At 73.0% G+C, this 57,671-nt stretch carries 43 protein-coding genes (1 of these 43 running past the window's edge); 12 read left to right on the top strand and 31 right to left on the bottom strand.

Annotation, left to right across the window (positions count from 1 at the left end; translation table 11 throughout):
- Nucleotides 1-174 precede the first annotated feature (174 nt).
- Together ACFYX4_RS36235 and ACFYX4_RS36240 are read left to right on the top strand one after the other, a co-directional pair.
- Nucleotides 175-564, top strand: coding sequence for a hypothetical protein (locus ACFYX4_RS36235; RefSeq protein ID WP_389342949.1), 390 nt, complete (start codon nucleotides 175-177; stop codon nucleotides 562-564).
- Nucleotides 565-571: 7 nt separating this feature from the next.
- A complete protein-coding gene (locus ACFYX4_RS36240; protein ID WP_389342952.1) occupies nucleotides 572-2,392 on the top strand; it encodes a caspase domain-containing protein in 1,821 nt (606 codons plus the stop codon).
- 4 nt (nucleotides 2,393-2,396) lie between these two features.
- Here ACFYX4_RS36240 and ACFYX4_RS36245 read toward each other — a convergent pair whose 3' ends face one another.
- Both ACFYX4_RS36245 and ACFYX4_RS36250 read right to left on the bottom strand, forming a co-directional pair.
- Nucleotides 2,397-3,260, bottom strand: a complete 864-nt coding sequence (locus ACFYX4_RS36245; RefSeq protein ID WP_389342955.1) for an Fpg/Nei family DNA glycosylase — start codon at nucleotides 3,258-3,260, stop codon at nucleotides 2,397-2,399.
- 79 nt (nucleotides 3,261-3,339) lie between these two features.
- The gene (locus ACFYX4_RS36250) at nucleotides 3,340-5,427 is read right to left on the bottom strand and encodes a SpoIIE family protein phosphatase (protein WP_389342958.1); all 2,088 of its coding nucleotides are present in this window, start codon (nucleotides 5,425-5,427) and stop codon (nucleotides 3,340-3,342) included.
- Nucleotides 5,428-5,648: 221 nt separating this feature from the next.
- On the opposite strand from ACFYX4_RS36250, the gene ACFYX4_RS36255 reads away from it, so the two are divergent.
- Entirely contained in the window at nucleotides 5,649-7,079 is a 1,431-nt protein-coding gene (locus tag ACFYX4_RS36255; RefSeq protein ID WP_389343188.1) for a lipase maturation factor family protein, read from the top strand.
- A gap of 7 nt (nucleotides 7,080-7,086) precedes the next feature.
- Here ACFYX4_RS36255 and ACFYX4_RS36260 read toward each other — a convergent pair whose 3' ends face one another.
- The 4 genes from ACFYX4_RS36260 to ACFYX4_RS36275 are packed head-to-tail and all read right to left on the bottom strand — an operon-like array spanning nucleotide 7,087 to nucleotide 11,109.
- Complete coding sequence (locus ACFYX4_RS36260) at nucleotides 7,087-7,926, bottom strand: amidohydrolase family protein (RefSeq protein ID WP_389342961.1); 840 nt, start codon at nucleotides 7,924-7,926, stop codon at nucleotides 7,087-7,089.
- On the bottom strand, nucleotides 7,923-8,975 hold the full coding sequence (locus tag ACFYX4_RS36265) for an aldo/keto reductase (RefSeq protein ID WP_389342964.1): 1,053 nt from the start codon (nucleotides 8,973-8,975) through the stop codon (nucleotides 7,923-7,925). Before ACFYX4_RS36265 ends, ACFYX4_RS36260 begins: the two co-directional genes overlap by 4 nt.
- Nucleotides 8,972-9,730 carry an SDR family NAD(P)-dependent oxidoreductase gene (locus ACFYX4_RS36270; protein WP_389342967.1) on the bottom strand — a complete coding sequence of 253 codons (759 nt, stop codon included), beginning with the start codon at nucleotides 9,728-9,730 and terminating at the stop codon, nucleotides 8,972-8,974. The genes ACFYX4_RS36265 and ACFYX4_RS36270 overlap by 4 nt, the downstream gene beginning before the upstream one ends.
- Complete coding sequence (locus tag ACFYX4_RS36275; protein WP_389342970.1) at nucleotides 9,727-11,109, bottom strand: L-fuconate dehydratase; 1,383 nt, start codon at nucleotides 11,107-11,109, stop codon at nucleotides 9,727-9,729. Before ACFYX4_RS36275 ends, ACFYX4_RS36270 begins: the two co-directional genes overlap by 4 nt.
- Before the next feature lie 159 nt (nucleotides 11,110-11,268).
- Here ACFYX4_RS36275 and ACFYX4_RS36280 point away from each other — a divergent pair, with 159 nt between their 5' ends.
- Both ACFYX4_RS36280 and ACFYX4_RS36285 read left to right on the top strand, forming a co-directional pair.
- Nucleotides 11,269-11,991 (top strand): FadR/GntR family transcriptional regulator, encoded by a 723-nt coding sequence (locus ACFYX4_RS36280; RefSeq protein ID WP_389342973.1) that lies wholly within the window; start codon nucleotides 11,269-11,271, stop codon nucleotides 11,989-11,991.
- Nucleotides 11,992-12,158: 167 nt separating this feature from the next.
- Nucleotides 12,159-13,532, top strand: a complete 1,374-nt coding sequence (locus ACFYX4_RS36285; protein ID WP_389342976.1) for an amidase — start codon at nucleotides 12,159-12,161, stop codon at nucleotides 13,530-13,532.
- Nucleotides 13,533-13,660: 128 nt separating this feature from the next.
- Here ACFYX4_RS36285 and ACFYX4_RS36290 read toward each other — a convergent pair whose 3' ends face one another.
- From ACFYX4_RS36290 to ACFYX4_RS36315, 6 genes are all read right to left on the bottom strand, one after another.
- Nucleotides 13,661-13,834 carry a hypothetical protein gene (locus tag ACFYX4_RS36290; RefSeq protein ID WP_389342979.1) on the bottom strand — a complete coding sequence of 58 codons (174 nt, stop codon included), beginning with the start codon at nucleotides 13,832-13,834 and terminating at the stop codon, nucleotides 13,661-13,663.
- Nucleotides 13,835-14,263: 429 nt separating this feature from the next.
- Nucleotides 14,264-15,775 carry an SDR family NAD(P)-dependent oxidoreductase gene (locus tag ACFYX4_RS36295; RefSeq protein WP_389342982.1) on the bottom strand — a complete coding sequence of 504 codons (1,512 nt, stop codon included), beginning with the start codon at nucleotides 15,773-15,775 and terminating at the stop codon, nucleotides 14,264-14,266.
- A gap of 104 nt (nucleotides 15,776-15,879) precedes the next feature.
- Complete coding sequence (locus ACFYX4_RS36300; RefSeq protein ID WP_389342985.1) at nucleotides 15,880-17,235, bottom strand: wax ester/triacylglycerol synthase family O-acyltransferase; 1,356 nt, start codon at nucleotides 17,233-17,235, stop codon at nucleotides 15,880-15,882.
- Between the two features lie 102 nt (nucleotides 17,236-17,337).
- Nucleotides 17,338-18,558 carry a glucose-1-phosphate adenylyltransferase gene (gene glgC, locus ACFYX4_RS36305; protein ID WP_389342988.1) on the bottom strand — a complete coding sequence of 407 codons (1,221 nt, stop codon included), beginning with the start codon at nucleotides 18,556-18,558 and terminating at the stop codon, nucleotides 17,338-17,340.
- A gap of 51 nt (nucleotides 18,559-18,609) precedes the next feature.
- On the bottom strand, nucleotides 18,610-19,809 hold the full coding sequence (gene glgA / locus ACFYX4_RS36310; protein ID WP_389342991.1) for a glycogen synthase: 1,200 nt from the start codon (nucleotides 19,807-19,809) through the stop codon (nucleotides 18,610-18,612).
- Nucleotides 19,810-19,849: 40 nt separating this feature from the next.
- Entirely contained in the window at nucleotides 19,850-20,626 is a 777-nt protein-coding gene (locus tag ACFYX4_RS36315; protein WP_389343191.1) for a (2Fe-2S)-binding protein, read from the bottom strand.
- Nucleotides 20,627-20,854: 228 nt separating this feature from the next.
- Between ACFYX4_RS36315 and ACFYX4_RS36320 the strand changes: the two genes are divergently transcribed.
- Nucleotides 20,855-22,360: a DMT family transporter gene (locus ACFYX4_RS36320; RefSeq protein ID WP_389342994.1), complete on the top strand. Its 1,506-nt coding sequence runs from the start codon at nucleotides 20,855-20,857 to the stop codon at nucleotides 22,358-22,360.
- Here ACFYX4_RS36320 and ACFYX4_RS36325 read toward each other — a convergent pair.
- A complete protein-coding gene (locus tag ACFYX4_RS36325; protein WP_389342997.1) occupies nucleotides 22,350-23,600 on the bottom strand; it encodes a transglycosylase family protein in 1,251 nt (416 codons plus the stop codon). The two genes, ACFYX4_RS36320 and ACFYX4_RS36325, sit on opposite strands and share 11 nt — an antisense overlap.
- A 325-nt stretch (nucleotides 23,601-23,925) precedes the next feature.
- Here ACFYX4_RS36325 and gndA point away from each other — a divergent pair, with 325 nt between their 5' ends.
- Nucleotides 23,926-25,365: an NADP-dependent phosphogluconate dehydrogenase gene (gndA, locus tag ACFYX4_RS36330; RefSeq protein ID WP_389343000.1), complete on the top strand. Its 1,440-nt coding sequence runs from the start codon at nucleotides 23,926-23,928 to the stop codon at nucleotides 25,363-25,365.
- 436 nt (nucleotides 25,366-25,801) lie between these two features.
- Here gndA and ACFYX4_RS36335 read toward each other — a convergent pair whose 3' ends face one another.
- The 4 genes from ACFYX4_RS36335 to ACFYX4_RS36350 all read right to left on the bottom strand — a co-directional run bounded on the left by ACFYX4_RS36335 (nucleotide 25,802) and on the right by ACFYX4_RS36350 (nucleotide 37,228).
- Complete coding sequence (locus ACFYX4_RS36335) at nucleotides 25,802-26,149, bottom strand: GNAT family N-acetyltransferase (protein ID WP_389343003.1); 348 nt, start codon at nucleotides 26,147-26,149, stop codon at nucleotides 25,802-25,804.
- Nucleotides 26,150-26,180: 31 nt separating this feature from the next.
- Nucleotides 26,181-26,600, bottom strand: a complete 420-nt coding sequence (gene panD, locus ACFYX4_RS36340) for an aspartate 1-decarboxylase (protein WP_389343006.1) — start codon at nucleotides 26,598-26,600, stop codon at nucleotides 26,181-26,183.
- Between the two features lie 192 nt (nucleotides 26,601-26,792).
- Nucleotides 26,793-27,476 carry a DUF6193 family natural product biosynthesis protein gene (locus ACFYX4_RS36345; protein ID WP_389343009.1) on the bottom strand — a complete coding sequence of 228 codons (684 nt, stop codon included), beginning with the start codon at nucleotides 27,474-27,476 and terminating at the stop codon, nucleotides 26,793-26,795.
- A 50-nt stretch (nucleotides 27,477-27,526) separates the two neighbouring features.
- Nucleotides 27,527-37,228 (bottom strand): polymorphic toxin-type HINT domain-containing protein, encoded by a 9,702-nt coding sequence (locus ACFYX4_RS36350; protein ID WP_389343012.1) that lies wholly within the window; start codon nucleotides 37,226-37,228, stop codon nucleotides 27,527-27,529.
- A 378-nt stretch (nucleotides 37,229-37,606) separates the two neighbouring features.
- Between ACFYX4_RS36350 and ACFYX4_RS36355 the strand changes: the two genes are divergently transcribed.
- Both ACFYX4_RS36355 and ACFYX4_RS36360 read left to right on the top strand, forming a co-directional pair.
- Nucleotides 37,607-39,574: a tachylectin-related carbohydrate-binding protein gene (locus tag ACFYX4_RS36355; RefSeq protein ID WP_389343016.1), complete on the top strand. Its 1,968-nt coding sequence runs from the start codon at nucleotides 37,607-37,609 to the stop codon at nucleotides 39,572-39,574.
- Nucleotides 39,571-43,032 carry a LamG-like jellyroll fold domain-containing protein gene (locus ACFYX4_RS36360; RefSeq protein WP_389343019.1) on the top strand — a complete coding sequence of 1,154 codons (3,462 nt, stop codon included), beginning with the start codon at nucleotides 39,571-39,573 and terminating at the stop codon, nucleotides 43,030-43,032. Before ACFYX4_RS36355 ends, ACFYX4_RS36360 begins: the two co-directional genes overlap by 4 nt.
- Before the next feature lie 237 nt (nucleotides 43,033-43,269).
- Here the strand turns inward: ACFYX4_RS36360 and ACFYX4_RS36365 are convergent, their stop codons facing one another.
- Nucleotides 43,270-44,010 carry an anti-sigma factor domain-containing protein gene (locus ACFYX4_RS36365; protein ID WP_389343022.1) on the bottom strand — a complete coding sequence of 247 codons (741 nt, stop codon included), beginning with the start codon at nucleotides 44,008-44,010 and terminating at the stop codon, nucleotides 43,270-43,272.
- Complete coding sequence (gene sigK, locus ACFYX4_RS36370) at nucleotides 44,007-44,618, bottom strand: ECF RNA polymerase sigma factor SigK (protein ID WP_389343025.1); 612 nt, start codon at nucleotides 44,616-44,618, stop codon at nucleotides 44,007-44,009. The genes ACFYX4_RS36365 and sigK overlap by 4 nt, the downstream gene beginning before the upstream one ends.
- 271 nt (nucleotides 44,619-44,889) lie before the next feature.
- Here sigK and ACFYX4_RS36375 point away from each other — a divergent pair, with 271 nt between their 5' ends.
- A complete protein-coding gene (locus ACFYX4_RS36375; protein ID WP_389343028.1) occupies nucleotides 44,890-45,405 on the top strand; it encodes a peptidoglycan-binding protein in 516 nt (171 codons plus the stop codon).
- Between the two features lie 86 nt (nucleotides 45,406-45,491).
- Nucleotides 45,492-46,622: a MerR family transcriptional regulator gene (locus ACFYX4_RS36380; RefSeq protein ID WP_389343031.1), complete on the top strand. Its 1,131-nt coding sequence runs from the start codon at nucleotides 45,492-45,494 to the stop codon at nucleotides 46,620-46,622.
- On the opposite strand, the gene ACFYX4_RS36385 is transcribed toward ACFYX4_RS36380, so the two are convergent.
- The 6 genes from ACFYX4_RS36385 to ACFYX4_RS36410 all read right to left on the bottom strand — a co-directional run bounded on the left by ACFYX4_RS36385 (nucleotide 46,606) and on the right by ACFYX4_RS36410 (nucleotide 52,623).
- Nucleotides 46,606-47,439 (bottom strand): class I SAM-dependent DNA methyltransferase, encoded by an 834-nt coding sequence (locus ACFYX4_RS36385; protein ID WP_389343194.1) that lies wholly within the window; start codon nucleotides 47,437-47,439, stop codon nucleotides 46,606-46,608. The genes ACFYX4_RS36380 and ACFYX4_RS36385 overlap by 17 nt on opposite strands.
- An 884-nt stretch (nucleotides 47,440-48,323) precedes the next feature.
- Complete coding sequence (locus ACFYX4_RS36390; RefSeq protein ID WP_389343034.1) at nucleotides 48,324-49,295, bottom strand: zinc-binding alcohol dehydrogenase family protein; 972 nt, start codon at nucleotides 49,293-49,295, stop codon at nucleotides 48,324-48,326.
- Nucleotides 49,296-49,421: 126 nt separating this feature from the next.
- Nucleotides 49,422-50,327, bottom strand: coding sequence for an arginase family protein (locus ACFYX4_RS36395; RefSeq protein WP_389343037.1), 906 nt, complete (start codon nucleotides 50,325-50,327; stop codon nucleotides 49,422-49,424).
- Nucleotides 50,299-51,213 (bottom strand): helix-turn-helix transcriptional regulator, encoded by a 915-nt coding sequence (locus ACFYX4_RS36400; RefSeq protein WP_389343040.1) that lies wholly within the window; start codon nucleotides 51,211-51,213, stop codon nucleotides 50,299-50,301. Before ACFYX4_RS36400 ends, ACFYX4_RS36395 begins: the two co-directional genes overlap by 29 nt.
- A 94-nt stretch (nucleotides 51,214-51,307) precedes the next feature.
- On the bottom strand, nucleotides 51,308-52,024 hold the full coding sequence (locus ACFYX4_RS36405; protein ID WP_389343043.1) for an NADPH-dependent F420 reductase: 717 nt from the start codon (nucleotides 52,022-52,024) through the stop codon (nucleotides 51,308-51,310).
- 128 nt (nucleotides 52,025-52,152) lie between these two features.
- A complete protein-coding gene (locus ACFYX4_RS36410) occupies nucleotides 52,153-52,623 on the bottom strand; it encodes an ester cyclase (protein ID WP_389343045.1) in 471 nt (156 codons plus the stop codon).
- 396 nt (nucleotides 52,624-53,019) lie between these two features.
- On the opposite strand from ACFYX4_RS36410, the gene ACFYX4_RS36415 reads away from it, so the two are divergent.
- Nucleotides 53,020-53,313 carry a hypothetical protein gene (locus tag ACFYX4_RS36415; protein ID WP_389343047.1) on the top strand — a complete coding sequence of 98 codons (294 nt, stop codon included), beginning with the start codon at nucleotides 53,020-53,022 and terminating at the stop codon, nucleotides 53,311-53,313.
- Nucleotides 53,314-53,334: 21 nt separating this feature from the next.
- On the opposite strand, the gene ACFYX4_RS36420 is transcribed toward ACFYX4_RS36415, so the two are convergent.
- The 6 genes from ACFYX4_RS36420 to ACFYX4_RS36445 all read right to left on the bottom strand — a co-directional run.
- Nucleotides 53,335-54,132: a CbrC family protein gene (locus ACFYX4_RS36420; protein ID WP_389343049.1), complete on the bottom strand. Its 798-nt coding sequence runs from the start codon at nucleotides 54,130-54,132 to the stop codon at nucleotides 53,335-53,337.
- A gap of 44 nt (nucleotides 54,133-54,176) precedes the next feature.
- Nucleotides 54,177-54,707, bottom strand: a complete 531-nt coding sequence (locus ACFYX4_RS36425; RefSeq protein WP_389343051.1) for a hypothetical protein — start codon at nucleotides 54,705-54,707, stop codon at nucleotides 54,177-54,179.
- 97 nt (nucleotides 54,708-54,804) lie between these two features.
- Nucleotides 54,805-55,461 carry an ABC transporter ATP-binding protein gene (locus ACFYX4_RS36430; RefSeq protein WP_389343053.1) on the bottom strand — a complete coding sequence of 219 codons (657 nt, stop codon included), beginning with the start codon at nucleotides 55,459-55,461 and terminating at the stop codon, nucleotides 54,805-54,807.
- A gap of 23 nt (nucleotides 55,462-55,484) precedes the next feature.
- A complete protein-coding gene (locus ACFYX4_RS36435; RefSeq protein ID WP_389343197.1) occupies nucleotides 55,485-56,396 on the bottom strand; it encodes an oligopeptide/dipeptide ABC transporter ATP-binding protein in 912 nt (303 codons plus the stop codon).
- Nucleotides 56,397-56,437: 41 nt separating this feature from the next.
- A complete protein-coding gene (locus ACFYX4_RS36440) occupies nucleotides 56,438-57,250 on the bottom strand; it encodes an ABC transporter permease (RefSeq protein WP_389343200.1) in 813 nt (270 codons plus the stop codon).
- A 377-nt stretch (nucleotides 57,251-57,627) separates the two neighbouring features.
- Nucleotides 57,628-57,671, bottom strand: partial view of an ABC transporter permease gene (locus ACFYX4_RS36445; RefSeq protein WP_389343056.1) — the final stretch only. It continues 925 nt past the right edge of the window; only the last 44 of its 969 coding nucleotides appear in the window; its start codon lies off the right edge, out of view; the stop codon is at nucleotides 57,628-57,630.

A 57,671-nucleotide genomic window follows, 5' to 3' on the forward strand; every position in this document is an offset into this window, starting at 1 on the left:
GTCCTGTTCGCCATGCTCCGCGACGGCACCTTCTACGAACCCCGCATCCCCAAGGACGTCGAACTCGCCGCATGACCCCAGCCAGCCAAACCACCCCAAACCCAACCTGGGCGCCTTGACGAAAGACATAGAGGCACCCCCCCCCCGCGAGCACGTCCGAAAAGGGGCTGTCCGGTGGAGAACACCCTGCGGATCCTCCTGTCCGAGGAGGGCGCGGACGCCGAGGACATCGCGACGCTCACCGGCTTCCTGCGCGAGGAACTCCTGCGGCTCGACGTGGACGACGTCACCGCCGTCCCCGGCGGGGAGCCCCCGCCCGGCGCACGGGCCGTGGGCATCGAGACGATCGGCGCGCTTCTGGTGAGCCTCGGCAGCTCCGCCGGCGCGCTGACCCAGGTGCTGAACGCGGTCCGCGCCTGGCGGACCCGCTGCGGCGGAGAGTCGCGGCCCTCGCTCCGGCTGACCATGGACGACGACGTCCTGGAGATCTCCGAGGCGACCACGGATCAGGTGTCGGAGGCGTTCGACCTGTTCGTCCGCCGCCACTCCACGGTCGGGACGTGAACCCGCCATGGACCGGCCGCGGCACGCGCTGATCATCGCCAACGACCGCTACGACGACCGGGGGCTGCGACAGCTGAGGGCGCCCGCGCAGGACGCCGTCGCCCTCGCGGACGTCCTCGGCGACCCGCAGGTCGGCGACTTCGACGTGGACGTGCTGCGCAACGAGCCCGCGCACGCCATCAGGCGGAGCGTGGAGCGCTTCTTCTCCGACGGCGGGCGCGAGGACACGCTGATGCTGCACTTCTCCTGCCACGGCCTGAAGAGCGAGTCCGGCCATCTGTACTTCGCCGCCCGCGACACCGAACCCCGGCTGCTGGAGGCCACCGCGGTCTCCGCCGGCTTCGTCCGCCACTGCATGGTCCGCACCCGGGCCCGCCGCACCGTGCTCTTCCTGGACTGCTGCTACGGCGGTGCGTTCTCCCGGGGCTCGTCCGGGGTGCGCGCCACGGGCGACCTGCACGTCCTCGACTCCTTCGCGGGCGAGAAGCTGGGCGGCGGCCGGGGCTGGGCGGTGATCACGGCCTCCGACGCCATGGAGTACGCCTTCGAGGGCGCGGAACTGGCCGAGGGCGCCGCGCCGCGGCCGTCGCTGTTCACCCACGCGGTCGTCGAGGGCCTCACCAGCGGCGAGGCCGACCTCGACGCGGACGGCGAGATCTCCCTCGACGAGCTCTACGACTACGTCTTCGACCATGTGAGCCGGCGCAACCCCAACCAGACCCCGGGCCGCACCGTCGACATGCAGGGCGACGTGTACCTGGCGCACAGCCGCCGTCGGCGCGTCGTGCCGCGCAAGGTCCCGCCCGCGCTGCGGGCCGCGATGGAGGACCCGAACTTCTACACCCGTCTGGGCGCCGTGGCGGAGCTGCACGCGTGCGTGGAGAGCCCCGACCTCTCCATGGCGCTGGGGGCGCGCCTCGCCCTGGAGGAGATCGAGCAGAACGACATCCGGGTGGTCGCGGACGAGGCGCGGCGGGCCATGGCCAGGGCGGAGCCCCGGCCAGACCCGGCCCGGCTGGACTTCGGCCGGGTGCCGCAGGGCTCCGCCGCGCCGCGCCGGAGCGTCCGCCTGCTCGGCCCACCGCTGGCCCGCAGCTGCACCGCGCACCCCGCCGGTGACTGGATGCGGACCGAGGAGACCCGCGAGGGGCTGGACGTGAACATCGACACGTCCACGCCGGGTCGTCTCTCCGGCGACCTCCTGCTGAAGGGGGTCGCCGGCGAGGCGGTACTGCGCGTCGAGGCGGAGATCCAGCCGACACCCGCTCCCCTGGCCACGCCGACGCCGACGCCCACGCCGACGGCTGTGCGTACGCATCCGCCTGCACCGACGCCTACGCCGACGCCACGGCCCGCGGCTCCCCCACCGCGCCCGCCGGATCCGCCGCCGACGCGGCCTCCGCCGACTCGTGCCGAGCAGGCCACGGTCGGTCAGCCTGAGGTCCGGCCGACGGCCTCCCTGCGCGCGCCGGTACTGGCCGCGGCGGCGCTGGTCGTGGCCCTGGCCTCGGCGGGGGCCGTCGCGTGGGCCGGGGTGAACGCGAAGACGGCCGCCGACCGCCGGACCGCGGGCGGCGATCTGGGCGATCACCTCGGCGATGTCGGCGTGGCCTCGACCCTCGTCGTCGCCGTGATCACCGCGGTCCTCGCCCTGGTCCTCGCCGCACTCGCCCGGCACGACCTGGCCGCGCGCCCCCACCGCTACCGGACGGCGTCGTCGGGCGCGACCAGGTCGCTGGCGTGGACGGCGAGGCTGGTGGCGATCACGGCGCTGGTCCTCGCCCTGCTGATGATGATCGCGTATCCGATCGTCAACGCCCGCCTCTGATCGGTCACTTCAGCAGCCGCGACATCCTCCGGTCCGCCAGCGGCTTCCCGCCCGTCTGGCAGGTCGGGCAGTACTGGAGCGAGGAGTCGCTGAAGGAGACCTCGCGGACGGTGTCGCCGCAGACCGGGCACGCCTCGCCGGTGCGGCCGTGGACACGCAGTCCGCTCTTCTTCTCCGCCTTGAGCCGCCCCGCCGCCACGCCCCGCGAGCGTTCGACCGCCTCGGTGAGCGTCGTGCGCAGCGCCTCGTAGAGGACGTGGACCTCCTGCGGGGTGAGGGAGGCGGCGAGTTTGAAGGGGGACATCCGCGCGGCGTGCAGGATCTCGTCGCTGTAGGCGTTGCCGACGCCCGCGATCAGGCTCTGGTCACGCAGGGCGCCCTTGAGCTGCCGCCGTTCGCCCGCGAGGAGCGCGGCGAGGCGCGGCTCGTCGAAGTCGGCGGCGAGCGGGTCGGGGCCGAGGCGGGCCACGCCGGGGACGTCGCGCGGGTCCCGTACGAGATGGACGGAGAGGCGTTTCTGGGTGCCGGCCTCGGTGAGGTCGAAGCCCTCGCCGGTCTCCAGGGCGACCCTGAGGGCCAGGGGGCCCCTGCCGGGGCGGGGCGGGCCGTCGGGGAGGCGGTCCTTCCAGTGCAGCCAGCCGGCGCGGGCCAGGTGGGTGACGAGGTGCAGGCCGTCGTCGGTCTCCAGGTCGAGGAACTTGCCGTGCCGGCGCACCGCGGTGACCCGCTGGCCCTCGACGGCCGTGAGGGGCGGGTCGTAGGTCTTCAGGACGCTGATGGCGACGGGCAGGACGCGTACGACCTCGTGGCCGACCAGGTGCTCGGTCAGGAAGTCCTTGAGCGCTTCGACCTCGGGCAGTTCCGGCATACGTCCAGAGTGCCACCCGGGGCCGGAGTGTTCAGACGGGCGCGGGGCCGGGAACCGGGTGCAGGGCCGGAAACACGCGCTAAGCCCCCTCGGACACCTCGAACTCGCACCACACGCATTTGCCGCCGCCCCGCGCCTCCACTCCCCAGGCGTCCGCGAGCAGGTCCACCAGGAGCAGGCCCCGTCCGGAGACGCCCGACACGCCCGCCTCGCGGCGGCGCGGCAGGGCGCTGGAGGAGTCCTCGACCTCGACGCGCAGCCGGCGGCCCTCGCCGACGAGGACCCGCAGGGTCACGATCGCGGCTCCCTCGGTGTGCATGAGGGCGTTGGTGACGAGTTCGTCGGCGACGAGTTCGATCTCGTCGGAGCGGTCCCGGCCGCCCCAGGCGCGCACGGCGGCGCGGATCATGTGCCGGGCCCCGGTGAGGGCGTCGGGGTCCCCGGGTGCGACGTGCTGCTGGAGCCGGCCGCCGGCCCGCGGGGTGTCCGCGCCGCGCCTGCGCAGCAGCAGGAGGGCCACGTCGTCGTCCCCGCCGCGCTCCTCGGCGACCTCGATGAGCCGGTCGGCGAGTTTGCGGACGTCGTCGGGGCCCTCGGCGATCAGGTCGGTGAGGGCCCGCATGCCGTCGTCGAGGTCGGCACCGGGCTGTTCGACGAGTCCGTCGGTGCACAGCAGCAGGGTGTGCCCGGGGTCGAGTTCGAGCGTGGCGACCGGGTACTCCAGGCTGCGGAACTCGGCGGACAGGCCGAGCGGCATCCCGCCGGGGACGGAGATCCGCCGGCAGGCGCCGTCGGTGCCGCGGACCAGCGGGTCGATGTGGCCGGCCCGCACCATCTGGACCACGCCGGTGGACAGGTCGGCCTCGGCGTAGAGGCAGGTGGCGAAGCGGTCGGTGTCGAGTTCGTGCAGGAACACGGAGGCGCGGGCCATCACGGTGGCCGGGGTGTGGCCCTCGGCGGCGTACGCCTTGAGGACGATGCGCAGTTGGCCCATGACGGCGGCGGCGTGGGTGTCGTGGCCCTGGACGTCGCCGATGACCGCGCCGACCCGGCCGCCGGGCAGCGGGATCAGGTCGTACCAGTCGCCGCCGATGTCGCGGCCGAGGGAGCCGCCGATGGTGGCGGCGCGGTAGCGGACGGCGACGTCGGCGCCGGGCACGCTGGGGATGGTGCGCGGCAGCATGGCCTGCTGGAGGCCCTGGGCGATGTCCTTCTCCTGCTCGTAGAACATGGCCCGTTGCAGTGACTGGGCGATGCTGCTGCCGAGGGCGACGAGGATGTTGCGTTCCTCGGGGGTGAAGCCCTCCCGGTCGCTGTAGAGGAGGCCGACGGCGCCGATCGGGCGGGCCTGGACGATCAGGGGGAGGTAGGCGGCCGAGGTGATCTTCAGGTCGGTGATGTGCGGCCACAGTGTGGGGTAGCCGAGGGCGAACTCGTCGGACGACTCGATGAAGCGGGGGGTGAGGGTGCGCACGACCTCGCTCATCGGGTACGGCTCGTCGATGCCGGTGACGAGGGTGCCGGGCACGAAGCTGCCCTCGGGGCCCTCGGCTATCAGCCGGATGCGGCCGGCCTCGACCAGGCCCATGACGAGGCTGGTCGCGCCCAGATGCGTGAGGCCGTGGGTGTCCTTGAGGACGTCGATGACGTCCTGCACGGTCCGCGCGTGCGCCAGGGCGGCCGTGGTGAGCTGGACGACGTTGGTCTGCTCGCGGCGCGCGTCGTCGAGGGCGGCCTCCTCACGGCGGTCGGCGAGGTCGCGCAGCTCCTCGGTGGCGTCGCGGACGATGCCGATGATGCGGCGGGGGCGGCCGGTGTCGTCGCGCCGGATGTAGCCCTGGGTGTGGGTCCAGCGCAGCCTGCCGTCGCGCAGCCGCATGCGGAAGTAGACGCCGTAGTTCTCGCTGCCGTCCTTGATGGCCTGGGCGACCAGGGCGTCCAGGCGGATGGCCTCGGCGGCCGGGATGCGCGGGGCGAGGCTCTCCGGGCGGCCGTCGTACTCCTCGCGGCGCATGTCGAAGATCTCGTGGGCGCGGGCGTCCATGTGAAAGAGCCCGGCGTCCAGGTCCCAGTCGAAGCTGCCCATGCGGTTGAGGGCCAGGATCGGATCCGGGTGGGTGGGCCAGTGGTCCGGGAGGGACAGCTCGCTCGCTCCCCGATCAGCCATGCGCCCACCTTGCCAGGATTTGCCTGATTCTTCGAGCGGGGCGGTTCCCGTGGGCCCGGGTTCGCGTGCCCGGGTTCCCGTGCCGCCCGGGTTCCCGTGCCGCCCGGGTTCCCGTGTGCCCGGTTGCGGGGGCCGGAGCCCCGGGTTACCCAGGCCCCAGCGAGGAACACGCACCGTGACCGGCGTGGGCAGTGAGAGCAGTGAGAGAGGAGGGAACGGTGGTGGACTGGTTCACCTCACCCGAGTACTGGACGAGCCGGCTGGTCTTCCAGCGGGCCCTGGCCGGGGTGTACCTCGTCGCGTTCCTGACGGCGGCCCTCCAGTTCCGGGCGCTGATGGGCGAGCGCGGGATGCTGCCGGTGCCGCGCTTCACCGAGCGGGTGCCGTTCCGGCGCGCGCCGAGCCTGTTCCACTGGCACTACTCCGACCGGTTCTTCGCGCTGTGCGCCTGGACGGGCTGCGCGGTCTCGGCGGCGCTGCTCGCGGGGCTCGACGGGCGGCTGCCGCTGTGGGGCGCGATGCTGCTGTGGCTGCTGCCGTGGGCGCTGTATCTGTCGATCGTCAACGTCGGGCAGACCTGGTACGGCTTCGGCTGGGAGTCACTGCTGCTGGAGACCGGTTTCCTCGCGGTGTTCCTCGGCAACTACGAGGTGGCCCCGCCGGTCGTGGTGCTGTTCCTGCTGCGCTGGATCCTGTTCCGAGTGGAGTTCGGCGCGGGCCTGATCAAGATGCGGGGCGACCCCTGCTGGCGGAAGCTGACCTGCCTGGACCACCACCACGAGACACAGCCCATGCCGGGCCCGCTGAGCTGGTTCTTCCACCGGCTGCCGAAGCCGCTGCACCGGGTCGAGGTCGCCGCCAACCACGTCACCCAGTTGGTCGTGCCGTTCCTGCTGTTCGCGCCGCAGCCGGTCGCGACGGCCGCCGCCGCCCTGATGATCCTCACCCAGCTGTGGCTGGTGCTGTCGGGCAACTTCTCCTGGCTGAACTGGATCACCATCGTGCTCGCCGTGCCGGCGCTCGCCCTGCCCGCGGACCCGCCGCCGTCCGTGCCCGCCGCCCCGCTCTGGTACGTCGTCGTGGTGCTCGCCGTGGCCGCGTTCCTGCTGTTCCTCAGCCATCGCCCGGTGCTCAACATGCTCTCCCGGGGGCAGGTCATGAACCGCTCCTTCGACCCGCTGCACCTGGTCAACACCTACGGCGCGTTCGGCAGCGTCAGCCGGATCCGCCACGAGGTGGTCGTCGAGGGCACGCTCGACGAGACGCCCCGGGAGGACTCCGACTGGCGGGAGTACGAGTTCCGGGGCAAGCCGGGCGATCCGCGGCGCTGGCCGCGCCAGTTCGCTCCCTACCATCTGCGGCTGGACTGGATGATGTGGTTCGCCGCGCTCTCCCCCGCGTACGCCGGCTCCTGGTTCGGCGCCCTGGTGGAACGGCTGCTGGAGAACGACCGCGACACCCTGAAGCTGCTGCGCCGCTCCCCGTTCCCGCCCGACGCTCCCCCGCGTCACGTCCGCGCCCGGCTCTACCGCTACCGGTACACGACCTGGCGGGAGCTGCGGGAGACCGGCGCGTGCTGGGAGCGGACGTTCGTGCGGGAGTACCTGCCGCCGACGCGGCTGTCGACGACGGCTCCGGGCCCGCGGCCGTAAGGCTCCCTCAGAGGCCGTAGACGCGGGCGGCGGTGCCCTCGAAGACCGCCGCGCGTTCGGACGCGCCGAGTCCCGCGGTCAGCTCCTCGGCGGTCGTGAGGACGTCGGCGTAGGCCGCGGCGAGGGTGCACACCGGCCAGTCCGAGCCGAACATCAGCCGGTCCGGGCCGAACGCCTCCAGCGCGGCGTCGGCGTACGGGCGCAGGTCCGCGACCGTCCAGGAGGCGTGGTCGGCCTCGGTGACCAGGCCGGAGAGTTTGGCGACGGTGTTGGGCAGCGCGGCCAGCGCCCTGAGGTCCGACGCCCAGGACCGCACCGCGCCGGACGCGACGGGCGGCTTGCCCAGGTGGTCGAGGACGAAGGTGAGGCCGGGCAGCGCGGCGGCCGTCCGCACGCAGGCGGGCAGTTGGCGGGGCAGCACCACCAGGTCGTGGACCAGGCCGGCGTCGGCCACGGCGGCCAGTCCCCGGCGTACGTCCGGACGCAGCAGCCACCCCGGGTCCGGCTCGCCCTGCACCTGGTGGCGGACGCCCTTGAGCCACCGCCCGCCGGGAAGCTCCCGCAGCCGGGCCAGTTCGTCGGCGACGTCCGGACGGGTGAGGTCGGTCCAGCCGACGACGCCCGCGACCAGTGCGTGCCCGTCGGCCAGGGCGAGGAGTTCCGGGGTCTCCTCGGGCACGGTGACCGTCTGGATCAGGACCGTGCGGTCGACGCCGGCCGCGCGGGCCTCGGGTGCGAGGTCGTCCAGGGTGAAGTCCCGCCGCAGCGGGAGCACTTCGGGGCCCCGGATCCAGTCCTGGTCGCGGACCGACAGCTCCCAGACGTGGTGGTGCGCGTCGACGGTCACGGCCGCTCCCCGGCGACGGGCGGGCCCGCGGCGAAGTCGCCGGGGAGCAGTCCGGTGTCCCGCAGGTCCCGCCAGAAGGCGGCGGGCACCGGTGTCGCGAACTGGTCGGCGCAGTCGTGGACCTCGGCCGCGGAGCGCGCCCCGACGAGGACGCTCGCGACGGCCGGGTGCGCCGCGCAGAAGGCCAGGGCGGCGGCGCGCAGCGTGATGCCGTGGCGGTCGGCGACCGCCTTCATGGCCAGCGCCCGGTCGAGCGTCCCGGCGTCCGCCCGTGCGTAGTCGTACGTCGCTCCCGGCCGCCCCGGGTCGGCCAGCAGGCCGGAGTTGAACGCGCCGCCGATGACGACCGACACGCCCCGCTCGACGGCCGCCGGCAGCAACTCGGCCCCGGCGCGCTGGTCGAGGAGGGTGTAGCGGCCGGCGCAGAGGACCACGTCCACGTCCGTGTCGCGGACGAAGCGGGTGAGCATCCCGGCCTGGTTCATGCCCGCGCCGATCGCGCCGACCACGCCCTCGGCGCGCAGCCGCTCCAGCGCCGGATACCCCTCGCGGAAGGCCTGCTCGGCGTGGTCGTCGGGGTCGTGGAGGTAGACGACGTCGACGCGGTCGAGGCCGAGGCGCTCCAGGCTCGCCTCCAGGGTGCGGCGGACGCCGTCGGCGGTGAAGTCCCAGACGCGGCGGTGGTCGGCGGGGACCGCGAAGCCGTCGGCGAGGTCGTCGCCGTACCCGCCGGCGAGGTCATCGCCGTGCCCGTCGCCGGATCGGGTCGGTTCCAGTCGGCGGCCCACCTTCGTCGAGATGGTGTACCGGTCGCGGGGGAACTGCCGCAGGGCCGTGCCGAGCCGGCGTTCGGACAGGCCGAGGCCGTAGTGCGGCGCGGTGTCGAAGTAGCGGACGCCCCGCTGCCAGGCGGCGGTGACGGCCTCGTGCGCCTGCTCGTCGCTCATCGCCGTGTACAGGTTGCCGATCCCGGCCGCGCCGAAGCCCAGCGGGCCGACCCGCACGCCGCTGCGGCCGAGCCGGACGGCGCCCCCGCCGAGGGCGTTCACGGGGCCGCCGCCGGGCGCAGCCGCAGGCCCTGCATGCCGCCGTCGACGGCGAGGGCCGTGCCGGTGGTGGCCCCGGACAGCGGGCTCGCCAGATAGGCGATCGCGCCCGCGACCTCGGCGGCGCCGACCAGCCGGCCGGTGGGCTGGCGGGCCTCCAGCGCGGCGCGTTCGGCGGCCGGGTCGTCGGCCGCGTCGAGCAGCCGGCCGATCCAGGGGGTGTCGGCGGTGCCAGGGGTGACGCAGTTGACGCGGATGCCCTCGCGGACGTGGTCGGCGGCCATGGCCAGGGTGAGGGAGTACACCGCGCCCTTGGTGGCGCTGTAGAGCGCCCGCTGCGGCAGCCCCGCGGTGGCGGCGACGGAGCAGGTGTTGACGATCGCCGCGTGCGCGGAGCGGCGCAGCTGCGGCAGGGCGGCGCGGGCCACCCGGACCATGCCGACGACGTTGACGTCGAACACGCGGTGCCACTCGGCGTCGTCGTTGTCCTCGACGGTGCCCTGGGCGCCGACGCCCGCGTTGTTGACCAGGACGTCCAGCCCGCCGAGGTGGGCGACCGCGGCGGCGACGGCCGCGCGCACGGAGGCGTCGTCGGTGACGTCGGCGCGGAGGCCGGTCAGCGGCGGCCGGACGTCCGCCGGATCGAGGTCGAGGACGGCGACCCGGGCGCCGCGCCCGGCCAGCAGCTCTGCGGTGGCCCGGCCGATGCCGGACGCGCCGCCCGTCACCAGGGCCGCGAGCCCCTCGAAATCGCTCACGCGTCACGCTCCTTGCGGCTCGCTGCGAGGTCGGCGGCCCAGAAGCCGCCGTCGGGATAGGCGTACCGCGCGATCGACTCGGGCCGCATGGCGGCCGAGAAGCCCGGCGCGGTGGGCGCGGCGTAGTGACCGCGCCTGATCACCACGGGGTCGAGGAAGTGGTCGTGGAGATGGTCGACGTACTCGATGACGCGGTCCTCGGTGGTGCCGGAGAGGGCGACGTAGTCGAACATCGACAGGTGCTGGACGAGTTCGCACAGGCCGACGCCGCCGGCGTGCGGGCAGACCGGGACGCCGAACCTGGCCGCCAGCACCAGGATCGCGAGGTTCTCGTTGACGCCGCCGACACGGGCCGCGTCGAGCTGGAGGACGTCCAGGGCGCCGGCCTGGAGCAGCTGCTTGAAGACCACGCGGTTCTGGACGTGCTCGCCGGTGGCCACCTTCACCGGCGCGACCGCCTCGCGGACCGCCGCGTGGCCGAGGACGTCGTCGGGGCTGGTGGGCTCCTCGATCCAGTACGGGTCGAACTCGGCGAGGGCGCGCGTCCAGCGGATCGCCTCGCCGACGTCCCAGCGTTGGTTGGCGTCGATCGCCAGCCGGACGTCCGGGCCGACGACGCCGCGGGCGACCCGGCAGCGCCGTACGTCGTCCGCGAGGTCGGCACCGACCTTCAGCTTGATCTGCCGGAAGCCGTCGGCGACGGCCCCGGCGGCGAGCCGGGTGAGCTTGTCGTCGTCGTAGCCGAGCCAGCCGGCGGAGGTGGTGTAGGCGGGGTAGCCGCGCTCCAGGAGGCGGGCGGTGCGCTCCTCGGCGCCCTGCTTGCCGCGCCGCAGCAGGGCGAGGGCCTCGTCGGGGGTGAGGGCGTCGGTGAGGTAGCGGAAGTCGATCTGGCGGACGAGCCATTCGGGGTCGGCGTCGGCGAGCAGCCGCCACAGGGGCTTGCCGGCCTGTTTGGCGGCGAGGTCCCAGGCGGCGTTGACGACCGCGCCGATCGCCATGTGCATCACGCCCTTCTCGGGCCCGAGCCAGCGCAGTTGGCTGTCGCCGACCAGGTCCCGGCTCAGCGTGCCCGGGTCGGCGCACAGCTCGTCGACGGAGCGGCCGAGGACGTGGTCGCGCAGCGCCTCGATCGCGGCGACCTGCACCTCGTTGCCCCGGCCGATGGTGAAGGTGAACCCGTGTCCCTCATGGCCGTCGGCCGCGTCGGTGCGCAGGACGACGTAGGCGGCCGAGTAGTCGGGGTCGGGGTTCATCGCGTCGGAGCCGTCGAGCTCGCGGGAGGTGGGGAAGCGGATGTCGTGGGTGTCGACCGCGGTGACGCGGGCCGGGGCGGGGGGCGGGGTCGGGGACAGCCTCGGGGGCGGGGTCGGGGACGCCATGGCGCATATTTATCAGACCACTCACGGCCTGGGACACCCCACGGACGGCAAAACGGTGCGCCGTGGGCCCAAGTGGTCGGACCACCTCGGTGGCTAGACTGCGGCGCACGCGCGGCGACAGGAGAGACGGCTCGGCGCGCCGGCGACGGAAGAGGCCATGTGAACAACCCGGACAGCCCCGGCAAAGCCCCTAGATCCCCTAAGGGCACCGTGACGCAGCGCGCCATCGAGGAGATCAAGGCGATGATCGCCGGGGGGCTGCTGGAGCCCGGCGAGCGGCTGCCGACCGAGCGCGATCTCGCGGCGCGGCTGGGCATCTCCCGCAGTTCGATGCGCGAGGCGATCCGGGCGCTCACCGTGCTCGGCGTGCTGGAGGCCCGGCACGGCTCCGGCATCTATGTGACCGGGCTCCGGGCGGGCGATCTGCTGGAGACCTTCGGCGTGGTCGCCGACCTCTCGCGCGGCCCGCGGCTGGTCGAACTCCTGGAGGTGCGCCGGGTCCTGGAGTCGACGGCCGCCGCGCTGGCCGCCGCCCGCATCACACCGGAGCGACTGGCGGCGGTCGAGGGCCACTTGGCCGCGATGAACGCCACCGACGATCCGGAGGAGATCCTCGCCCACGACCTCGCCTTCCACCGGGAGATCGCCGAGGCCGCCGGCAACGAGACGATGGCGGCCATCCTGGAGGGCCTGTCCTCACGCACGTTCCGCGCCCGCGTCTGGCGCGGCTACCAGGAAGAGGGCGCGTTCGCCCGCACCCGCCGCGAACACGCCGCGATCCACCGCGCGTTGGCCGCCCGCGACCCGGAGGCGGCGCGAGCAGCCGCCGCGGCGCACGTGGGCGAGGTGGAGGAGTGGCTGCGGGGGCAGGTCGGCGCGTGAGCCCGCCCTCCCCTCGACATGAGCCCTCCCCCTCGACGTGAACCCTCCCCTCGACGTGAACCCTTTCCTCTCGACGTGACGGAGGACAGCGGGCACAGTGCTCCCACACGTACTCGCGAGTAGCACCGCATGCCCTGCGCGAGTCACCGCACACCGAGGGAGCGCCTGTGACCGAGCGGGTCGGCCGGACCGCCGTGGAGATCGCCGCCGCCGTACGGGAGAAGCGGGTCACCCCGCGTGAGGCGGTGGCCGCGCACCTCGCCCGGATCGAGCGGCTGGACGGCCGGATCGGGGCGTTCCGCGTGGTGCGGGCGGAGGCGGCGCTCGCCGAGGCCGACGAGGTGGCCGCCCGCGCCGACCTCGCCGGACTGCCCCTGGCCGGGGTGCCCGTGGCGGTCAAGGACAACCTCGCCGTGCGCGGCGAGTCCACCCGGAACGGCTCCGCCGCGACGCCGGACACGCCCGCCCGGGAGGACCATGTCACGGTGGCCCGGCTGAGGGCGGCCGGCGCGGTGGTCGTGGGGCTGACGAACGTGCCGGAGCTGTGCGTGTTCGGCACCACCGAGGGCGTGCACGGCATCGCGCGCAACCCGTGGGACACCTCGCGCACGGCGGGCGGCTCGTCCGGCGGCAGCGCGGCCGCCGTGGCCGCCGGGATGGTCCCGATCGCCCTCGGCAACGACGGGATGGGCTCCCTGCGCATACCGGCCGCGAACTGCGGTCTCGTCACCGTCAAGCCCGGTCACGGGGTGGTGCCGGCGGGGATCGGCGAGGGCGACTGGTTCGGGATGTCGGAGAACGGTCCGTTGGCGACGACGGTGGCGGACGCCCGGCTGATGCTGTCGGTGCTGGCCGACGCCGACGCCGAGACCGACGCCGACGCCGACGCCGAAACCGCAGGGCCCGGGGAGCGGGGTCCGCGCCGGATCGCCGTCTCCGTGCGCAGTCCCCTGGCCGGCGTCACGGTGAGCGGGCCGTACGTGCACGCGGCGCGCGAGGCGGCACGGGCGCTGGCGGGGGCCGGACACCGGGTGCGGCGGGCGGATCCCCCGTACCCGCTGTCGCTGGGCGTCACCTCGCTCGCGCACTGGACGGCGGGCACGGCCGTGGACGCGGGGGGCCTGGACCCGCGGCTGCTGACCCGGCGCACCCGGGTGCACGCGGCCGTCGGCCGCCGCTTCCTGGGCCCGGTGCGCGGCGGGAGCGCGCGGGAGGAACTGCGCAGCCGGCTGGAGCCGTTCTTCGCGGAGCACGACGTGCTGCTCACGCCGGCGCTCGCCCGGCGTTCGCCGAAGTCGGGGCCGTGGCACGAGCGGGGCTGGCTGAGCAACATCCTGGCGAACACGAACTACTCGCCGCTGACGCCGCCTTGGAACCTCACCGGGTGGCCCGCCGCGGTGGTGCCCTTCGGGACGCTGCCGTCGGGGGCGCCCACCGCAGTGCAGTTGGTGGGACTGCCTGGCGCGGAGGACGAACTGCTGGGGGTGGCGGCACATTTGGAGGAGCTGCGGCCCTGGAGGCGGACCGCGCCGCTCACTTGACCGGCGACCGGCGACCGGTGACGGGTCACGAGTTACCGGTGACGGCTGACCGGCCGGGTTCCGCATGGGCGCCGTGCACGCGCTCGAACGCGCCCATGCGGCGGGCGATCGCGACGATCCTGCCCGGATCAGTCCACGCTGGGCAGGATGTGGGGCTCGGCGAGGTCCTCCTCGTAGCCGGCCAGGCGGATGGGGGCGGAACGGGCCCACACGTCGAGGCTTCCGAGTTCCCCGGGCCGGCGGCCCGCGCGCTCCGTGCGTTCCTTGGGGCGCTGCTCGCGATTCGTCGTATCCGGTGTCACCGCGCACTCCTTATGTGTCGGGTCACCCTCGGGGCGTGCCGGCCGGTCCGCTGATCGGCGCTCGCTGCGCCCCGGGGTGTGTCTCAAGGCAGTCGGGACGCGGTGGCGCCGGTCAACTCGAAGGGGCGCGGGCCGTGATGAGCCGGTGTCCCATGACGGACCGTGGGTGTGGGTGGCACTCCGTGTTGCTGTCCGTCGGCTACAGACTAACCAGATGAGCGGAGGGCCGCTCGATAGGGCCTAAAATTTGGGGTAACCATGGCATGTCACACCCCGTCGCCCGCGAGTGAATCGAACCCCCCGACGCGCCCGCACACCCGTCGAGCATCACTCGAACGGACTACATCGACCGCCTTACGGGCACACCGCTCCAGTCTTACGGGCACACCGCTCCCCGTCGGTCACCACGGGCGGACCGCTCGCCGGCGGTCACCACTTGCCCGGCGCGTAGTCCTTCAGGAAGACGCCGTACAGGTCCTCGCCCGCCTCGCCGCGGACGACCGGGTCGTACACGCGGGCCGCGCCGTCGACCAGGTCGAGCGGGGCGTGGAAGCCCTCCTCGGCGAGGCGCAGCTTGTCGAAGTGCGGACGCTCGTCGGTGATCCAGCCGGTGTCGACCGAGGTCATCAGGATGCCGTCGGCCTGGAACATCTCCTGCGCGCTGGTCCGCGTGACCATGTTCATCGCGGCCTTGGCGGCGTTCGTGTTCGGGTGCCCGGCGCCCTTGTAGCCGCGGCCGAAGACGCCCTCCATCGCCGAGACGTTCACGACGTACGCGCGACCGCTGGCCGCCTTGCGCGCGGCGTCGGCCATGGCCGGGCGGAGCTTGCTGATCAGGATGAACGGCGCGGTGTAGTTGCACAGCTGGGTCTCGAGGAGCTCCACCGGGGAGATCTGCTCGATGGTCTGCACCCAGGTGTTGCTGTCGACGACGTCGGGGACCAGACCGCCCGCGTCGATGGCGGTGCCGTCGAGGTGCCGGGCGACGCTGGCGTTGCCGGCGACGAGGGCGAGGTCGGCGACCTTCTGCGCGTCCAGGCCGCTGGTGCCGAGCGGCAGCGCGGCGATGCCGTCGACCGCCCCGGAGTTGAAGGCGCCGATGACGTGGTGGGCGGGCAGCTCCCCGGCGGGCAGCGGCGCGCCCTCGCCCTCGACGAGGGCGGCGTAGGCACTGGGCAGGCGGCGTACCGTCTGCGTCGCGTTGTTGACGAGGATGTCGAGCGGGCCCGCCTCGGCGACCTGGTCGGCGAGGGCGACGGCCTGCGCCGGGTCGCGCAGGTCGATGCCGACGACCTCCAGGCGGTGGATCCAGTCCGCCGAGTCCTCCATGGCCTTGAAGCGGCGGATGGCGTCCTTCGGGAAGCGCGTGGTGATCGTCGTGTGGGCGCCGTCGCGCAGCAGCCGCAGCGCGATGTACATGCCGATCTTGGCCCGGCCGCCGGTGAGCAGGGCCCGCTTGCCGGTGAGGTCGGCGCGGGCGTCGCGCTTGGCGCGGTTGACGCGGGCGCAGTCCGGACAGAGCTGGTGGTAGAAGTAGTCGACCTCGGTGTAGCGGGTCTTGCAGGTGTAGCAGGAGCGCGGGCGCTGGAGTATGCCCGCGACCTTGCCCTCCGCCGTGACGGAGGAGGGCAGGATGCCCTCGGTCTCGTCGTCGATGCGCTGGGCGGAGCCGGTCGCCGTGGCCTCGGTGACCGCCTTGTCGTGGGCGGTCTTGGCGGCCCGGCGCTCCTGGCGGCGGCGCTGCTTGACGGTGCGGTAGACGCCGGCGGTGGCCCGGCGCACGGCGATCGCGTCGGGGTGGTCGACCTCCAGCGTGTCGAGTTCCTCCAGCACGCTGAGGCAGACGGCGAGCCGCTCCGGGTCGATTCCGGGTCCGTACACGACCTCGTCCACGGCCTCGTCCGTGATCGCCGAGCCGTAGCCGTCCTCTGTCACCGTCATCGCGCTGCGTTCCCTGCTAACCCGCGCGGCGCTCCGACCGAGCCCGCTGTCGAATGCGGAAGTGTACGGAGCGCCGGGCCGCACCTCCAAATAGGGGACGCCGCTCAGGAGCCGCAGGCCGCGGTGAGGGTCTCCACCTCCTCGGCCAGGGCGGCGGCGAGGCGGTCCAGGTCGGGCACCGCCTCGGCGTCCGCGACGAGCCCGTAGTGGACCCGGCCGCGGTAGGTGGAGATCGCGACGGCCAGGGACTGGCCGCGGGCGAGCGGGGCGTACGGGAAGACCTCGGTCACCGGGTTGCCGCCGAGCTTCAGACCGAAGCCGGGCAGCGGCACGCTGGTGACGAGGATGTCGAACCAGAGCCGGGCCGCCTGACCGACCAGCGGGCCGCCGAGCCGGTGGCCGAGGGCGGGCACGTGGTCGGCGAGCAGGGCGACGGCGCCCGCGCCCCGGTTGGGTCCCGCGTCCTTGTTGCGGTCCATGGCGGCGCGCACCGCGCCGAGCCGGCCGAGCGGGTCCGGTTCGTCCACGGGGAGCCGCATCAGATAGCCGGAGAGCCGGTTGCCCTGCGGATGGGCGCTGCGCGGGCGGCGCCTGGAGACGGGGATGAGCGCGCGCGGCGCGACGCCCTCGCTGCCGTCGCCGCGCTCGTCCAGCCAGCGGCGCAGGGCGCCCGCGACGACCGCGATCAGGACGTCGTTGACGGTGCCGCCGACGACCTTGCGGATCCGGTGCACGTCGTCGAGGTCGAGGACCACGCCGGCGGTGCGCCGGGTGCCGGTGGGCGCGGCGGTCAGCGCGCCGGTGGAGCGCATGCCGAGGGTGTGGACGGCGACGGAGGCTCCGATGTCGAGGGCGCGGCCCAGGTCGGACAGGGCGCCGCGCAGCAGGTCGGGCAGCCGGCGCACATCGGGCAGCCGGCCCCGGTGCGGCTCGGCGGGGCGCGGCCGGGGCGCGGGCAGGTCCATGGGGTCCAGGACGGCGGCGGCGAGCGTCAGCGCGCGCAGGCCGTCGGCGAGGGCGTGGTGGAACTTGAACAGGACGGCGAAGCCGCCGCCGTCCCCCCCGTCCTGCCCCGGCAGTCCCGGCGTCCCCGGCAGCCCCGGCAGCACGTGGGCCTCCCAGGGGGGCCGCTCGCGGTCCAGCGGGCGTTCCATGAGCCGGCCGGCCGCGGCCTGGAAGTCGGCGGCGGGCGGGTGCAGCAGGACGTGGTCCTGGGGGTCGAAGCCGGGGTCGGGCTCGCGCACCGCGCCCCCGAAGGAGGGCGGCTGCCACACGTCCCGGATCCGCATGCGCAGGCCGGGGACGGCGGCGGCACGGGCGGCGAGCAGATCGGCGGCGTGGGCCGCCGCGGCGGGCGAGGACGCCGTGAAGACGCCGAGCGCGCCGAGGTGCATCGGGTGTTCGGGGGACTCGAGGTTCCAGAACGCCAGGTCGAGAGGGGTGAGCGGATCGGCGGTCAAGTGCTTGCCTCTCGTCGAGGACGGATGAGCAAGCAGTCAATCGTCCCCGGGCGATTACGGTCAAGCACGATCGGGCTACCCACAGTTAACGGCGGATTAAGTTCAGGACACCTGTCGGCCCTTGCCCAGGGCGATCACGCCGCCCTTGGACACGGTGTACAGCTCGGCGTCCCGCTCCGGGTTCACCCCGATGGTCGCGCCGGGCGGGACCTCGACGTTCTTGTCCAGCACCGCCCCGCGCACCACCGCGCCCCGGCCGATGTGGACGTTGTCGTGCAGGATCGAGCCCTGGACGACCGCTCCCGGGTCGACCAGGACGCCCGGCGACAGCACCGAGCGGGTGACCTGCCCGCGGATCAGGCACCCGGAGCTGATGATCGACTCGCTGGCGATGCCGCCGGCGTTGAAGCGGGCCGGGGACAGCTGGCCCGAGTGGGTGTAGATCGGCCAGCTGCGGTTGTACAGGTTGAACGCGGGGCGCTCGGCGATCAGGTCCATGTGGGCGTCGTAGTACGCGTCGAGCGTGCCGACGTCACGCCAGTAGCCCTGGTCGCGGGTGGTCTCCCCGGGCACGTGGTTGGCGCTGAAGTCGTAGAGCCGGGCCTCGCCGCGGTCGGTGAGCTGGGGCAGGATCGAGCCGCCCATGTCGTGCACGGACCGCTCGTCCTCGGCGTCCCGCTGGAGGGCCTCGATGAGGGCCTTGGTGGTGAAGATGTAGTTGCCCATGGAGGCGAACACGCACTCCGGGTCGTCCTCCAGGCCGGGCGGGTCGGCGGGCTTCTCCAGGAACCGCTCCACCGTCTGCCCGTCCGAGCCGGGCGTGATCACCCCGAACGCGGAGGACTCCGCGCGCGGGACGCGGATCCCGGCCACGGTCACGCCGGCCCCGCTGTCGATGTGCTGGGTGAGCATCTGGCGGGGGTCCATGCGGTAGACGTGGTCCGCGCCGAACACGGCGACGTACTCGGGCCGCTCGTCGTAGACCAGGTTCAGCGACTGGAGGATGGCGTCGGCGCTGCCGAGGTACCAGCGCGGGCCGAGCCGCTGCTGCGCCGGGACGGGGGTGATGTAGTTGCCGAGCAGGCTGGACATCCGCCAGGTGGTGGTGATGTGCCGGTCCAGCGAGTGCGACTTGTACTGCGTGAGGACGCAGATGCGCAGGATGTCGGCGTTGACGAGGTTGGACAGCACGAAGTCGACGAGCCGGTAGGTTCCGCCGAACGTGACCGCTGGTTTGGCGCGGTCGGCGGTGAGGGGCATGAGGCGTTTGCCCTCTCCGCCCGCCAGCACGATCCCGAGCACCGAAGGCCCACCACGACGCATGGCCGCTCCCCTCACCCTGCTTGATCGATGGCTGCCCCCGGCCGGGGGGAGCTAAGCCTGTTTGAGGATCTCCTCGTACAACCGGACGGTGCGCCGGGCGACGGCGTCCCAGCCGAACTCCTCCACCGCGCGGACCCGTCCGGCCTCGCCCATGCGGCGGGCGGCCCCCGGGTCGCCGAGGACGGCGTCCAGGGCCCGCGCGAGGCCCGCCTCGAAGGCGGCGCCCCCGTCCGCGCCGGCGTCCCCTTCGGCCCCTTCGCCGAGGGGGACGAGCACGCCGGTCGTGCCGTCCTCGACGACCTCGGGGATGCCGCCGACCCGGGAGGCCACGACGGGCGTGCCGCACGCCATCGCCTCCAGGTTGACGATCCCGAGCGGCTCGTACACCGACGGACACGCGAAGACGGCCGCGTGGGTCAGCAGCTGGATCACCTCGGGGCGGGGCAGCATCCGCGGGATCCAGTGCACGCCGTCCCGGGCCCGGCTCAGCTCCTCGAACAGCTCACGGAACTCCCGGTCGATCTCGGGCGTGTCGGGCGCGCCCGCGCACAGCACGACCTGCGCCGCCGGGTCGATGTCCCGGGCGGCGCGCAGCAGGTGGGGGACGCCCTTCTGGCGGGTGATGCGGCCGACGAACAGCACGAACGGGCGGTCCGGGTCGAGGCCGATCCGGTCGAGGGCGTCCCGGCCGTGGTCGGGGCGGTACAGGGCGGTGTCGATGCCGTTGTGCACGACGTGCACCCGCTCGGGGTCCAGCGTCGGATAGCAGGCGAGGATGTCCTCGCGCATCGCGCCGGACACGGCGATCACCCCGTCGGCGGCCTCCACGGCGGTCCGCTCCGCCCAGCCGGACAGCGCGTAGCCGCCACCGAGCTGCTCGGCCTTCCAGGGGCGCAGCGGCTCCAGCGAGTGCGCGGTCACGACGTGCGGGACGCCGTACAGCTCCTTGGCGAGATGGCCGGCCAGGTTGGCGTACCAGGTGTGCGAGTGGACCAGTTCGCGGCCTTCGAGGGCGGCGGCCATGGCCAGGTCCACGGAGAAGGTGCGCAGCGCGTCGTTGGCCCCGTCGAGCGCGGACCAGGGCCGGTGGCGGCGCACGCCGGCCGCCTTCTCCTTGAGCGAGCCCTCGCCCCAGCAGTGCACGTCCAGGTCGACGAGCTCCCGCAACTCGCGGGCGAGGAACTCGACGTGGACACCCGCGCCGCCGTACACGTCCGGGGGATACTCCCGGGTCAGCAGTCCCACACGCACCCGGAACCCCCATCTCTCAGCGGCCGGTCTCCTTTCATGGTCACTCAGACGGGCCGCGCACGGAAGAGCGCGGGGCTCGTGGGAAGCAACAGTCGCCACACACGCTTCCCCCAGGCACCCGGTAGTAGAGGCAGCAGCTGCGGCGGCGGAAGGCGGTGCCGGTGAGGGTTCCGGCGCCGGCGAGCAGGGGGTGGGCGAGGAGTTCGGCGGTGAGGGCCCGGCCGCGGTCGGCGGCGTCCCCGCGGCCGTGGGCGCGTGCCCAGGCGTCCAGTTGGCGGGCCGCGCCGGCCAGTGCCGAGGCGGCGTTGCCCCGCAGGAGGCCGGGGGCCACGGGGGTGCGGGCGCGCAGGGCCGCCGACAGGGGTTCGAGGTGACCGTCCAGGACGGCCGCGGCGAGGGCTCCGGCGTCGCCGGGCCGGGGGCGGACCTCGGTGAGCCACAGGTCGTCGGGGGCGCTGCCGTCCGGGTCCCAGCGCAGCAGCCGCGGGTCGAGGTCGGGCAGCGCGCCGTACAGGGCGGCGCAGCCGAGCGCGACGGACCAGAGGCGGGCGGCCAGCCCCTGTTGGGCGACGGAGGCGGCGATCCGCGTCTCGGGGGCGCGCAGGGCGCGGGCGACCTTGCGGACGCGGAAGGCGAGGGGGTCGGTGTGGGAGTCGCCGGCTTCGGGGGGCGGTGTGCGGTAGGCCCGTGCGAGGGTCGGCGGGGGCGCGGCTCCGGCGGGAACGGGAACGGGGCCGGGGACGGGGCCGGGGCCCGTGCGCAGGGCGAAGAACGGGCCGAGCGGGCGCAGGGCGGCGAGGCCGGGGTCGAGGTCCACGATGTGCAGTAGTACCAAGGGGTGTAGGGGGTCGGGATGAGGGGGATCCCGTAGGCCTCACCCACCCTGGGGAGGACTGTGGTCCCGTAGTACTCCATCGGCAGTATGAGCCATTGAGTGCTCAGGGACGACGACGGGAACAGATCCGCACGGCATCGTGTTGTCCATGAGAGCCGACCCTTCGCCGCGCCGGGCCCCGAGCCCCCGCCTCACGCAGAGGAGCAGCTCATGAGCGCCCTCGCGTTGTCCGTGGTCCTGTCCCTCGTCTCCGCGGTCGCCTACGCGGCCGGGGCGATCGTGCAGGAGCGCGTCGCGGAGTCCTCGCCCACCGAGCAGTACGCGCCGCTGCGCCGGCCGGGCTGGTGGGCGGCGGTGGCGCTGAACGGTCTCGGCGGGCTGCTGCACGTGGTGGCACTCGCCTACGGTCCGCTGAGCCTGGTGCAGCCGCTGGGCGCGCTGACGATCGTGGTCGCGCTGCCGATGGCGGCGCTGTTCGTGGGGCGCAGGGCCGGGGCCACGGCGTGGCGCGGCGCGATCATGGCGACGGTCGGTCTCGCCGGTCTGCTGTCCCTGGTCGGCACGGCCGACGCGCAGTCGCTGAACACCCCGCAGCGGGTGGCCGCGGCCGTCGTCACCGCCGGCGCGGTGGTGGCCCTGATGGTCGCCGGGCGCGCCGCGCACCGGCACCCCGCGGTGCGCAGCATGCTGCTGGCGACCGGGTCCGGCGTCGCCTTCGGCATGTCGTCGGTGTTCACCAAGACGGTCGCGGTCGACTGGTCCGACGGCGTCTCGGCGGCCGACGTGCCCTCCCTGGCCGTGATAGGCGTGCTGGCCACGGCCGGCATGCTGCTGTCGCAGGCCGCCTACCGGGGCGCGGGCCTCGCGGCTCCGCTGGCCACGCTGACCGTGGTGAACCCGGTGGTGGCCGCCGCGGTCGGCATCACGATGTTCGGCGAGACCTTCCGCTACGGCACGACGGGGACCGTGCTCGCCCTGGGCTGCGGAGTGGTGGCGGCGGGCGGCCTGATCCTGCTGACGACGGAGCGGCTCGCGGCGGAGCACCACGGGACGACGGCGGCCTCGCTGGAGCCGGGGGCGGCCTTGCTGGAGCCGGGGGCGGTGCGGGTCTCGGGGGACGCGTCCGGGGTCGTGTCGGGGTCTGTCTCGGGAGTCGTGTCCGGGGCTGCCTCGGGGGCGGACTCCGGGTTCGTCTCCGGGTCGGTCTCGGGGGCCGTCTCCGGGTCCGCCGACGAGGTTGTGCCGGGGTCCGCGCGGCCGGTCGTCGAGCCGGCGGGGGCGGTGCCGGTGTCGGTGGGCGCGGTGCCGGTTGCGCGCGAGTCGGCCCTGCGGGCGTCGGTCGCGCGGGCGTCCGGCGCGGACTGGTCGTCGGCGGACAAGTCGCTCGCGGAGAAGATCCTCGCGGGTGCCTCCCTCGCCGGGCGGCTCGAACAGGCGCTGGAGGACATCCGGGACGGCGTCAGGGATGGCGTCCGGGACGGCGTCAGGGATCGTGTCCGGGAGGGCGCGCGCGTACCGGCGCAGGCCGTCCCGGAGGAGCCGTCGGACGTGCTCGTGCCGGCGCGGCGGTCCGCCGAGGATCCGGTGGCCGTCGCTGCCGACGGCCCCCAACCCCCGCCCCTGTACGGGCCGTTCTACGGCGGCACCTACGTCAGCGCGTACGGCGGCGGTGCCGTGCCCGTCCTGGACCGGCACCGCGTACGGATCAAATCCTGACGCCGCCGGCCCGCAGATAGGCCACGGGGTCGATGTCCGACCCGAAACCGGGCCCCGTCCGCACCTCGAAGTGCAGATGCGGGCCCGTGCTGTTGCCGGTGTTGCCCGAGCGGCCGATGCGCTGGCCGGCGCCGACCGACTGCCCGTCCCGTACGGAGATCGCGGAGAGGTGCGCGTACTGCGAGTAGCGGCCGTCGGCGTGCCGGACGACGACCTGGTAACCGAAGGAGCCGCCCCAGCCGGCGGTGACCACCGTGCCCGAGGCGACGGCCTTCACCGTAGTGCCGGTGGGCACCGGGAAGTCGACGCCGGTGTGGTAGCCCTTCGACCAGGAGGAGCCGCTCGCGTGGTACCGCGTCCCGAGGTCGGCGCTGACCGGGGCGACGAAGGAGTGCCCGGTGGACGTCCTGCGCTCCGGGGCCGGGTCCGGGGCCTTCTTCTTCGGGGGCGCGGCGGGGGGCTTGGCCTTGGCGGGGGCCTTGCTCTGCGCGGCGGGCTTGCTCTGGGCCGGGGGCTTGCTCCGGGCGGGCGGCTTGCTCTGGGTCGGAGGCTTGACGCGCGCGGGAGGCTTGGTCTGCGCGGGGGCCTGTCCGTCGAGTCTCAGCCGTTGCCCCGGCATGATCAGGTCGGGGTCCGTGCCGATGGTGGACCGGTTCGAGGTGTACAGCCGCTGCCAGCCGCCGCGTACGTCCCGCTCGTCGGCGATGCCGGAGAGGGTGTCGCCGCGCACCACCGTGTACATCTCGGCGGTGCCGGCCCGCGACTGGGGCGTGGACTGCGGCTGGACGTCCTTCAGCGTGCTCTTGGCGGACTTCTTGGCCGCGGCCGGGGTGCCGCCGGGCCGGATGTCGGGGGTGTCGCCGCCCCGCTCCAGGCCCGCCCGCACCGAGCAGACCGGCCAGGCGCCGGGCCCCTGGCCCTCCAGCACCTTCTCCGCGATCGCGATCTGCTGGTCCTTGGTGGCGAGGTCGGCCCGCGGGGCGTACCGGGTGCCGCCGAACGCCTCCCAGGTGGACTGGGTGAACTGGAGTCCGCCGTAGTAGCCGTTGCCGGTGTTGATGTCCCAGTCGTTGGTCGACTCGCACGCGGCCACCTTGTCCCAGGTGTCCACGTCGGCCGCCTCGGCGACGCCCGTGCCCATGAGCGGGAGGGCCATTCCGGCGCCGCCCGCCGTGACGGTGAGCGAGGCCCGGTTGATCCTGTTCGGCTGATACCGGCGGTGCCGACCGCGTACGGCCATGGAGGTCCCCCTCGACATTGCGTCAGGAGCGGCAAAAGTAAAGGCCGCCAACAGGCCATGACAAGACGACTATCGGCCGCGCTGTCTCAACTCGACCGGGATGCGCCCTTGTTGTGCGACGCCTGGGGCGGAGGGGGCGATGGCCGCGCTTTCCCGGACGTGTTTCCGGCCCGGCCACCGCATGTCTCCGGCCCGCGCCGCGGCCCGCGTTCCGGCCCGCGTTCCGGCCCGTCGTCGCGCGTCGGAGACGTGCGGTGGGCGGGCCGGGGCGTCAGGATGGTCGGCGGGAACCTGCCAGCACCTGATTCTTGAGGAGCCAAACGGTATGAGTACGTCAGCCCAGATCGGCGTCACGGGACTCGCGGTCATGGGCCGCAACCTCGCCCGCAACTTCGCGCGCAACGGTTACGCGGTCGCCGTGCACAACCGGACGTCGGCGCGGACGCACGCGCTGGTGAAGGAGTTCGGTCACGAGGGCGAGTTCGTGGCGGCCGAGACCGCCGAGGAGTTCGTGGCGGCGCTGGAGAGGCCGCGCCGTCTGGTGGTCATGGTGAAGGCCGGTGAGCCCACGGACGCGGTGATCGAGGAGTTCGCGCCGCTCCTCGAACCCGGCGACATGATCATCGACGGCGGGAACGCGCACTTCGCGGACACCCGGCGCCGGGAGCGCGAACTGCGCGAGCGGGGCATCCACTTCGTCGGCGCGGGCATCTCCGGCGGCGAGGAGGGCGCGCTGCACGGGCCTAGCATCATGCCGGGCGGCTCGAAGGAGTCGTACGCGTCGCTCGGTCCGATGCTGGAGAAGATCTCCGCGAAGGCGGCGGACGGGTCGCCCTGCGTGACGCACGTCGGCCCCGACGGCGCCGGGCACTTCGTGAAGATGGTCCACAACGGCATCGAGTACGCCGACATGCAGCTGATCGGCGAGGCGTACCAGCTGCTACGGGACGTGGCCGGGTACTCCCCCGCGCAGATCGCGGAGGTCTTCCGGACCTGGAACACCGGGCGGCTGGACTCCTACCTGATCGAGATCACCGCCGAGGTGCTGTCGCACGTGGACGCGGCGACCGGGAAGCCGTTCGTGGACGTGGTGGTGGACCAGGCCGAGCAGAAGGGCACCGGCCGCTGGACCGTGCAGATCGCGCTGGACCTGGGCGTCCCGGTGTCCGGCATCGCGGAGGCCGTCTTCGCGCGGTCGCTGTCGGGTCACGCGGCGCTGCGGGACGCCTCGCGCGGGCTGGCCGGTCCGAAGCCGTCGACGCTGGACGAGGCGGAGGCGGCGGCCTTCGCCGACCAGGTGGAACAGGCGCTGTACGCCTCGAAGATCGTGTCGTACACGCAGGGCTTCCACGAGATCGCCGCGGGCAGCGAGGAGTACGGCTGGGACATCGACCTCGGCGCGGTCTCCGCGATCTGGCGCGGCGGGTGCATCATCCGGGCGGCCTTCCTCGACCGGATCCGCGCGGCGTACGACGCGCGGGCGGACCTGCCGAGCCTGCTGTCCGACGGGACGTTCGCCTCGGAGATCGCCGACGCGCAGGGCGACTGGCGTGAGGTGCTCGTCGCCGCGACCCGGCAGGGCGTGCCCACGCCGGGCTTCGCGGCGGCGCTGGCGTACTACGACGCGCTGCGCGCGGAGCGGTTGCCCGCGGCGCTGACGCAGGGACAGCGGGACTTCTTCGGCGCGCACACGTACCGCCGGGTGGACCGGGAGGGCGCGTTCCACACGCTGTGGGGCGGCGACCGGTCGGAGGTCGAGGCGTAGCCCTCCGGGGGTACGGCCAGATGACAGACGGGGCGTCCTGGGCGGAGTCTTCGCGCCCAGGACGCCCCGTCGTCCGTCACGTCACGTCGTCCGTCACGTCACGTCGTCCGTCACGTCACGTCAACGGCGGGCCCGGCTCCGGCGTGGGGACGGGCTCCGGGCCCGGCGGGATCGGCGACGGATCCGGCGTCGGAGGAACCGGGGTCGGAGGAACCGGGGTCGGCTCGGGGCTCGGCGTCGGGTCCGGGCCGGGAGGCGGCTCGGGCGGGGGCACCGGCGTGGGGTACGGCCCCGGGCCCGGGGTGGGCCCGGGCGGGACGGGGTCGGGGTGCGGGTTCGTCATCGTGTCCTCCGGCCATGGGAAACGTCGGCTCTGGACTCCTTCCCCCGCGTACCCGGCGCCGACGCGGACAGTCACCCGGCGGTGGCGGCGGGCTCAGAAGCGGCCGGGGTGGGCGCGCAGCCAGTCCTTGGCGGCGTCGAGCAGCGCCGGGTCGGCCGCCGGGGCGTCCTCGGGGTGGCGTTCGGCCCACTTCACGACGTACGGGCACAGGGGCGCGACGACGACGCCCTCGCGGGCGGCGACGGCGTACAGCTCGCGCGCCAGGGAGCCGGCGATTCCCTGCCCCTCGTGGGCGGGCTCGACGATCGTGTGCACCGGGACCAGGGCGCGCCCGGGCGACTCCAGTACGAAGTACTCGATGCGGCCCACGACTTCGTCGCCGGCGCCGAGGGCTTCGAGACGGCCGGCCGTCCGGTCGTCGCGGATCCGGATGTCGCTCATGGGCACGCTCCTGGTGTGACGGGTGCGAGGGTCAGGCGGAGACCGCCTGCGGGCTACGCTCCTGGTCGGAGCCCGGTACCGGCTCCGAGGGGTCGGCCCCGAGGGCCACGATCCGGTTGTCACGGTCCACGTGCACGACCCGCGGCCGCAGGGCACGCGCCTCGGCGTCGGTCACCTGAGCGTAACTGATGATGATCACCAGATCGCCGGGGTGCACAAGATGAGCGGCGGCCCCGTTGATCCCGACGACACCCGAGCCACGCTCCCCCTCGATGACGTACGTCTCCAGCCGCGCCCCATTGGTGACGTCGACGATGTGCACCAGCTCACCGGGCAGCAGATCGGCGGCGTCGAGCAAGTCGGCGTCGATGGTCACGGATCCCACGTAGTGCAGGTCGGCCTGGGTGACGGTGGCTCGGTGGATCTTGGACTTGAACATGGTACGCAGCATTCAGCACTCCCGAAATCCGCTCCCTGCCCGCTTTTTTGCAGGTCAAGGGCTGTTCTCTCAGCCTACAGCGGCTCACTCTCCGTCTGATGTCCGCCGCTCGGACGCCGAGTGCCGCCAGAGTATGGAACGGTGCCCCGGGGCCGCATCGAGATCCAGGTCACTTCACATCGGGCATGAGAGGAGCGGGGAAGATTACGAGGGCGCCGGCCCCAGAAGAATGAGCACGGCCACCAGCGCCTCTTCCAGCGAGGTCACCTCGTGCTCGGAACCGTTCGGGTTCGTGGAGCCGACTCGATAGCCGCCGTCGGTCCGGGGGATGATCCGGAATTCCTCCGATGTCCTGTCGTAAGGGTCCCTGCTGAGGATCAGGGAGCCGTGGCTGAGGACAGGGAAAAGCGTTCGGAGTCGGGGCTCCGCGTGAGCCGCCCGCAGCAGCGGGCGTTCCGCCACATACTCCTCGTGCGCGAGCAGGCGCTCCCATTGGGCGACGACCGGGGTCCCGTCCTCGTACGCCTGCGCCATCGCCGTACAGCTCATGAACGGGAAGCGGTCGTGCAGCTCCCTGAGCGTGGCGCCCCGACGCCAGGCGTCTGTCACACCGACGAGCTGGTGGAGATCGTCGGTACCACCGGTCGTCCACACATGGGCATCGTCGGCGATGGTGATGGAGAACCATCGTTCGTCCGCGCCAAGACATACCGAGACCGTGCCCCTGTCCGCCGGCAGCGCGGCGGCGGTGAAGCGTCCGTGGCCCCGCCTGCCGGGCTCCGTGCGGATCTCTCCCAGGTCGACGGAGTCCGTCCGTGCCGTGTGAGACATCGCCGAGGCGAGGCCGCCCAGCCGGATGAGATCCGGGTACAGGTCACCGTTCAGCACGTCAGAAGCTTCCGCTGCCCCGCTCACGCGATTCCTCTCCCGATACGGTGTCACCCGCACCCGCACGAGGGTGTCGCGTCGGTAATGTGCGGACGGAGACGAACGCCAAGATCCTTCTTGGGGTCGAACGCGAACCTGCTGCCCCAGTCCGGTTCATCGATCTTCACACTCTTTCCGGCGTCGTCGTACCACTTGATCTTCCTCCAGTCGCGCTCTCCACTCACGACCGCTCTGGCGATCATCAGCATTTCCTCTTCCGTCGCCTTCGGAGCGATTCCGGTACGTCCGAGGGCCCTGTCGACCGCACCCTCGAAGCCATCGGCGGAGAACCCCTTCATGTTCACGTGCAGGGTCACGTTCCCGTCCCTGACGGCATTCTCCACCGGGCCACGCCACGTTTCGGCCGATTCGTCCAGGAAGTGCTTGAATCCCCTGTCCTTCGAGAACTTCCTGTGCTCGCCTTCATCACGCATTCCCAGCGCCACATCGCAGTTGTGGACGAGAACCGGCGCATTCCCCGCCGCCACATAGTACGTATGCGCCGTATCGACCGTGAGGTTGTAGACCGCCGCCCGCTGCGTCCACGCGCTGACCGCGTCGATCTGGACCCAGGTGCCGGAGCCGGTGCGGAGCCACTGGCCGGGTTTCAGTTCGCCGGCTTTCAGCCACTTCCTCAGGTCCGGCACCCAGAAGGGGTGGCCCGCGGTCGCGGTGATGGTGTCGGTGGCCTCGCCCTTGTCGCCGTCCGTGTCGACCGTGAGTCTGACGAGGTCCTTCTCGCCCTTGCCCTCGATCGTGTCGGTGACCTTCTGCCGGGACGTCCTGCCGGTGGTCGGGTCGGTCGCCAGGACCTCGTCCCCGACCTCGACGTCCTCGATCGGTTTGCGGCTGCCGTCGGCCATCAGCACTTCCGTGCCCGGCACGAAGCTGTTGCCGACGAGATCCGACGCGAGCTGCGCGCACCCGACCGCCGACTCGACGTTGTCGATCGTGTCGCCGACTCTCTCCGCGCCCTTGGCGATGTCGTCCGCGTACTTCGCCGCCTTCGACACCATCCGCCCGGCCCTCGCCGCGCGCACCGCCGCCGCGCCCGCGCCGCCGAGGACGACGGCGCCGACGGTGGCCGCGGCCCAGGCGCAGGCCTCCATGTCGCCCTTGGTGACGCAGTTCTTGATGTCGTTGAAGCCGGTGACCTCGCCGACGACGTTGCCGACCGTCTTGACGCCTTCCCAGACCTCGCCCCAGTCGACCGCCTCCGAGACGGTCTCGACGACGCTGCCGACCTGCTTGACGACCTCGTCGCGGATGGTGTCCACGACCTTGGCGACGTCGGCGACGACCTGGACGGCCGCGCCGACGACGATCGCCGGGAGGTTGGGGTCGCCCGTGACGATGGCCTTGCCGACCGCGATCAGGGGCTTGGCCGCGGCGACCATCTGCGGGATCGGGTTGTGTTTGGCCGCGTAGGAGACCGCGTCCCTGGCCTTCTTCGTGATGTAGACCTTGGCCTGGTAGGCCGCGCGGGCGGCCTGTCTCACCTTCTCGCGGGCCCACTGGGTGACGCCGGTCTTCTGGCCGATCCACCGGGCGGCGCTGACGGTGGCGTCGACGACCCTCTTCAGGCCCGAGGCGCGGTACAGATAGCCGGCCGCCTTTCCGGCATAGCTCAGCGCCTTGCTGAGCGCGGCCCCCGGGTTGCGCACGGCCCACTGCACGCCGTGCCAGACGGACCGCGCCGTCTTGTAGACCGAGGAGTTCTTGATCCGCTTGACGACGGACTTCTTCTTCTTCTCGCACCAGCCCCAGCCGAAGCACGGGAAGTGGCCGTCCGGGTCCGTGTAGTCCAGCGGAGCGCCGGCGCCGTACGTGTACCGGTTGGCGAGGATCGACGCTCCCGAGGTGGACTGGTAGGAGTCGCGGGAGTCGAAGGCGCCGGTGCCCGGGTCGTACCAGCGGGCGTGCATGTTGACCTGGTCGGTGTCCGGGTCGGTCCAGTCGCCCTGGTAGCCGACGTTGCCGTCCGTGTCCCCGGTGCTCGCGGTGCCGCGGACCTGGCCGAAGGGGTCGAAGGCCGTGGACCGGTCGAGGGCCGTCGCCGCGCCGTTCGTCGCCGACATGCTGCCGACGATGTCGCCGTGCTTGTCCTCCAACGTGAGCCGGGCCGCGCCGCCGTTCTCGGCGACCGCCATGAGCTCGTCGGCGGCGCCCCGACCGTACGTCGACGTCTGGTCCTTGACGGGGTCCGGGGTGAAGCCTGCGTAGTCGAAGTCGACGCCGTTGCGGGCGGCGACACGGTCCATCGCGTCGTAGCTGTACTCCGTGCCCGACTCGCCCGCCTTCACCATCCGGTCGAAGGCGTCGAAGCTGAACTGCTCCGTGAGGCCCGAGCTGGTACGGGTCGCCAGTGTGCCGCGCGGCGTGTGGTCGTAGGTGTAGTCGCCGTCGGACAGCAGCCGGTTGCGCTCGTCGAACGCGGCGGTCTTGGCGCCGTTCTTCACGCGGTTGCCGCTGTCGTCCCAGCCGTACTCCGTGGTGGCGCCGTCGGCGGTCCAGGACGTGAGGCGGCCGGCGTGGTCGTAGCCGTAGGTGCTGGTTCCGGGTTTGGCCGTGCCTGCCGTGGTCTTCGACGTCAGGTGGTCGTCGGTGTCGTAGCCGTAGTCGGTCGACGCCATCGTCTGGCCGGCGCTGTTCTTCAGCGCGTCGGTGTCGAGCCGGCCGAGGTCGTCGTAGGTGAAGGAGCGGGACTGGCCGGAGGCGTAGTCGACCTTCTTGACCACGCCCGCGCCGTCGTAGGTGTAACTCTGCCTCACACCGGTCAGCGGGTCGGTCGCCGAGGTCAACTGCTGCTTGGCGTAGGTGAAGACGGCGGTGCCGGCCGCGTCGGTGCGGCTGGTGAGCAGGCCGTCGCCGTTGTACTCGTAGGTGGCGTCGCCGGACGGTCCGGTCGCCTTCAGCAGTCCGCCCCGGTCGTTGTACTCGTAGGCGTTGTCGCCCTTGGGGGACGAGGCCTTGACCACGCGGCCCGCCGGGTCGTACGCGAACCGCTTCTCGGGGGTGGCCGCTTCGGCGCCCGAGCCGGTCTCGCGGACCAGCTGGCCGGCCTTGTCGTACTCGCGCTCGCGGACCACGTCGCCGGGCGCGGTGAGCTTCACCGGCCGGCCGACGGCGTCGTACGCGGTGGTCCAGGTGCGCGCCTGCGGCACCGGGTCACGGGCCGTCGCGGGCTCGATCACCGACTCGGCGAGGCCGAGCGTGTTGACCGTGTAGATCGTCGTGTTGCCGCGGCCGTCGGTGTAGCGGGTGCGGTTGCCGAGCGCGTCGTAACCGAACGACGTGGTGATGGACTTGGTGCCGGAGACCGGCTCGGTCTGGCTGGTCAGCCGGTTCATCGCGTCGTACGCGTAGGTCGTCGTGCGGTTCAGCGGGTTGGTCGACGTGACGAGGTTGCCCGCCTTGTCGTAGGTGTAACTCACCTTGCGGAGCTGGCTGTTGACGGGGTCCAGGTCCTGGTCCTGGACGAGTTGGCCGAGTTGGTCGTAGATCTTCGCCGAGGTGCGGCCCATGCCGTCGGTGCGGCGCACCTCGCGGCCCGAGGCGTCGTAGCCGAGCTGGGTGACGACGCCGCTCGGCTCCTGGAGTCTGGTCAGCTGACCGAGCCCGTCGTAGGTGTACTGGCCGGCCGCGCCGCTCGGGGAGGTCTGCTTCACCACGTTGCCCGCGTCGTCGTACTCGGTGCGGGCGGTGAAGGCGCCGGGCTGCGGCCTGCGTTCGATCTGGGTGGTGGTGACCGGGCGGTCGAGGTCGTCGTACGTCGTCTCGGCGCGGGCGCCGTTCGGGTCGGTGACCGACAGGACCTGTCCGGTGCGGGTGTACGTGTACGTCCACCGCCCGCGCTCGTCGCCGGCGCCGACGGGCACGTCCTTGGCGGTGAGCCGGTTCTGGCGGTCGTACTCGAACTTCGTCACGCGGCCGAGCGGGTCTTCCGTCTCGGTGACGTTGCCGAGCGCGTCGTACGTGTGGGTGACCGTCGGGGCGACCGTCTGCGACGAACCGGGCGCGGTGTAGGCGGGCGCGGTCGCGGTGACGGCGCGGCCGAGCCGGTCGTAGGCGGTGCGGTTCATGCGGCCGAGCGCGTCGACGGACTCGGTGACCGCGCCGAAGGTGTCGTAGCCGGTGAAGGTGGCGGGCCGGGTCGTGACGGGCTCGCCGCCGCCGGACTCGGTCCGGACGGCGGGCGCGGTGACGGAGACCGCCCGGCCCAGCTCGTCGTACCCGTACTCGGTCTTGCCGCCCGCCGGGTCGGTCTTGGACGTGGTGAGTCCGCGGTCGTCGTAGGTGTAGAGCGTGGTGCGCGAGTCGGCGCCGTTCTCGACCGTCTCGTGGGTGACGTTGCCCGAGTCGTCGTACTGGTAGCGGACGGAGTCGCCGGTGACGCCGACCGGCCAGGGCACGTTGGAGGGGGAACCGCTGGAGGCGGTGGTCTCCACGTTGCCGGCGAGGTCGTAGGTGTAGGTGGTGCGCCTGGCCAGCCCGGCGGGGTCGGAGACCTCGGACTTCACCCGGCCGACGGCGTCGTAGGTGTACGCGGTGACGAGCGTGCCGTTGGCGCTCGTCTCGGTCAGCACGTTGCCCGCGCCGTCGTAGGTGGTGGACTCCACGACGATGTCGCGCTTGGTGCCGTCGGGGTTGTGGAAGTCCTTGAGCGTGATCGACTTGACCAGGTCGTCGCCGTAGTACTGGTAGACGAGCGAGCGGCCCATCGAGTCGGTGTGCCGGACGAGCCGGCCGCCCATGTCGTAGGCGTACGACTGGAGGACGGTGTGGCTTTCGTCGCCCCCGTCGTCGTCCCAGTCGCGCAGCCGGGTCTCGGCCATCATGTTGCGCGCGGTGTAGACGTAGTCGAAGTGGTTGCCGCCCGCGTCCACCATCGAGGTCTTGTTGCCGAAGACGTCGTAGGTGTACGTCGTCTCGCTGCCCTCGGCGTCGGTGACCCGCTCGGGGCGGCCGTGGTCGTCGAGTTCGAACGCCATCGTGCGGGTGGCGTCGCCGCCCAGCAGGTCGCTGATCTCGGTGCGCACCACGTTGCCGTCGGCGTCGTAGGCCGTGCTGGTCTTCTGCTGGTGCCGGCCGGAGGTGACGGCGTTGAACGCCGCCGGGTCGGTGAGGGTGGCGACCCTGGAGAGCTTGTCGTAGGTGAACGTGGACGTGGTGCCGGACGGGTGGGCGTCCGTGACGACGGTCTCCGTGAGCTTGCGGCCCAGCGCGTCGTACGTGTACTTGGTGATCCGGCCGGACGGCTCGGTCACCCAGGCCAGGTCGCCGTTCTTGTAGTACTGGTAGCGGGTGGTCTTGCCGCGCGGGTCGGCGGTGGTCAGCGGCAGCCCGGTGGGCGTGTTGCCGCCGCCGACGGCCGGTTCGGCGCCGGTCGTGTAGGTGTTGCGGGCCGTGCCGCCGTCGGCGGCGGTCTGCGTGAGCAGGGCGCCGCTGGTGTTGTACGTGTACTGGGTGCGGAAGCGGTTGTCGGTCGGGCCGGACGAGCGGCCGTCGCGGGTCTCCGACGGCTGGTCGCCCCGCAGGTCGAAGTCGCCCGTCGTCGCCGGGTAGGCGGTGTACGAGGTCTGGCAGTCGCCCGCGGCGCGGCAGGTGGTGCGGCTGGTGACGTTGCCGCGGTCGTCGTAGCCGAGGGTGACCTTGTCGCCGTTCTCGCTGGTGATCCCGGTCTGGTAGCCGTTGTCGTCGTACTGGAAGAGGCGGATGGCGACGCCGTCGGCGGGGTGCCGGACGAAGTCGGGCTCGCTGCCGCCGTCTCCGGGCGGGTTGGTGCAGAACGCCGGGTCGCCCGGGTCGGGTTGGGTGCAGATCTGGCCGGGTCCGGTGGGCGACGGGGACGGGGCCGCGGTGCCGGACTCGCGGGCGCCGAGGGCCATCGGCTCGCCGTAGCGCAGCAGCCGCGAGGACAGTCCGTCGTACTCGTAGAAGTACGGGGCGTCCATCGGGTCGTGGACCTCGACGGTGCGGCGCAGATCCTTGTCGTTGCCGAAGACGGCGGGGGTCCCGATCTTCCAGGTGCCGCCGTTGCGGTCGGTGTACTCCTCGACCCGGTCGCGCGAGGCGTCGTACTGAACTTCGGAGGCGGTCCGGCCGCTCGGCAGCGTCGTCTTCGTCAGGACGTCGGCGGCCCGGCCGGCCTCGCGGTAGTGGGCCGTGACGGCCGCGGAGCCCAGCGGGTGGTGGTAGACGGCGACGTCGTCGACGGTGCCCGCGAAGGATCTGGCGGCGGTGGAGCCCCAGCCGGGCCAGGCGGCGGGGGTGGTGGCGTGGGCGGCGCCGATCTGGTTGTGGGTGAGGTTCGTCTGGAGGGGCTGCTTCCCGGCGATGCTGCCGGAGAGCCTGCCGTCCAGGTAGAGGCTCTGGGTGGAGCCGGACAGGGACAGCACCGCGTGGTGCCACTGGCCGTCGTTGACGTTCTTGGAAATGTCGGTGATCGGCTCGACCGCGCCGGTCCAGAACTGGCCGCGCAGCTTTCCGTCGGCGCCGACGTACAGCATGGGGACGCCGGTGCCGGGGGCGGTGCCCCAGGCCTTGTCCTGGTAGCCGACCAGGGGTCCGCCGGCCCCGGCGGCGATCGTCTTGAACCAGACCTCCACGGCGGCGTCCCGGCTCTTCTTCACCGTGCCGGCGGGCAGGTCGATCCGTGAGGTGGAGCCGTTGAAGGTGACGGCGGTGCCGGGGTCGCCGGCGATCGCGCCCGGGGCGTTGAGCGTGACGTTCTGGTAAGTGCCGCGGTCCTTGCCGAGGTTGGCCTCGTTGGCGCTGCCGGCGGCGGTGCCCTCGTCCTCGCCGAGGCGCCAGTAGGACTCGGGGCGGGAGTCGAGCACGGTGGTGCGGTAGTGGCTGCCGGTGCCGTAGGCGTACTGGGTGCAGCCGTTCAGCGGGTCGCAGACCTTGTCCAGCAGATCGCCGGTGTAGGTGTACGTCCAGGTCAGCGGGGCGCCGTCGACGGCGGTCGTCTGCACCCTGGTGACATGCGCGCCGGTCCAGGTGAAGGTCAGCGAGCGGGTCGTCCGGTTGTTCGTCGCGGTCGCGATCTTCCCGGCGCTGTAGGTGTAGGAGACCGCGTTGGAGTACGGGTCGGTGATCTTGGCCAGCAGTCCGGAGGAGCTGAAGTCGTACGTCGTGCCGGACTTGTCCTGGAGCTTGTAGGCGCTGGTCGCCGAGTCGAAGGTCAGCTTGGCGAAGCGGCCGGGCGGCGGGGCGAAGGTGCCGTCGGCGTTCCTGCCGAAGCGGACGTCCTGGCCGTCGGGGTAGCGGATGACGACATTGCCCGTGCCGTCGTCGTCGGGCGTGAGCCGCATGTCGTAGCGGGTCGTCCAGCCCGCGCCGAAGGCGAGGTCACGCCGTGGGTCGAGGCTGTTGTAGGTGCGGATCAGGGTGAGCTCGGGGCCGACGCCGGCGACGGAGGCGTCGACCGCGCTGGAGGTGAAGTTGCCGACGTTCGGGTCGAACTCCCTGCCCTGCGCCTCGGAGAGCCGCGAGGTGATCTCGGGCTGCGGCACGGCGGCGACCAACGCCACCTGGGCGGTGGGCACCTCGTTGCTCGCGTCCTTGACGAAGCCGCGCCACAGATAGGTCTTGCCCCACTTCAGCCGTCCGGAGGGGACGGGGTAGGCCGAACTCGTCTGATAGGCGGAGGTGGTGCAGCCGGTCGGCTTGCCGTCCTTGTCCGACTCGCAGAGCTCGAACTTGTACTGGAGCGCGGAGCCGGGCGGCGCGTCGATGTCGGTGCCCGCCGCCCACAGCTGCGGGGTCAGGGTCTGGGCCTGGTAGCCGTTCGGCGGGGACTGCTCTTTGACCACCGGAGCGATGTCGAAGACCTGGATGGTCAGCCGGCCCGGCGGCACGTGCTCGTCGGTGAAGACCTTGCCGCCCTGGCGCACCATGGTGAAGTCGAGCAGGTAGACGCCGGGCGGGAGCGCCTTGATCGTGGCGTCGACGGTCGTCTTGGCGCCGTGGGCCACATTGCCGGTGAGGCTGCCCGCGCGCTGCTGAGTGACCAGCTTGCCCTTCTTGTCGTACGCCCGGTAGGCCAGGTAGTAGGCGGACGGCGTCCAGGTCTCGGCGCCCTTGTTGGTGACGGAGATCTTCACCTTGCCGGCCTGGTTCTGAAGCACCGGCGGGTCGGGGACGGGCTTGGGGAAGCCGTAGGACGCGTTGTACGGGGAGTGGGTGACGTACAGCTTGGGCGGGTTGGCCGTGGCGTGGCCGGTGAGCTTCTTGAACCCGAGCGGGTCGGTGGCGGAGGCCCGCAGCGACAGGCCGTGGTTGGCCTGCGTGCCGTTCACCCAGCGCTGCACCAGGTCGCGGCCGCCCTTGCCGAGGTCGAAGAGCTCACCGGCGGCGGGGCAGGCGGACTGCGACTGTCCGAGGCCGATGTAGCCGTAGGCGAAGGACTTCGAGGCGAGCGCGCCGCCCACCGAGGGGCCGGGGTAGGCGGTGCCGGTGCCGGCGGTCCAGGACTGGGTCACGGGGTGGACGGAGACCGAACGCGGCTTGCAGGAGGCCGAGTCGAAGTTCACGACCTGGAGCTGCACGCCGAAGATCTGGTGGTGCCTGAGCTCCTCGTCGAGTCCGGGGAAGCCGAGGTACGCGGCGGAGGCCCCGTTCGGGCCCTTGCCGACGTGCAGTTCGCTGGAGCCGACGACGGAGCCGCCGCTGCGGACCGTCATGGAGGTGGAGGCGGACGTGGTGTCGACGGAGGGGTCCACGCGGACGGGGTAGGCGCGGGCCGGGTCGGCGAGCCAGTCCCGGTCGGCGGTGACCTTCAACGCCTGTCCGCCGCCCTGCTGTTGGACGAGCTCGTACGTGACGGCCTGCGAGACGGCGTGGGCGGCGTCCTCCATGAACCCGGCCGGTACGACGGCGCGGGTGCGGCCCTGGGCGTCGGTCAGCAGCATCGATCCGCCGTCGATCCGGGCGGTGAGGCCGTCGAGGTGGAGCGGGAAGACGAAGCTGTTCGGGGCGGTGGCCGACTTGAGGACGAGCGTCTCCTTGACGCCGCCTGCCTGTGAGTCGAGCCAGAGGTCGGTCTCGGGGAGCACCTGCCCGTAGCTGACGCGGGCGCCGTCCGCGATGCCGGGCACGGAGGCGGCGCCGCTCAGTCCATAGCCGAAGGACTCGCCGGACGGCAGGGTGACGGTGGCGAGCTCTTCGGCGTCGGCCCGGTCGGCGAAGCGCAGGGCCACGGAGTCGGCGGCGTTCGCCCAGCCGCCTCCCCGCTCGACGAGCGCGCTGTCGATGGGGTGCCAAGCCCCTTTGCCGTCCTGGTAGTTGACGGGGTCGGTGGAGATCTCGCTGGTGCGGGTGCCGTCCTCGTTGGCGTACGTACGGCTGTGGGCGTCCCGCTCCGGGACGATCTCCTCGCTGGTCCTGCGGTCGAAGCCCTTGACCTGTGCGGGAGCCGGCGTGGTGACCTCGACCGCGTTCTCGCGGACCGTGGGCCGGGCGGCGGACTGGCTCTTCAGCGGGTACTTGGCGCGCAGGGTTCGCGGCGCGTCGTCGTTGCGCGTGCCCCCCGCCATGTGGCCGAGCCCCTCGGCGCTGCCCCAGCGCTGGCCGGGGCCCTTCGCGGCGGCCGGCTTCTCCGGGAAGAGCGGGATCCCCACCCCCGCGATGCCGAGCGAGCCGACGGCGATCACCGCTGTCACGGCGAGCGCGATGGCCGTGCCCCAGCGGGACCGCAGGAGTCTTGGCATCAGTAACGTGCGCGCGAGTGTCCGGTACGCCGGCACGGCCCCCCCACAGGACGAACGAGTGACCACCGGTCGAACGGGTGATCACACGGGAGCCTGACGGTTCGCCGGTCGCACTGTCGACTCATTGACGAGTCCATTCATCTGAGCGTTACCCCGCCGTGATCACCCCCGTGCGGCCCTGAACTCCGGCCTCCCGTCGGCTGATCGCGTCTGACCTCCGAGAACGCCCCATCGACGGCGGCTAAGTTGACGCTCAATCAACTAGACATCAAACATTGACGGTTGGCGTCGCCGTTCACCTTCAAGATCCCTATCAGAGACCTTTGTTCACCTGGTTGAAAGGGCAGCGTTCACCGTCGGACGCCTAACGTCCACGCCATGAATCGGACTTCACCTCGCACCCTCGTCACCGCCACCGCCCTGGCCGCGGCGCTGGCGACGGCGCTTCCCCTCACCGGCGCGCTGCCCGCCGCGCCCGCCGCGGCCGCCGTGTCGCTGACCTGCGGCGCCAGTGGGGCCGCGTACACCCTGGACTCCGCCGGCAAACTGAGCAGACTCGACATGCCGGACCCCGCGGTCGGCAACGCCCTGCCCGCCGGCAGCACCATCGACACCACCTGGACCGGCTACGGCCATATGCTCGCCGGCCCCGGCGCGACCTTCTACGGCATCAAGGCGGACGGGCTGTACTACAGCCACCGGGTCAGCTCCAGCGCCACCTGGGACGTCCACCACCGGAAGATCAGCTCCAGCTTCGCCCAGTTCCGGGCCGCCGACCGGATCGACGACATCACCATCGACCGCGGCGGCAACATATGGACGCTCTCCGGCGCGACGAGCGACCTGCGCTGGTACCGCTACGACGCGACCGCCGACGAGTTCGTCGAGGGCAGCGGCAAGATCGTGGACAAGGGCTGGAACTACGACGCCGTCTTCGCGGGCGACCGCGGCGTCGTCTACGGCCGTGACGCGACCGACGGCAAGCTCTACCGCTCGCGCTACGACCACACCAGCCAGCGGTGGATCGAACGCCATGTCCTGGAGTCCTCCGCCGACTGGAGCGACACCAAGTTCATGCCGTCGTACGGCGGTGACACGCTGCTGCGCGTCAAAGGCAGCGGCGCGGTCGCGTACTACCGCTTCGACGAGGACATCCGCGACTGGCCCGTCTACAACAAGCAGGTGGAGGCGTCCGGCTGGGCCGGCTTCGTCTCCGTCTCGGCCGCGCCCGACATCTGCCGGCTCAACGTCAACCACACGCCCGCGGCCACCCCGGTGCCGCTGGAGTCGCACACCCCGAACTCCGTCATGCAGGCCTCGGACGGCAAGCTGGAGCTCGCCTACACCGACAACATCGGCCGGCTGGTCCACGGCCGCACCGACCCGGCCGACATCAACGGCGCCCAGTGGACGGTGATCTCGGGCCAGGAGGCGTTCACCGGCCGGCCTTCGTTCTCCGAGCACACCGACGGCCGTGTCGTCGTCACCGCCCACAACACCTCCGGCAGCGTCTGGCAGCGCAATCAGAGCGCCAAGGGCTCCGCCGACTGGGGCAACTGGATCGACCTGGCGGGCGCCATGCGGCACCACGCCGTCACCGGCAGGACCCCCGGCGGGCTGATGGCCCAGTTCGCCCTCGACGCGAACGGCAAGCCCTGGTACCGCATCCAGCAGCGCGCCAACGTCGACTTCATGGGCTGGATGCCGCTCTCCGGCACCGGCCTCACCGGCCCCCTCACCGCGGCCACCGTGCGCGACGGCATCCAGCTCTTCGGCCGGAAGGCCGACGGCACCCTCGCCACCGCCCTCTTCAAGGAGGCGGGCACGCTCTCCGCGTGGACCTCCATGGGATCCCAGGCCATCGCGGGCACGCCGTCGGTCGTCGTCTACCCCGGCTACCGCATGCGCGTCTTCGCCACGGACGCGAACGGCGCCGTGGTCACCGCCGGCCAGTCCGCCGAGGGCGGCGCCTACGGAACCTGGGAGACCGTCGCCGGGGTCACCGCACAGGGCTCCCCCAGCGCCGTCATCTCCCCGCTGACCGGCCTCACCGAGATCGTCGTCCGCGGCGCCGACGGCACCGTCCACAACACCGGCGAGACCACCCAGGGCAGCGGCGCATGGCGCGCCTGGCAGCAGGTGGGCTTCGAGGCCTCGGCCACCGAGCCGACCGCCTTCACCTACACCAACGCCACCGGACCGACCTGGGCCTACACCTTCCGTACCGCCGACAACCAGACCCGCATCTACCAGGTCCAGCAGACCTCCTCGCTCGGCGCGCTGCGCGCCGAGGCCGACACGCCGGACTTCCAGGGCGTCAAGCTGCCCGCCCCGCCGGTCAAGTGATCACACTGCGGAAGAGGCCAGGTCGTCACCGCGGGCCTCACCTCGGGGCCGCACCGCAGCAGAAAGGTCTGACCGCACTGTCCCGGCTACGCTTACGCGGCCTCGGCGCCGCCCTCGTCACCCTGACCCTGGTCCTCCTCGGAGCCGTCGCCCCGCCCGCCGTCGCGAGCGGCACACAGCCGTCCGCCGACGGGCTCATCGGCACCGAACAGATCCTCTACCGCTCCGGAACCGCCGGCTACGGCTGCTTCCGCATCCCCACGATCGTCCGGACGAAGACGGGCACGCTGCTCGCCTTCGCCGAGGCGCGCCGCTCGCCCTCCTGCGCCGACCGGGGCGCCATCGACATCGTCGTCCGCCGCTCCACCAACGGCGGCCGCACCTGGGGCCCCGTCCGCGTGGTGCTCGCCGGCGGCGACACCGATCCGGAGACGCCCTACACCCGCGGCAACCCCTCCCCCGTGGCCGACCTGCGCACCGGCGACGTCCATCTGCTCTCCACGTCGGAACCGGCCGAGCCGGGCGGCAAACGGCTGCCGCGGGTCCAGCGCAGCACCGACGACGGGCTGACCTTCGGCGCGCCGAAGCCGCTGCCGCGGCTGTCGCACCCGCAGGACGGCTGGTTCGGCACCGGCCCCGCGCACGGCGTCCAGCTCAAGCGCGGCCCCAAGGCGGGCCGGCTGGTGGTCGGGGCGTACGAGTCGCCCCCGCGGGCCGGCCAGGATCCCCAGCTCGTCGGGGTGCTCTACAGCGACGACGGCGAGGAGTGGTTCGCGAGCGCCACGGCCGACTCCTTCGCACCCGGCGTGCTGCCGGGCGAGCCGACCGTCGCCGAACTCGACAACGGGCAGGTGTACATCAACGCCCGCAACAACAACGGCACTTCGTCCGGCCACCGGACGCACGCCGTCAGCGCCGACTCCGGGACGACCGTGCCCGCGCAGCAGGTCGTGCCCTCGCTCACCACGCCCGAGGTGCAGGCGTCGGTCCTCGCGCTGGAGCAGACGTACCGGGCCACACCCGGTGACACGCTGGTCCTCTCGGCGCCCTCGCACCCGAAGGACCGCCAGCACATGCGGATCCGCTACTCCACGGACCGGGGCGCCACCTGGCAGGACGCCGCGCAGATCAACGCCAAGCGGGCCGGCTACTCGGACCTGGTCGAGCTGACCGACGGCGAGATCGGCCTGGTCTACGAGGGCGGCGACGGCTTCTCCGCCGCCAACGTCTACTTCAACCGGTTCACCCCGGCGGCGGCCGGCGTGCCGGGCGTCTTCACCGGCAGGGTGCACCCGCAGGCCTCCCCGGCCGCGGGCCGCACCACCCCGGACGGCACGCCCGACGCCAACGACGCCTATCTGGCTGGAGGTTCGGCGCTCGACACCGGCGGACGCCTGGGCAACGCCCTGGCCCTCGACGCCGCCGGCGAGTACGCCGACGTGCCGTACGCGCCGGGGATCGACCCGGGCGACGGCGACTTCACCTACTCGCTGTTCTTCAAGTACCGGGCCCAGCCCGGCGAGACCCAGCAGCGGGCACTGATGTGGGCCTATGGGTACGGCGCGGCGAAACCCCAGGTGTGGGTGCGCGCGCAGCCCGGTCAGGACCGGCTCTACGCCTGGGTGCAGGGCGTCGGCGGCGGCGCGTCCACCGCGCTGGCCGACGCCGGCGCCTCGACCGCGTTCGGCGACGACGCCTGGCACCATCTGACGCTGGTGCGCAGCGGCGGACAAATCACGCTCTCGGTGGACGGCACGTCCTCGGCGCAGGCCACCGGGGTGGCGGGGTCGGTCAGCGCCGACCGCGCCGCCGGCGTCGACGGGATCCGGCTCGGGGCCAGGCCCGACGCCTCGGCCGGCGAGCCCTTCACCGGCGGCCTGGACGAGTTCCGCGTGTACCGCGGCGCGCTGACGGACGCCCAGCTCGCCGAGTTGCGGACGGGGCTCGCGCCCGCTTCCGCCGACGATTCGCTCGCTCTGCGGCTGCCGTTCCAGGTGATCGACACGGCCGAGGTGCCCGCGCTGACCTCGGTCGCGATCGAGGACGACGTCTCGGGCCACTGCGCCGACGGCACGCTGCTGGGCGGGGTGCCCGGTGAGGTGGCCGGCCGGGTCGGCAAGGGCGCGATCTCCGTCTCGGCGTCCCGTCCCGGGGTCGAGACGCCGTATCTGCCGGCCCTCGACGTCGGCGCCGGCGACTTCACCTACACCCTGTGGTTCCGGCACAGCCTGACCGAGACCGACGCGAGCGCCGCGCTGCTGTGGGCCTACGGCTCGGTCCCCGGCGAGCCCTCGCTGTGGGTACGGGCGCAGCCGTCCCAGCGGCGGCTGCTCGCCTGGGCCGAGACGCCCGCGGGTCCGGTGCAGGCGGCGCTCGGGGACACCGGCCCGTCGGCCGCCTTCGGGGACGGCGCCTGGCATCTGCTGGCGATCACCCGCAGCGGCGGCACGCTGCGGCTGAGCGTCGACGGGACCGCGGCCGCCGAGGCGACCGGGCTGTCCGGTGCGCTGACCTCGGCGGCGACGCCGGAGGGGCTGCGGGTCGGCTCCAAGCCGGGCGACCTCGACGTGTTCACCGGCTCCCTGGACGAGGCGCGGCTCTACCGGCGCGCGTTCACGACGGCCGAGCTGACCCGGATCGCGCAGTCCGCCGTCGGCTCCGTGGGCGGCTACCCGGCCGACCGGCCCGCGCTGTCGTGGTCCATGGAGAACGGCCACACCGAGGCGCACCAGGTGGTCAGACCGGCGGCGGGCCCGGCGACCCCGGACTCGTCGGCGCGCTGCAACCACGCCTTCGTACGGGGCGGAGCCCGGCCCGCGGCTTCGGCCGGGGGCGGCAGGTTCGGCGCGGGCCTTCCCCTGGACGGCACGGACGACTCCGTCGAGCTGCCGTACGGCGCGGACGAGGCGCTCGGCTCCCGTGACTTCACCGTCGCGACCTGGCTGCGCTACACGGCCGGGCAGACGAGCGCCAACCAGGTCGTCTTCTGGGCGTACGGGGTCGGCGGCGCGGAACGGCAGGTGTGGCTGCGGGCGCAGCCGGGCCAGGACCGGCTCGCCGCGGTGCTTCAGACGGACACGGCGACGACCACCGTGTACGTCGGCGACGGCAGCGCGGCCCATGCCTTCGGTGACGGCGCCTGGCACCATGTGGTGCTCCAGCGCTCCGGCGGGAAGCTCAGTGTGTCGGTGGACGGCGGGCCGTCCGGCGAGGCCGTGGCTCCGGCCGGTTCGGTGACGTACGAGGACGGCTTCGCCGTGCTCGGTCTCCACCTGGGGGCCAGGCCGGACGGCTTCGACCGGCTCAAGGGCTCCCTGGACGAGTTCCGCCTGGTGCGGCGGGCGCTGACGGCGGAGGAACTGACCGCCCTGCGCACGTCCAACGCGGACACCGGGACGGCCACCGCGGTCCGGCTCCCGTTCGAGACGCTGTCGCCTCGGCCGTACGCCCGGATGTAGGCCGGGTCTGCGGGCAGGGGGTATCCGCGTGCAGGGCGTGTCCGCGTGCATGGCATGTCCGCGTGCATGGCGTGTCCGCCGGTCGCCGTCAGGGCGTGCGCGGGCGGGCGGGCGGACGGGCGGTCGGACGGTCGAGCGAGCGGGCGGGCGGGCGGTCGGACGGGCGGACGGCGGTCGGGGGGCGAGCGCTCTGCGGGAGCGCCCGGCCGCCCCCCACCTCCTCCCCCCGCCTCCTCCTCACGCCGCGATGGAGATCACGCCGAGCGGGGCGGTCGTCGGCTGGGGGGAGCCGCCGGCCGGTTCCACGGTGATGCCCACGGCGGTGGCCCCGGCGAGGGGGCCGTCCAGGACGCGGGTCTGGCGGCCGCCCGCCGACGGCAGCAGGCCCGCCGGGCGGAAGCCGCCCGATCCGGCGTACCAGAGCTGGTAGACCCGGTCGCCGGTGAGCGGGGGCAGGCCGGTGGCGACGAACGCGGCACGGCCCCGCGCCCGGGAGGCGACCACGCTCGCGGTCCCGCCGTGCGTGAGGTCCCCGGTGGTGATGGTGGCGTCGGGAGCGGTCAGCACCCCGGCGAGCTGCCGGTAACCGGCGCGGGCCCGCGCGGACTGCTCACGCGCGGTGTCGGCCTGCGAGTTCTGCCACCAGGCGACGCCCCCGAGAGCCGCGGCCGCCGCCACGGACGCGGCCAGCGCCAGCCGGAGGATCCGCTGCCGGCGAATCCGGGACGCGGGGACGGGCGACCGGTCCTGGCGTACGGCGGCGATCTGGTCGAGCACCCGGCGGCGCAGCTCAGCGGGGGGCGGGCTGGACTCGGCCGCGCCCAGCTCGACGGCCGCCCTGGACAGCTGTTCGACCTCCTGGCGGCAGGCGTCGCAGCCGGCCAGGTGGTTCTCGAAGGCGGCTTCCTCGTCGGGCGGCAGCGCGTGCAGCACGTACGCGCCGACATCGAGGTGGGGGTCGTCGTCGATGCGGTTCACGAACCGGCCTCCAGACAGTCGTGCAGTCGCTGCAACCCCCGGCGCATCCGCGACTTGACGGTTCCGGCCGGCGTCGAGAGCGCCTCGGCGACCTCCGCGTACGTCAGCCCCTCGTAGTAGACGAGCACCAGCGGCAGCCGCAGCTCGGCGGCGAGCCGGGCCAGACAGCGGAAGACCGTGCGCTGCTCCTCCCGCGCCTCGACCTCCTCGGCGACGGCGTCGAAGGACCGTTCCTGCTCCAGGACCGCGGCGCGCAGCTCCCGGGCGCGGCCGGCCACGGCGGACCGTACCCGGTCCACCGCGCGGCGGTGCGCGAGGGTGAGCACCCAGGACCGGGCGGCCCCGCGCTCCGGATGGAACCGCTCGGCGGTCCGCCACACCTCCACCATCACGTCCTGGGTCACCTCCTCCGCCTGGGCCTTGTCCCGCACCACGCGCCAGGCCAGTCCCATCACCTGGTGCGCGAGGCCGTCGTACACCCCGGCGAACGCCTGTTCGTCGCCGTCGGCGGCACGGATCAGCAGCTCGTCCAGCCTGGAGTCGTCCGGGGACCCGCCCCACCGCTCCCGTGCGTCGCCTTCCGCCCGAGCGCCGGTTCCACGGCCCATCGCACCTCCTCGGCTCAGGTCGACACTGGCCCTCATCCACGAGGAGCGCATCCGGTCAGAAGCCGTACGACTGACGGATTCACCTGCCTGCCGCCCCGGGTTGGCATGCACTGACAACGAGTTGGCGCTGGCCTACCACGACATCCCACGCGTCACGCACGACACTCGAGTCGCGAACTCGACGGCTCGGCGGCGATCACCGTCACCGGGGGCGATCACCGTCACCTGGGGCGATCACCGTCACCGGGGCCGTCATAGGAGAGGAAACGAATTGAGACTGCCCAAGCACATCACCATCGCCCTCACCACCGCGGCCATCGTCTGCGGCGGAATCCTGACGGCCCCGGCGGCCGGCGCGTCGGTCTCCAGCGGCGTCATCGGCGGCGCGGACTGGGGCAACGCCGGTGTGCGCAACGACTGGGGCGACGAGGGTCCCATCGACCACAACTCCAACAACAACACCAGGGCGGTGGCGCTGTGGCAGGCGGTCCTCAAGGCTGAGGGCTTCTACACGGGGGCCGTCGACTGCGACTTCGGCAGCGGCACCATCGCGGCCACCAAGGCGTACCAGCGCTGGTACGGGCTCGACGACGACGGCAGCGCGGGGCCGATCACCATGGGCAACGCGGACAACTCCCTCGTCGACCTCGGCAACAACCGGGACATCAGGTACGTCGGGTGGGAAAACTCGGGGCAGGTCACGTTCCGGCGCATCGACGGCGTCTACCACGTGTACCTCAACGGCGCTTGGCGGAGCGCCTCTTACACGTCGTCCGCCGGCTGCTGACCCGCTGAGCCGGCCTCCCTTCGCCTCGGCATCCGTGCGGGGGCCGGTTTGACCCTCGACCTTGTGCAGGGCCGAGAGTGCCGGACGTGGAGAACGACATGCGCAGCATCGGCGAGATGGCCCGTGACAGCGGACTGGGGGTCAGCGCCCTGCGGTTCTACGACCGCGCCGGTGTGCTGGTCCCCGCCTGGGTGGACCCGGTGAGCGGTTACCGCTGGTACGGCCCCGAGCAGCTGGAGGAGGCGCGGGTGCTGGTACGGCTGCGCCGGGCCGGCATGCCGCTCGCGGACATCCGGCTGGTGCTGGCCGCGTGGCCCGGCGCCGACACCGACCTCGTGGGCAAGCTGCTCACGGCGCATCTGCGCCGCCTCGAGGCGGGCCTGTCCGAGGCCCGTGGTGAGTTCTCCGCGCTCCGAGACCTTCTCGCACACAGGGAGAACCCCATGACCTCGTTCCGTTCGGCCACCGCCCTGCTGCCCGGCTCCGAGCTGATCGCGGCGATCGACGCGGTCCGCTACGCCGTCGGCACCGATCCGGAGCTGCCGGTCCTCGGCGGTGTCCTGTTCGACCTGGAGGACGGGGCGCTCCACGTCGTGGCCACCGACCGGTACCGGCTGGCGGTGGCACGGGCCGCCGTATCGGAACACGGATCCGAGGTGGCCCAGGTCGTGGTGCCCGCGCCGCTCGTCGACGGCATGCGGGCGGTGCTGAGCGGCGGGGAGCCCGTCCGCTTCAGCGTGGACGGCGGCCGGGTGACGGTCGAGGCGGGCGACCGCCGGATGACCGGCGACTGCCTCGACCACGACTTCCCCGACTACCGCCGCCTCGTCCAGCTGCCGGCCGGACGCCGCGCCCTCGTCGACGTCCCCGCCTTCGACGACGCGGTCCGCAACGGACCGGTGCGCACGCAGGACCCGAGCGAGGGGGACGGCGCTGCCTGCGACGTCAGCGTGCTGGAGGTGACGGACGACGGCACGGTGACGGTCCGCGGGGACGGGGAGGACGGGGGCGGCGCCGACCGCGGCGCGGACGGGGACGCGGGCGACGGCCCGCGCCGCGTCGCGGTCAACCGCCGCTTCCTGCTGGACGCGCTCGCCGCCGGCGCACGCGACCGCCTGATCCTGGAGTTCGGCGCCCCCACGGCCCCGATCACGATCCGCCGCCCCGACGACGAGGCCACGTTCTCGCTCTTGATGCCGGTCAGCCTGGAGGGCTGAGGCCGGGCGGTCGTGCCGACGTGTCCGGGAGGGGGGAGCGGCTCAGGCGGATTTTCGACTGGCCGTGCGGGAGGCGGTCCCAGTCGTCCATCACTCGGGCGTGCAGGCCGTGGCGGCGGGCGAGGGCGAGGAGGGTTTCGGGGCGGTAGTAGAAGTCCTCGTGCAGGACCTGGTGTTCGGGGCCCTCGGTGCGGTCGAAGGTGAAGTCGAAGAAGCCCTTCTCGGTCAGGACGCGGCCGACGTGGGCGAGGCACTCCTCGATGACGGGCAGCGGGGAGTGGGAGAAGACGCTGTGCGCGTGGACGACGTCGAAGTGGTCGTCGGGGAGGAAGTCGAGCGTGAGGTCGCCGGTCAGGGTCAGGTGCGGCAGCTTGTGCTGGAGCCGGCGGTCGGTGAGCGTCTTCTCGGCGGCGATCAGGATGTCCGGCGAGATGTCGATGCCGTAGTAGCGGCCCGGGTCGAGGTACTCGATGAAGCGCCAGCCGCCGCGCAGGTTGCCGCAGCCGATGTCGAGCATCCGGTGCCCGGGCAGGAGGCCGTGGCCGAGGAGGTAGTCGAACTGCATCTGCCCCAGCGCCAGCCAGCGGTCGTGGGTCCGGCTGCCGACGGCGGCCTCCGGGTCGCGGCCGGCGTCGTCGGCCATCACCGCGCGGTAATAGCCGATGTGATCACGATGCCGCAGCCGCAGCCAGGTGTCCCGCCCGGCACGACGGAGGTACGGGGCGACACGACGGGGGTGGCGCAGGGCGTAACCGACCTTGTGGGTGAGCGCGGAGCGGACGCGCCGCGGGTCTACCGGGCGCCGGTCTGTGGCCAGGGCTCGCCGGTCCGCGCTCCGCTTCCGCCGGTCGTTGTCCCGCGTCGGCTCGGCCGTGTCCTGCGCTCGCCGGTCCGCGTCCTGCGCTCGCCGGTCCGCGCTCCGCTTCCGCCGGTCGTTGTCCCGCGTCGGCTCGGCCGTGTCCTGCGCTCGCCGGTCCGCGTCCTGCGCTCGCCGGTCCGCGCTCCGCTTCCGCCGGTCGTTGTCCCGCGTCGGCTCGGCCGTGTCCTGCGCTCGCCGGTCCGCGTCCTGCGTCGGCGCGTCCGCGTCCTGCGTCGGCCGGATCTGCTCCGGCTGCCGCCGGTCCGGATCCTGCGCTCCCCGGTCCGTCTTCTTCGTGTGCCGGTCCATCGCGGTGGCCTCCGTACGGGGCGGTCCCCGGTGCGGGGAGGAGCGTCTGCCGGCTCCCCTCCCACCGCATCACCACTCCCGCCCTTCCACCAGCGCACCGGCCCGTCCGGGTGGGCGGCCGGCCGGGGTCGAGGGCCGGACGACCGGCCCCGCCGCCGGGGGCTTCCGGGGGCGCGCACGGCGGCGGGGGCCCCTGCGCCACGCGCGCCCCGGTGGCCTGCGCCCAAGGGCCGAAAGCCGGGCCCGGCGGGGGTCTTCATCTTCGACTGGGCGCGGAGCTGGGAGACGAGCCTGAAGCGGGGGGTATGGCACGTCGGTGCAGCTCGGACACGGTTCGGCGAGGGGCTGTGGTCTCCCAGAACTACTCATTCCTGCGAGCGCGAAGCGTGACACCGCACCGCCTGGGAACGAGAACCCCACCCCTGCCTCACCTGACGGTCCGGTCGCACGCAAGGTGCGAGGTCCGGTGACGCAGCCCGGGTCAGTGCCCTTGCCGAGGGCGGTCCGTCAGTTGTCGCTGCCTGGTCGCTGGTTCAGAGTTCGATGACGACAGCACCGGTCGCCTGGCGGGAGGTGAGGCGGGCGAAGGCGTCCTCGAAGTCGCCGAGGCCGTATGTGCTGTCGATCGCGGGCCGCAGCTTTCCGGCGGCCGCCAGCTCACCGATCTCGGCGAGGCCCTGGGTGGCGATGTCCTCGGTCGCGTTGTGGAGGGCGTAGGCGGTCAGGTGCTTCTCGCCGATGAGGAGGTCGACGACGTCGATGTCGGTCTGCTTGCCGCCGGCGAATCCGAGCGACACGACGGTGCCGCCGTTTCGTACGCAGCGCAGCAGTTCACCGAGACGGGGGCCACCGACGGGGTCGAGGGCCAGGTCGGCGCCCTGGCCCTCGGTGAGTTCGGCGACGGCCTGGTGCAGATCGCGCGTGGACAGGTCGATGACCGCCTCGGCCCCTGCCTCGGTTGCGCGCTGTGCCTTGTGTGGGGTGGAGACCACGGCGATGGGGTGCGCGCCGAGCGCCTTGCCGGTCTGCACCAGGGCGCCGCCCACGCCGCCGGTTGCGCCGGAGATGAGGATCGTCTGGCCGCTGAGTACGTCTCCGGTCCGGGTCAGGGCGAAGTAGGCGGTGAGGTAGTTGACGGTGAGGGCGGCGCCTTCGGCCCAGTCGAGGGTGGCGGGCAGTGGGAGGAGGCGGTGGTCGGGGACGGCGACGTACTGCTGGTAGAGGCCGTCGGTGGTGACGCCGATGTCGCCGTGGCCGTAGACGGCGACGCGGAAACCGGCGGGAAGGGTGTCGCTCTCCTCGACGGTGCCCGCTCCTTCGTTGCCCAGGACGATCGGGAGCGGCGGGCTGCCGAAGCCGCCGGTGCGCAGGGAGTTGGCGAGCTGGTTGATGGTCGCGGAGTGCATGCGTACCAGGGTGTGGCCGGGACTGCGTGCGGGGACGGGCCGTTCCTCGACGGTCATCTCGGGAGGAGTGCCGGTGCGGCGGGTGACGATGGCTTTCATGAGAAGGGGTGCTCCTGATCGTTTGGTCGTTCGAGAGGGCTGCGGCCGTCCCCAGGGGGGTCGGGGACGGCCACAGCGGGCACCGGGCGGGACGAGAGGGAGTTCCACCGTGGGGGGATGGGTTGTTCAGCCGCCGATGAGCGGAAAGCTGTTCAGGACCTGCTGGACGTGGACGACGTCGCGGGGGAAGAACTCAGCGATGGTCGTGCCGACGACGTCGAACGCGCCGTTCACGTCGTGGGCGATGCGGTTGACCTGGGTGCCGGCGAGGCCGCCGGGGATCTTGCCGAGGCCGAGCGGTCCCTCGTCCGCATCGACGGAGTCGACGTCGAGGTGGATCGCGACGCGTGAGCAGCCGGTGGCGGCGAGCCAGTCGAGCAGTGGCCGGCTGGAGGTGCGCAGGTCGACGGGGCCGAAGGTGGTGATACCCCACGCGCCGACGTGCTGGTAGGCGTCCTCGACCCAGTCGTGCAGGCCGACGAGGGCGACCCGGTCGGCCGGGACGGTGGCCGGGAGGAGAGCCGACATTTCGGGGTCGCCATGGCCGGTGATCATGGAGACGGCCATGGCGTGGTAGCCGTTGTAACCGGTGTCGCCGGTGTCGACGTCGGGGTGGGAGTCGATCCACACGACGGCGAGGTCGTCGGGATACCGGGCGGCGAGGGAGGTGAACGGGGCGACGCTGACGGTGCAGGTGCCGCCGAAGGTGGTGATGCGGGCCGGGTCCTGTTCCCCGATGATCTTCAGGGCGTCGCCGAGCTGTTGGGCCAGGACGGCCTTGGACTCGATGCCGTCCTGTACCTCCTCGCCGGGGTCGCCGAGCGGAACGGGGACGGTGGCGACGGGCCCGTCGTGTGCGGGCAGTACGGCCGCGAGGACGGTGGTGCCGACGGTGTAGGCCCGGCGGGCGACGTCGAGCGGGAACTCGGGGGCCAGCTCGCCGACCACGTCGGCGCCCGCTCCCTGCCATTCGGGCCACAGCAGCCGCAGGTGGGTTCCGGGCTCAGCGGTGTCGCTCGGCGTCGGCGTCATCAGGGAGGTTCCTTTCCGGGTGCGTGGGGGCGCTCCAGCTCGCCAGCAGGCGCAGGGTCTCGGCGGAGGCGGTGCCGGGTTCGGCGGTGTAGAGGCAGATCTCCTGGTCGCGGTCGGCGGGCAGGGTGAGGGTCTCGTGGTGCAGGGTGAGGTCGCCGACGACCGGGTGGTGCAGGTGCTGCTCGCCGTGAGCGCACTGGCCGACCCGGTGGGCATCCCACCAGCCGTTGAACTCCGGGACCTTGACGCACAGTTCACCGATCAGCTCGTTCAGCCGCGCGTCGTCGGGGTGGGTGCCGGCGGCCAGGCGCAGGTTGGCGACGAAGTTCTCGGCGACCTCCTCCCAGTTGCCGTACAGCTCGCGGGCGGCCGGGTTCAGCAGGACGAAGCGGGCCAGGTTGCGCTCGCGGTGCGGCAGCGCGTCGAAGTCGGTGAGCAGGGCGCGTGCCAGATGGTTCGCGGACAGCACGTCGCGGCGATGGTTGACTACCAGGACGGGAGAGACCTCGCCGAGCACGTCCAGCATCTGGTGGACCGGGGACCGTACCCGCGGCACCGGCGCTGGGCTGCGGGTACGGCCTCGGCGCGAGCCGGCCGTGGTGCGGGCCAGCTCGTGCAGGTAGCCGCGCTCCACGTCGTCCAGGCGCAGGGCGCGGGCGACAGCGTCCAGCACGGCCTCGGACACGTGCGGGTGGCGGCCCTGTTCCAGACGGGTGTAGTAGTCGGTGCTCACCCCGGCCAGCAGGGCGACCTCCTCGCGGCGCAGCCCCGGCACTCTCCGGGTGCCCGCGCTGACGTCGGGCGGCAGCCCGGCGTCCTCGGGGCGCAGCCGGGAGCGGCGCGAGCGCAGGAAATCACCCAGCTCGGTGTTGTGGTCCTTGCCCATGACTCCAGGGTGCCGCGTGGGGGCGCGGGTGTGCGTGGTCCAAGGTGGCCCAGCCAGTCCCAGGCTGAGCTGGGCCTGCCCGGCCGCCCGGGTGTCACATGTCCCGGTACCGCTTCGCCGCCGCCAGCGCGGTGCGCAGCGTGTCCGCCGTTGCCGTGTGACCCGGCCCTGGATCGGCGCCCCGCTCGATCGTCGCAGTCAGACTGTGTCCCTCGCTGAAGTACGGTTCGCTGTACGCGGCGGTGTCGCGCTGGAAGCGCCAGCCCTCGGCGAGCGGACCGGCGTCCAGCGTGTCGTAGCCGATCGAGTCGAGGAAGGCCGTGACGGCCTCCTTGGCCGCGGCGTCATCGCCGGCGATCGCGAGCACGGACCGCTCGGGGTCGCCGGCCGGGCGGGCGAGGTTGCCCAGGTGCACGGAGAAGATGTTGTTCATGCCCTTGACGACGTACGCGTCGGTCAGGTGAGCCTGAAGCAGCTCGCTGGTCGTTGTGGTCTCGGCGTCCAGCTCGGCGATACGGCCGTCACGCTCCGGATAGTAGTTGTTCGTGTCGATGACGACCTTGCCGCGCAGCGGCCGTGCGGGGACCGTGCGGTAGGCGTGCAGGGGGATCGTCACGACGACGATGTCCCCGGCCTCGGCCGCTTCAGCCGGGGTGGCGGCGCGGGCGCGCGGCCCCAGCTCCGCGACCAGTCCGGACAGCGTGTCCGGGCCCCGCCGGTTGCTCAGGACGACATCGTCTCCAGCGGCGACGGCGAGCCGGGCGACGGTACTGCCGATCAGCCCACTGCCGATCAGGCCGATGGTGCTCATGCCGAAGATCCCTTCATATGTGCGGGAGGACGGCGGACCGTAAGGAAGACCCGCCGGAGAAAACGAGGCCGTCCCGTGGCTTGTCGGAGGAGGGGCACGGGGCCGGCGCGGACGGTCGTGCCGACGGCTCAGGCCAACTGCAGCTTGTAGCCGATCTGCTGGGCGAGGCCGAGTTCCTGGCACATGTACCACATGTCGGTGATCTTGCCGTCGTCGTTGAAGTGCAGCACCGTGATCTCGTCCCACTCCACGCGCCTGCCGGTGGCCGGAGCGCCCGCGAAAGTACCGGAGTGCAGCGCCGTCATGTGGAACTTCATCAGCACGGTGTTGCCACTGGCGACCACGTCCGTCGCCTTGGAGGTCTTGTCGCTGAGCCCCTCGGACAGCTTCTTCCAGCCGGATTCCAGCCACTCGAAGTAGTTGCCGCTCTGCGGGATGTCCGTCCCGGTGGCCTCGTAGATGTCGGCGAAGCCGGCCCGGGTGATCGGGGCGTCGGCGGTGACCAGCGAGCGCATGAGGTCCCAGTCGAGGCTGGGCATGGCGTCTTCGAGCAGCTTCTTGGCGGTGGCGATGTTGCGCTCGGCGGTGGTGTCGTTCATGTCGTTCCTCACGTGGTGAGCCGGGATGCGTGCCGCCCGCGGCCCGGCGCTTCCCGGGCCCTTCCCGGCGGCACTCCTCCAGCTTTGACCGGATGAACCGCCTTGGCGACGCCATAGCCTGGCCCAGCCAGTCCCAGGCTCAGGCGGGCGTGTGCGTTGAGGTCGGCGATCGCCTTGCGCAGCAGCACGAGCGCAGCCGGTTCGCCCACGTACGACAGGTCGAGCCCAGCTTCTCCTTCACGACCTCCCGGCCCAGCAGCTGCTCGGACCACAGGGGCCCGGGGCTTCAGCCGGCTGGGGCGGCAGCGTCTTCCCTCACCGTCGTCGGGTGTCCCAGCCTCGGCGTGGGACCGAGGCCAGCTCGCCCCGGCGCATCACCAGGACCTCGTCCGTGATGTGTTCCAGCTGACCCTGCTGGTGGAGCGGGCCCGCGCGGTCGGAGTCGAGGTCGTCTTCGTCACCGACCAGCTCAGCGAGGCCTTCGCCGACCGCGCCGACGCGGTGCTCCTGGCCCCCGACACCCCCACCGGCAACACCGACGAGGCACTGACCGGCCTCATCGTCGCGGACATCCTCCTCCTCGCCCTCACCACCCTCGACGAGACGGCGGCTGTCGAGCACTCACATCAACTCGACGCCCTGCGGGAGCAGTTGCCGGCAGACCCGGACCAGCGCAACCGCCGGGGCTGACCCACCGACCGCGTCACCGCCTCAGTCGAGGCGGACACCGCAGACACGGCAACGGAACTCGCCGGCCGGGCCGACGTACTCGGCGGCGTCGCCGCAGTGGGCCGGCCAGGGGACTGTGCGCCCGGCGGGCAGTCCGGGGGTGCGGTCGCGGATGCGGGCGGCGGTCTCGGCCGGTATGCCGTCCGCGGCGATCTCGTGGAAGAACACGCCGTGGCGGTTCGCGGCGGTGCCGAAGGCAACGCAGTACGGGCACAGGCGGCCGTCCGGCAGGTCATGTCCGCCGTGGAAGGGGCCCGTGCAGATCCAGCCCTGGTCGTGGCCGCAGCACGCGCAGACCTCGTCGGCGGCGATCACCGCGCCGGTCCCGACCGGGTCGGGGAGGTACGGGAACGGCGGCAGCGGCGGCCGCCCGCGCGGCTCCGGCCGCGGGTCGAGGACCTGTCGGATCGCGCGGCCGGACATGACCGGCGGCGGGACGACGACCGCGTTCGCCTGAAGGTCCGGCGGCAGACGCGCCAGGTCCGACTCCCGGGTCACGATCACCGTCCCGCCCTCGTCCATCAGCAGCACGGCCGCGCCGGCCCGCAGGGCGACCTCGGCGACGAGGTCGAGGACGCCCGGCCCCGGCCGGTCGAACGCCACCCCGTGGTCGACGTGCACGTCGGACTCGCTCCCGTCCCCGGTCCGCACCCACTCGACCGGCTCCCCCTTGGCCACCTCGTACGGGGCGTGCGGCTCCAGCACCTCACGGACGAGCGAGGCGTCGATGGGGACGACATCCCCGTCACGGAACTTGTACACGTACAGACCTGAACCCATGGAGTCACCCCATCACGGCCGGCGTCCCGCCGTGCCGTCAGGGCTCAGTCCTCCATCTCCCAGATGCCGAAGGGCAGTTCACCGGGGAAGCGCCGCAGTCTGCTGTCCGGTGCGGCGAGGCTCTCGCGCATTCGGGGGACCAAGTCGCGCAACGCGGGGTGGGTGGCGGGCCGCCAGGCCCAGAGGAAGTCGATCATGTCGTCCACGACCAGCTCCAGCTGCTGGTCGTCCCCTCCGCCGCCGCGGAAGCGCGCCGAGAACCGCTCCTGCGCGTGCGGGTCACCGGCCTGTATGAACCAGCCCATCGCGTTCGCGCTGAGCATCTGGCTGACGTACTCGACGAGCGCAAGCACGTTCTGCGGAGACGTCTCCTTGCCCACGTCGGTCAGGACGCCGTGGTAGAAGTCCGGGTACAGCGGAGGGATGTCCCGGGCGTCGGCCACGCGGGGCGCGATCCCCGTGTCGTCGTCCTCCTCCTGCGCCCAGGAGGCCTGGTCGCCGCCCCTCGCTCCGCGCACCGCGGTGACCGCGAACCACAGCACTCCGATGACGACCAGCAACACCAGGAACTTCATCGCAACCCTCCCCCTCGGGCGGCCCTGCCCCCACTATGAGTCAAAGCCACCCGGAGGCAAGCCGCTTCACACGAACCGGCCTTCGGCTCAGGTTCCCTCACAGCGCCGCCCCACTCCAGTGGACCGTCCGGTCGCACCAGCGGTGCAGGAGGGTGTGGTCGTGGCCGACGGCGAGGAGGGACGCGCCGGTGGCGCGGCGGTAGGTCTCGACGGTGGCGACCAGCGCGGCGGCGGTGGAGGCGTCGAGCATGGCGGTCATCTCGTCGCAGATCAGCAGGCGGGGCCGCAGGACGAGGGCACGGGCGAGGCAGGCGCGCTGGAGCTGACCGTCGCTGACCTCGTGGGGGCGTCGGGTCAGCAGGTCCGGGGTGAGGCCGACGGCGGCGGTCAGTTCGGCGACCCGCTCGGGGACGGCCTCGCGGCGGCCGGTGGCGCGCAGCGGCTCCGCGATGAGGTCGGTGAGCCGCAGCCGGGGGTCGGCGGAGAGCCGCGGCTGCTGGAAGACGACGCCGAAGGCGGTGCGCAGGGCGCGCGGGGCGCGGTGACGCCAGCGCCGTACGGGTTCGCCGTCGAGCACTACGGCACCGGAGTCGGGGCGGTGGAGCAGGGCGGCGACGCGGGCGAGGGTGGACTTGCCGCAGCCGCTGGGGCCGAGCAGGCCGACGGCCTCGCCGGGCCCGACGGTGAGGGAGACGTCCCGTACGACGGGCGGGTGCCGGTCGTATCCGGCGGTGACGGCGCGCAGTTCAAGCACGGATGTCCTCCCGTGCGTGCGGTTCAGGCACGGCTGTCCTCCGGTACGTGCGGGTGGTGGCAGGCGACCGCGCCGGTCAGCGGCGGCCGGACGGCGCAGGCGTCGGTGGCCCGGTCGCAGCGCGCGGCGAAGGCGCAGCCGTCGGGGAGGTCGCCGAGTTCCGGCGGCAGGCCGGGGATCGGGGTGAAGGCCCGCTCCGGGAGGGCCTGGAGCAGGCCGCGGCTGTAGGGGTGGCGGGGGCCGGGCGGGCCGAAGAAGGCGGCGGCGTCGGCGAGTTCGACGAGCCGGCCCGCGTACATGACGGCGACGCGGTCAGCGACGCGGGCGGCCGCCGCCAGATCGTGGGTGATCATCAGCAGGGCGCGCTCGCCGGTGTCGACATGGCGGCGGAGTTCGTCGGCCGTGCGGTCGACGAGGGCGCGGTCGAGTCCGGTGGTGGGCTCGTCGGCGAGCAGCAGGGGCGCGTCGCCGACGAGGGCGAGGGCGGTGGCGGCGCGCTGGGCGAGGCCGCCGGAGAGTTCGTGCGGGTGGCGGTCGAGGTGGTCGACGGGGAACGCGGCGCGCGCGGCGGCCGTCTCGGCGGCGGTGCGCAGGGCCGCGCGTCCCTTGACGCGCGTCAGCGCGGCGACCGTCTCCTCCAGGTGGGAGCGGATCGTGCGGACGGGGGTGAGGTGCGCGGCCGGGCTCTGGGGGACGAGGCCGACGAGACGGCCGCGGACGACGCGGGCGAGGGTGCGTTCACCGGCCGTGAGCAGGTCGAGGTCGCCGAGCCGGGCCGCGCCCGCGGTCTGCGCGTTGGCGGGGAGCAGGCCGAGGAGGGCGGAGGCGAGCACGGACTTGCCGCAGCCGCTCTCCCCGATGAGGGCGAGGCATTCGCCGGCGGCGACGTCGAAGCGGGCGTCGGTGACGGCGGCGATCTCGCGCCCGCCCGGCATGAGGAAGCGCACCGAAAGCCCGCGCACCGACAGGACGGGGGTCACAGGGTCAGCTCCGATCGGCGGCGCGGGTTGATCCGCTCGCGCCAGACCCCGGCGAGGCCGGCGACGGCGAGGGTCGGGACGATGATGAACAGGCCGGGGAAGAGGGTCGGCCACCACTGCCCGGCGAGCAGGGAGCCCCGCGCGTTCTGCACGAGGGTGCCGAGGCTCGCCGTGTGGGCGGGCAGCCCGAGTCCGAGGAAGGACAGCGCCGACTCGTGCCACATGGCGTGCGGGATCATCAGCACGGCGGCGAGGCCGGCCTGGGGCAGCACCGCGGGCAGCAGATGCCGTACCGCCACCCGCCACCGGGACGCGCCGCCGGAGACGGCGGCGTCGATGTACGGGCGGGAGCGCAGGGAGAGGACCTCGGCGCGGACAATCCGGGCGGTCGACAGCCAGTGGGTGAGCGCGACGGAGACGACGACCGGCCAGACGCCCGGCCGGAACATGGCGACGATGAAGATGCCGAGCAGCAGGTGGGGCACGGAGGAGAAGGTGTCGACGAGCCGCATGACGGCGCGGTCGGCCCAGCCGCCGAGCGCGCCGGCGGCGGCCCCGACCGCGGTGCCGATGACGGTCGCGGTGAGGGCGGCGGCCACGCCGACGAGCAGGGAGACGCGCAGGCCGTAGACGCAGCGCAGCAGCAGGTCCCGGCCGACGTCGTCGGTGCCGAACGGGTGCTCCCAGCTCGGGGGGAGCAGTTTGGCGGCGAGGTCGACGGCCTGCTGGTCGAGCTGGACCAGCGGCGGCACGAGCAGCACCGCGAGGACGATGACGGCGACGAGGGCGGCGGAGGTGCGCGCCCGCAGGGTGTGAGTGGAGCGGCGGTCCGTCCCGCGCGAGCGCCAGTCGGGCTCGGCGGGGGCGGTCGCCGGTGCGGCTTCGGCGGGGGTCGCAGACGCGGGCTCGGCGGGGTTCGCCGGTGCGGAGGGTACCGCGGGGGTCGCCGGTGCGGAGGGTACCGCGGGGGTCGCCGGTGCGGAGGGTTCGGCGGGGGTCGCCGGTGCGGAGGGCCCCGCGGGGGTCGCCGGTGCGGAGGGTCCCGCGGGGGTCGCCGGTGCGGAGGGCCCCGCGGGGTTCGCCGGTGCGGAGGGTCCCGCGGGGTTCGCCGGTGCGGAGGGTCCCGCGGGGGTCGCCGGTGCGGAGGGTTCGGCGGGGGTCGCCGGTGTGGCTTCAGCCATGGTGGTCACATCTCATCCAGGTCCACCCTCGGGTCGAAGAGACCGTAGA

This window comes from Streptomyces sp. NPDC002328 (assembly GCF_042890065.1).
Taxonomy (GTDB): domain Bacteria; phylum Actinomycetota; class Actinomycetes; order Streptomycetales; family Streptomycetaceae; genus Streptomyces.

Bases quoted from the DNA above. Each gene is read 5' to 3' on its own strand.
- ACFYX4_RS36275 (WP_389342970.1), bottom strand. From the start codon at position 11,109: ATGGCGTCCCCGACCCCGCCCCCGAGGCTGTCCCCGACCCCGCCCCCC.
- sigK (WP_389343025.1), bottom strand. From the start codon at position 44,618: ATGGGCCGTGGAACCGGCGCTCGGGCGGAAGGCGACGCACGGGAGCGG.
- panD (WP_389343006.1), bottom strand. From the start codon at position 26,600: ATGCTGCGTACCATGTTCAAGTCCAAGATCCACCGAGCCACCGTCACC.
- ACFYX4_RS36395 (WP_389343037.1), bottom strand. From the start codon at position 50,327: ATGACGCCGACGCCGAGCGACACCGCTGAGCCCGGAACCCACCTGCGG.
- ACFYX4_RS36405 (WP_389343043.1), bottom strand. From the start codon at position 52,024: ATGAGCACCATCGGCCTGATCGGCAGTGGGCTGATCGGCAGTACCGTC.
- ACFYX4_RS36390 (WP_389343034.1), bottom strand. From the start codon at position 49,295: ATGAAAGCCATCGTCACCCGCCGCACCGGCACTCCTCCCGAGATGACC.
- glgC (WP_389342988.1), bottom strand. From the start codon at position 18,558: ATGCGTCGTGGTGGGCCTTCGGTGCTCGGGATCGTGCTGGCGGGCGGA.
- ACFYX4_RS36410 (WP_389343045.1), bottom strand. From the start codon at position 52,623: ATGAACGACACCACCGCCGAGCGCAACATCGCCACCGCCAAGAAGCTG.
- ACFYX4_RS36250 (WP_389342958.1), bottom strand. From the start codon at position 5,427: ATGGCTGATCGGGGAGCGAGCGAGCTGTCCCTCCCGGACCACTGGCCC.
- ACFYX4_RS36350 (WP_389343012.1), bottom strand. From the start codon at position 37,228: ATGCCAAGACTCCTGCGGTCCCGCTGGGGCACGGCCATCGCGCTCGCC.
- ACFYX4_RS36400 (WP_389343040.1), bottom strand. From the start codon at position 51,213: ATGGGCAAGGACCACAACACCGAGCTGGGTGATTTCCTGCGCTCGCGC.
- ACFYX4_RS36335 (WP_389343003.1), bottom strand. From the start codon at position 26,149: ATGAGCGACATCCGGATCCGCGACGACCGGACGGCCGGCCGTCTCGAA.
- ACFYX4_RS36325 (WP_389342997.1), bottom strand. From the start codon at position 23,600: ATGGCCGTACGCGGTCGGCACCGCCGGTATCAGCCGAACAGGATCAAC.
- ACFYX4_RS36425 (WP_389343051.1), bottom strand. From the start codon at position 54,707: ATGAAGTTCCTGGTGTTGCTGGTCGTCATCGGAGTGCTGTGGTTCGCG.
- ACFYX4_RS36355 (WP_389343016.1), top strand. From the start codon at position 37,607: ATGAATCGGACTTCACCTCGCACCCTCGTCACCGCCACCGCCCTGGCC.
- ACFYX4_RS36320 (WP_389342994.1), top strand. From the start codon at position 20,855: ATGAGCGCCCTCGCGTTGTCCGTGGTCCTGTCCCTCGTCTCCGCGGTC.
- ACFYX4_RS36435 (WP_389343197.1), bottom strand. From the start codon at position 56,396: ATGCCGGGCGGGCGCGAGATCGCCGCCGTCACCGACGCCCGCTTCGAC.
- ACFYX4_RS36240 (WP_389342952.1), top strand. From the start codon at position 572: ATGGACCGGCCGCGGCACGCGCTGATCATCGCCAACGACCGCTACGAC.
- ACFYX4_RS36295 (WP_389342982.1), bottom strand. From the start codon at position 15,775: ATGACGGTGACAGAGGACGGCTACGGCTCGGCGATCACGGACGAGGCC.
- gndA (WP_389343000.1), top strand. From the start codon at position 23,926: ATGAGTACGTCAGCCCAGATCGGCGTCACGGGACTCGCGGTCATGGGC.
- ACFYX4_RS36245 (WP_389342955.1), bottom strand. From the start codon at position 3,260: ATGCCGGAACTGCCCGAGGTCGAAGCGCTCAAGGACTTCCTGACCGAG.
- ACFYX4_RS36420 (WP_389343049.1), bottom strand. From the start codon at position 54,132: ATGGGTTCAGGTCTGTACGTGTACAAGTTCCGTGACGGGGATGTCGTC.